This is a genomic window from Desulfonema magnum (assembly GCF_017377395.1).
Lineage (GTDB): Bacteria > Desulfobacterota > Desulfobacteria > Desulfobacterales > 4be13 > Desulfonema_C > Desulfonema_C magnum.
The window spans coordinates 2,652,891-2,710,561 of record NZ_CP061800.1; the positions used below are offsets into that span (position 1 = coordinate 2,652,891).

43 protein-coding genes and 2 pseudogenes (2 of these 45 cut by a window edge) are annotated in these 57,671 nt (G+C 46.8%); 31 read left to right on the top strand and 14 right to left on the bottom strand.

Going from position 1 to position 57,671, the window contains the following annotated elements; genetic code table 11:
* From dnm_RS10690 to dnm_RS10825, 28 genes and pseudogenes are all read left to right on the top strand, one after another.
* Nucleotides 1-3,401, top strand: the 3' portion of a protein-coding gene (locus dnm_RS10690; RefSeq protein ID WP_207682637.1) for an Ig-like domain-containing protein. It extends 781 nt beyond the left edge of the window; the window shows 3,401 of its 4,182 coding nt (coding positions 782-4,182); its start codon lies off the left edge, out of view; the stop codon is at nucleotides 3,399-3,401.
* A 1,240-nt stretch (nucleotides 3,402-4,641) separates the two neighbouring features.
* A complete protein-coding gene (locus tag dnm_RS10695) occupies nucleotides 4,642-6,729 on the top strand; it encodes a molybdopterin-dependent oxidoreductase (protein WP_207682638.1) in 2,088 nt (695 codons plus the stop codon).
* Between the two features lie 21 nt (nucleotides 6,730-6,750).
* Entirely contained in the window at nucleotides 6,751-7,263 is a 513-nt protein-coding gene (locus dnm_RS10700) for a 4Fe-4S dicluster domain-containing protein (RefSeq protein ID WP_207682639.1), read from the top strand.
* 13 nt (nucleotides 7,264-7,276) lie between these two features.
* Complete coding sequence (gene rsxC / locus dnm_RS10705; protein WP_207682640.1) at nucleotides 7,277-8,704, top strand: electron transport complex subunit RsxC; 1,428 nt, start codon at nucleotides 7,277-7,279, stop codon at nucleotides 8,702-8,704.
* 451 nt (nucleotides 8,705-9,155) lie between these two features.
* On the top strand, nucleotides 9,156-9,692 hold the full coding sequence (locus dnm_RS10710) for a hypothetical protein (RefSeq protein WP_207682641.1): 537 nt from the start codon (nucleotides 9,156-9,158) through the stop codon (nucleotides 9,690-9,692).
* Between the two features lie 140 nt (nucleotides 9,693-9,832).
* On the top strand, nucleotides 9,833-11,656 hold the full coding sequence (locus tag dnm_RS10715) for an ATP-binding protein (protein ID WP_207682642.1): 1,824 nt from the start codon (nucleotides 9,833-9,835) through the stop codon (nucleotides 11,654-11,656).
* A 427-nt stretch (nucleotides 11,657-12,083) separates the two neighbouring features.
* Nucleotides 12,084-15,416 carry a DEAD/DEAH box helicase family protein gene (locus dnm_RS10720; RefSeq protein WP_207682643.1) on the top strand — a complete coding sequence of 1,111 codons (3,333 nt, stop codon included), beginning with the start codon at nucleotides 12,084-12,086 and terminating at the stop codon, nucleotides 15,414-15,416.
* Between the two features lie 123 nt (nucleotides 15,417-15,539).
* Nucleotides 15,540-15,791, top strand: a complete 252-nt coding sequence (locus dnm_RS10725) for a type II toxin-antitoxin system RelE family toxin (RefSeq protein ID WP_207682644.1) — start codon at nucleotides 15,540-15,542, stop codon at nucleotides 15,789-15,791.
* 10 nt (nucleotides 15,792-15,801) lie between these two features.
* Nucleotides 15,802-16,029: a hypothetical protein gene (locus tag dnm_RS10730; RefSeq protein ID WP_207682645.1), complete on the top strand. Its 228-nt coding sequence runs from the start codon at nucleotides 15,802-15,804 to the stop codon at nucleotides 16,027-16,029.
* A 47-nt stretch (nucleotides 16,030-16,076) separates the two neighbouring features.
* Nucleotides 16,077-19,778, top strand: coding sequence for an Eco57I restriction-modification methylase domain-containing protein (locus tag dnm_RS10735; protein ID WP_207682646.1), 3,702 nt, complete (start codon nucleotides 16,077-16,079; stop codon nucleotides 19,776-19,778).
* A gap of 119 nt (nucleotides 19,779-19,897) precedes the next feature.
* On the top strand, nucleotides 19,898-21,058 hold the full coding sequence (locus tag dnm_RS10740) for a TaqI-like C-terminal specificity domain-containing protein (RefSeq protein ID WP_207682647.1): 1,161 nt from the start codon (nucleotides 19,898-19,900) through the stop codon (nucleotides 21,056-21,058).
* Nucleotides 21,058-22,893 (top strand): AAA family ATPase, encoded by a 1,836-nt coding sequence (locus tag dnm_RS10745; protein ID WP_207682648.1) that lies wholly within the window; start codon nucleotides 21,058-21,060, stop codon nucleotides 22,891-22,893. The genes dnm_RS10740 and dnm_RS10745 overlap by 1 nt, the downstream gene beginning before the upstream one ends.
* A 405-nt stretch (nucleotides 22,894-23,298) precedes the next feature.
* Nucleotides 23,299-23,457, top strand: a complete 159-nt coding sequence (locus dnm_RS10750) for a hypothetical protein (protein ID WP_207682649.1) — start codon at nucleotides 23,299-23,301, stop codon at nucleotides 23,455-23,457.
* Between the two features lie 42 nt (nucleotides 23,458-23,499).
* Nucleotides 23,500-24,588: an AAA family ATPase gene (locus tag dnm_RS10755; protein WP_207682650.1), complete on the top strand. Its 1,089-nt coding sequence runs from the start codon at nucleotides 23,500-23,502 to the stop codon at nucleotides 24,586-24,588.
* Between the two features lies 1 nt (nucleotide 24,589).
* Nucleotides 24,590-24,772 (top strand): DUF3226 domain-containing protein, encoded by a 183-nt coding sequence (locus dnm_RS10760; protein ID WP_207682651.1) that lies wholly within the window; start codon nucleotides 24,590-24,592, stop codon nucleotides 24,770-24,772.
* Nucleotides 24,773-24,964: 192 nt separating this feature from the next.
* Nucleotides 24,965-26,878, top strand: coding sequence for an oxidoreductase (locus dnm_RS10765; RefSeq protein WP_207682652.1), 1,914 nt, complete (start codon nucleotides 24,965-24,967; stop codon nucleotides 26,876-26,878).
* 69 nt (nucleotides 26,879-26,947) lie between these two features.
* Nucleotides 26,948-27,424 carry a 4Fe-4S binding protein gene (locus dnm_RS10770; protein WP_207682653.1) on the top strand — a complete coding sequence of 159 codons (477 nt, stop codon included), beginning with the start codon at nucleotides 26,948-26,950 and terminating at the stop codon, nucleotides 27,422-27,424.
* A 457-nt stretch (nucleotides 27,425-27,881) separates the two neighbouring features.
* Complete coding sequence (locus dnm_RS10775; RefSeq protein ID WP_207682654.1) at nucleotides 27,882-28,535, top strand: DUF1638 domain-containing protein; 654 nt, start codon at nucleotides 27,882-27,884, stop codon at nucleotides 28,533-28,535.
* A 377-nt stretch (nucleotides 28,536-28,912) separates the two neighbouring features.
* Nucleotides 28,913-29,551 carry a class I SAM-dependent methyltransferase gene (locus dnm_RS10780; protein WP_207682655.1) on the top strand — a complete coding sequence of 213 codons (639 nt, stop codon included), beginning with the start codon at nucleotides 28,913-28,915 and terminating at the stop codon, nucleotides 29,549-29,551.
* A gap of 242 nt (nucleotides 29,552-29,793) precedes the next feature.
* The gene (locus tag dnm_RS10785; protein WP_207682656.1) at nucleotides 29,794-30,807 is read left to right on the top strand and encodes an RnfABCDGE type electron transport complex subunit D; all 1,014 of its coding nucleotides are present in this window, start codon (nucleotides 29,794-29,796) and stop codon (nucleotides 30,805-30,807) included.
* Nucleotides 30,804-31,709, top strand: coding sequence for an FMN-binding protein (locus dnm_RS10790; RefSeq protein WP_207682657.1), 906 nt, complete (start codon nucleotides 30,804-30,806; stop codon nucleotides 31,707-31,709). Before dnm_RS10785 ends, dnm_RS10790 begins: the two co-directional genes overlap by 4 nt.
* A 134-nt stretch (nucleotides 31,710-31,843) precedes the next feature.
* Nucleotides 31,844-32,473 carry an electron transport complex subunit RsxE gene (gene rsxE, locus dnm_RS10795; RefSeq protein ID WP_207682658.1) on the top strand — a complete coding sequence of 210 codons (630 nt, stop codon included), beginning with the start codon at nucleotides 31,844-31,846 and terminating at the stop codon, nucleotides 32,471-32,473.
* Nucleotides 32,470-33,459, top strand: a complete 990-nt coding sequence (locus dnm_RS10800; protein WP_207682659.1) for an electron transport complex protein RnfA — start codon at nucleotides 32,470-32,472, stop codon at nucleotides 33,457-33,459. The genes rsxE and dnm_RS10800 overlap by 4 nt, the downstream gene beginning before the upstream one ends.
* Before the next feature lie 275 nt (nucleotides 33,460-33,734).
* The gene (locus tag dnm_RS31840; RefSeq protein WP_207682660.1) at nucleotides 33,735-33,896 is read left to right on the top strand and encodes a hypothetical protein; all 162 of its coding nucleotides are present in this window, start codon (nucleotides 33,735-33,737) and stop codon (nucleotides 33,894-33,896) included.
* A 9-nt stretch (nucleotides 33,897-33,905) separates the two neighbouring features.
* A pseudogene (gene rnfB / locus dnm_RS10810) lies at nucleotides 33,906-34,622 on the top strand (RnfABCDGE type electron transport complex subunit B); the annotation flags it as partial.
* 85 nt (nucleotides 34,623-34,707) lie between these two features.
* The gene (locus dnm_RS10815) at nucleotides 34,708-35,103 is read left to right on the top strand and encodes an iron-sulfur cluster assembly scaffold protein (RefSeq protein WP_207682662.1); all 396 of its coding nucleotides are present in this window, start codon (nucleotides 34,708-34,710) and stop codon (nucleotides 35,101-35,103) included.
* A gap of 948 nt (nucleotides 35,104-36,051) precedes the next feature.
* Entirely contained in the window at nucleotides 36,052-37,227 is a 1,176-nt protein-coding gene (locus tag dnm_RS10820) for a sulfite exporter TauE/SafE family protein (protein ID WP_207682663.1), read from the top strand.
* Nucleotides 37,228-37,545: 318 nt separating this feature from the next.
* Nucleotides 37,546-38,121, top strand: coding sequence for a hypothetical protein (locus dnm_RS10825; RefSeq protein ID WP_207682664.1), 576 nt, complete (start codon nucleotides 37,546-37,548; stop codon nucleotides 38,119-38,121).
* 340 nt (nucleotides 38,122-38,461) lie between these two features.
* Here dnm_RS10825 and dnm_RS10830 read toward each other — a convergent pair whose 3' ends face one another.
* The 4 genes from dnm_RS10830 to dnm_RS10845 all read right to left on the bottom strand — a co-directional run bounded on the left by dnm_RS10830 (nucleotide 38,462) and on the right by dnm_RS10845 (nucleotide 44,954).
* On the bottom strand, nucleotides 38,462-39,079 hold the full coding sequence (locus dnm_RS10830; RefSeq protein ID WP_207682665.1) for an NADH:ubiquinone reductase (Na(+)-transporting) subunit D: 618 nt from the start codon (nucleotides 39,077-39,079) through the stop codon (nucleotides 38,462-38,464).
* Nucleotides 39,080-39,383: 304 nt separating this feature from the next.
* Nucleotides 39,384-40,799: a dihydrolipoyl dehydrogenase gene (gene lpdA, locus dnm_RS10835; protein WP_207682666.1), complete on the bottom strand. Its 1,416-nt coding sequence runs from the start codon at nucleotides 40,797-40,799 to the stop codon at nucleotides 39,384-39,386.
* A gap of 49 nt (nucleotides 40,800-40,848) precedes the next feature.
* A complete protein-coding gene (odhB, locus tag dnm_RS10840; RefSeq protein ID WP_207682667.1) occupies nucleotides 40,849-42,087 on the bottom strand; it encodes a 2-oxoglutarate dehydrogenase complex dihydrolipoyllysine-residue succinyltransferase in 1,239 nt (412 codons plus the stop codon).
* Nucleotides 42,088-42,224: 137 nt separating this feature from the next.
* On the bottom strand, nucleotides 42,225-44,954 hold the full coding sequence (locus dnm_RS10845; protein ID WP_207682668.1) for a 2-oxoglutarate dehydrogenase E1 component: 2,730 nt from the start codon (nucleotides 44,952-44,954) through the stop codon (nucleotides 42,225-42,227).
* 89 nt (nucleotides 44,955-45,043) lie between these two features.
* Here dnm_RS10845 and dnm_RS10850 point away from each other — a divergent pair, with 89 nt between their 5' ends.
* Entirely contained in the window at nucleotides 45,044-45,781 is a 738-nt protein-coding gene (locus tag dnm_RS10850; protein ID WP_207682669.1) for a hypothetical protein, read from the top strand.
* On the opposite strand, the gene dnm_RS10855 is transcribed toward dnm_RS10850, so the two are convergent.
* The 4 genes and pseudogenes from dnm_RS10855 to dnm_RS10870 all read right to left on the bottom strand — a co-directional run.
* Nucleotides 45,774-46,202 (bottom strand): YkgJ family cysteine cluster protein, encoded by a 429-nt coding sequence (locus dnm_RS10855; protein WP_207682670.1) that lies wholly within the window; start codon nucleotides 46,200-46,202, stop codon nucleotides 45,774-45,776. The two genes, dnm_RS10850 and dnm_RS10855, sit on opposite strands and share 8 nt — an antisense overlap.
* Nucleotides 46,203-46,286: 84 nt before the next feature.
* Nucleotides 46,287-47,495 (bottom strand): hypothetical protein, encoded by a 1,209-nt coding sequence (locus tag dnm_RS10860; protein ID WP_207682671.1) that lies wholly within the window; start codon nucleotides 47,493-47,495, stop codon nucleotides 46,287-46,289.
* 75 nt (nucleotides 47,496-47,570) lie between these two features.
* Nucleotides 47,571-48,770 (bottom strand): hypothetical protein, encoded by a 1,200-nt coding sequence (locus dnm_RS10865; RefSeq protein WP_207682672.1) that lies wholly within the window; start codon nucleotides 48,768-48,770, stop codon nucleotides 47,571-47,573.
* Between the two features lie 946 nt (nucleotides 48,771-49,716).
* A pseudogene (locus tag dnm_RS10870) lies at nucleotides 49,717-50,283 on the bottom strand (DsbA family oxidoreductase); the annotation flags it as partial.
* 139 nt (nucleotides 50,284-50,422) lie between these two features.
* Between dnm_RS10870 and dnm_RS10875 the strand changes: the two are divergent.
* Entirely contained in the window at nucleotides 50,423-50,851 is a 429-nt protein-coding gene (locus tag dnm_RS10875; protein ID WP_207682673.1) for a hypothetical protein, read from the top strand.
* On the opposite strand, the gene dnm_RS10880 is transcribed toward dnm_RS10875, so the two are convergent.
* The 3 genes from dnm_RS10880 to dnm_RS10890 all read right to left on the bottom strand — a co-directional run bounded on the left by dnm_RS10880 (nucleotide 50,817) and on the right by dnm_RS10890 (nucleotide 55,819).
* Entirely contained in the window at nucleotides 50,817-52,268 is a 1,452-nt protein-coding gene (locus tag dnm_RS10880) for a TrkH family potassium uptake protein (protein WP_207682674.1), read from the bottom strand. The two genes, dnm_RS10875 and dnm_RS10880, sit on opposite strands and share 35 nt — an antisense overlap.
* 228 nt (nucleotides 52,269-52,496) lie before the next feature.
* Nucleotides 52,497-53,864, bottom strand: a complete 1,368-nt coding sequence (trkA, locus tag dnm_RS10885) for a Trk system potassium transporter TrkA (RefSeq protein WP_207682675.1) — start codon at nucleotides 53,862-53,864, stop codon at nucleotides 52,497-52,499.
* A gap of 65 nt (nucleotides 53,865-53,929) precedes the next feature.
* Nucleotides 53,930-55,819, bottom strand: a complete 1,890-nt coding sequence (locus dnm_RS10890; protein WP_207682676.1) for a histidine kinase dimerization/phosphoacceptor domain -containing protein — start codon at nucleotides 55,817-55,819, stop codon at nucleotides 53,930-53,932.
* A 16-nt stretch (nucleotides 55,820-55,835) separates the two neighbouring features.
* Here dnm_RS10890 and dnm_RS10895 point away from each other — a divergent pair, with 16 nt between their 5' ends.
* Nucleotides 55,836-56,117 (top strand): hypothetical protein, encoded by a 282-nt coding sequence (locus tag dnm_RS10895; RefSeq protein WP_207682677.1) that lies wholly within the window; start codon nucleotides 55,836-55,838, stop codon nucleotides 56,115-56,117.
* On the opposite strand, the gene dnm_RS10900 is transcribed toward dnm_RS10895, so the two are convergent.
* From dnm_RS10900 to dnm_RS10910, 3 genes are all read right to left on the bottom strand, one after another.
* Complete coding sequence (locus dnm_RS10900; protein ID WP_207682678.1) at nucleotides 56,089-56,838, bottom strand: energy-coupling factor transporter transmembrane component T family protein; 750 nt, start codon at nucleotides 56,836-56,838, stop codon at nucleotides 56,089-56,091. The genes dnm_RS10895 and dnm_RS10900 overlap by 29 nt on opposite strands.
* On the bottom strand, nucleotides 56,826-57,575 hold the full coding sequence (locus dnm_RS10905) for an energy-coupling factor ABC transporter ATP-binding protein (protein ID WP_207682679.1): 750 nt from the start codon (nucleotides 57,573-57,575) through the stop codon (nucleotides 56,826-56,828). The genes dnm_RS10900 and dnm_RS10905 overlap by 13 nt, the downstream gene beginning before the upstream one ends.
* Nucleotides 57,576-57,648: 73 nt before the next feature.
* A protein-coding gene (locus tag dnm_RS10910) for a DNA methyltransferase (RefSeq protein ID WP_207682680.1) crosses the window boundary here: on the bottom strand, nucleotides 57,649-57,671 show its final stretch. It continues 361 nt past the right edge of the window; 23 of the gene's 384 nt are visible here — the last part of the coding sequence; the start codon falls outside the window, past its right edge; the stop codon is at nucleotides 57,649-57,651.

Genomic DNA, 57,671 nt, shown 5'->3' on the forward strand with positions numbered 1-57,671 from the left:
TGAGCCTGAACGCCAGTGACCCTGACGATGACATATTGACTTGGAGCATTGGCACGGACGCTGAAAACGGCGCGGCAACTGCCAGCGGCACTGGCGATTCCCAGGAGATCAGCTACGTTCCTGATTCCGGCTACAATGGCACAGACAGCTTTGTGGTTCAGGTCTCTGACGGGGAGCTGACTGACTCGGTTACTGTGAATGTCATCATCGGTAACGGGCAAGTCATTATCACCAATGCCCCGCCTGAAATTGCAGAAGGAAATGCCGTCACAGTCACGATGGATGAAGACGGATATCCCACGCGTTTCTCTCTGACACTGAACGCGGCAGATCCTGATCAGGACTTCCTGACCTGGAACATCAGCAGTGTTCCCCTTAACGGTGTGGCAGAAGCCAGCGGCACTGGCAATTCCCAGGCTGTCAGCTACACGCCGAAAGCAGGTTACAACGGCACAGACAATTTCGTGGTTCAGGTCTCTGACGGGGAACTCACGGACTCGATTACTGTGAATGTCAGCATCCAAGCACAGAATGATCTGCCGGTCATTGCCGAGGGCGATGCCGTAACCGTGACCATGGACGAGGACGGTTTTCCCACGGCCTTTGCCCTGACACTGAACGCGGCCGACCCGGACGGGGACACCCTGACGTGGAGCGTTATCGCGCCTGCTGAAAACGGCATGGCCGATGTCGGCGGCACAGGATATGCAAACGCGGTGAGCTATGTTCCCGATCCCGGTTTCAGCGGCACGGACCGTTTCACGGTTCAGGTCTCGGACGGCGAACTCTCAGACTCCGTTATCGTAAATGTCAGCATCGGTGCGCAGAATGATCCGCCTGAGATTGCCGAGGGCGATGCCGTAACCGTGACCATGGACGAGGACGGTTTTCCCGATGCCTTTGCCCTGACACTGAACGCGGCCGACCCGGACGGGGACACCCTGACGTGGAGCGTTATCGCGCCTGCTGAAAACGGCATGGCCGATGTCGGCGGCACAGGATATGCAAACGCGGTGAGCTATGTTCCCGATCCCGGTTTCAGCGGCTCTGACCGTTTCACGGTTCAGGTCTCGGACGGGGAACTCTCAGACTCCGTTATCGTAAATGTCAGCATCAGCGCACAGAATGACCCGCCTGAGATTGCCGAGGGCGATGCCGTAACCGTGACCATGGACGAGGACGGTTTTCCCACGGCCTTTGCCCTGACACTGAACGCGGCCGACCCGGACGGAGACACGCTGGCATGGAGCGTTATCGCGCCTGCTGAAAACGGCATGGCCGATGTCGGCGGCACAGGATATGCAAACGCGGTGAGCTATGTTCCCGATCCCGGTTTCAGCGGCACGGACCGTTTCACGGTTCAGGTCTCGGACGGGGAACTCTCAGACTCCGTTATCGTAAATGTCAGCATCAGCGCACAGAATGACCCGCCTGAGATTGCCGAGGGCGATGCCGTAACCGTGACCATGGACGAGGACGGTTTTCCCGATGCCTTTGCCCTGACACTGAACGCGGCCGACCCGGACGGGGACACCCTGACGTGGAGCGTTATCGCGCCTGCTGAAAACGGCATGGCCGATGTCGGCGGCACAGGATATGCAAACGCGGTGAGCTATGTTCCCGATCCCGGTTTCAGCGGCTCTGACCGTTTCACGGTTCAGGTCTCGGACGGCGAACTCTCAGACTCCGTTATCGTAAATGTCAGCATCGGTGCGCAGAATGATCCGCCTGAGATTGCCGAGGGCGATGCCGTAACCGTGACCATGGACGAGGACGGTTTTCCCGATGCCTTTGCCCTGACACTGAACGCGGCCGACCCGGACGGAGACACGCTGGCATGGAGCGTTATCGCGCCTGCTGAAAACGGCATGGCCGATGTCGGCGGCACAGGATATGCAAACGCGGTGAGCTATGTTCCCGATCCCGGTTTCAGCGGCTCTGACCGTTTCACGGTTCAGGTCTCGGACGGCGAACTCACTGACACCATTGTCGTAAATGTCAATGTCAGGATAAAATTTGAAGGGGAATGTGCGACACTGTGCGAGGAATCCGGAGAAGCTTGCGTGACTGTGTTCATGGATGAAGATGCATCCCCGACACCCTTTGATCTGACCCTGAACGCCAGTGATTCGGATAATGATATCCTCACCTGGAGTATCAGCACTCCTGCTGGTAATGGCACTGCCCACGCCGACGGCACAGGTTACACCAAAGATATCAGCTATGCACCTGATAGCAACTTCAACGGCACGGACCGCTTTGAAATTCAGGTCTCTGACGGCTGGTTAACGGACAGCGTTGTTGTCTATGTCTGTATTGCTCCCCGGGATGATCCGCCTGTTATTGTTCAGGGAAACGCCGTCACCATCAGCATGGATGAAAACGGTTTTCCCACCGACTTCGATCTGACGTTAAACGCCAGCGATCCTGACGGAGACGTGCTGACTTGGCGCGTTGTCTCTCCTGCGGATCATGGTACGGCCCATGCCGAAGGTGAGGGGAATTCCCAGTCTGTCAGCTACATTCCTGCCCCTGGCTACATCGGCACGGACAGTTTTGTGGTTCAGGTCTCTGACGGCGAGTCAAACGACAGCATTACCGTGAATGTGGAGATCAATGCAACTGTCGAAGGGGATTGTGACATATTGTGTGAGCAGGAAGAAAATGCATGTGCTGCTGTATATATGGATGAAGACAGTTTCCCCACGGCCTTTGATCTGAGCCTGAAAGCCAGCGATCCTGACGGGGACATTCTGACTTGGACCATCAGCAGTCCTGCCAGCAACGGAACAGCCCACGTCAGTGGCACAGGTTACGCTAAAGATATCAGCTATATCCCCGATGCCGACTATAACGGCACGGACCGGTTTGAGATTCAGGTTTCTGACGGTTGGCTGACGGACAGCGTTATCATATATGTCTGCATCCGCCCTCATGATGAAAATTCAGACAATGGCTCAAACAAAGCTTCGGATGATGATTCAAATGAAAATTCCGATGATGATTCAGACAGAGCTTCGGATGATGATTCAAATGAAAATTCCGATGATGATTCAGACAAAGCTTCGGATGATGATTCAAATGAAAATTCCGATGATGATTCAGACAGAGCTTCGGATGATGATTCAGACAAAGCGCCTGATAATGACTCGGAGATTCCACTATCAGCAGACAGCACAGCGTTTATTACTGAAGAGGACAAAAATACCACAGATGTTATTTTCGGCGATATTGATAATAATGAGACTGTGGATGTAAGGGATGCTGTACTTGGGTTACAGATTCTGGCCGGAATCACACCGACTCACCCGGTATTTATCACCGCTGATGTAAATGGCGACGGAAGAATTGGAACAGAAGAAGTCATCCATATCCTTCAATTCATTTCCGACCTGCAATAATTCATTCCCCTGTTCCAAAACTTTGCTTCCCTCTCCCTTTGCCGGGAGAGGGGGGTATTTTCACAACCTCGGAGACCGTCACCCGTCATCAACTCCTTATCCCACAAAAAACCTGCAACAGATAAGTACCTGAGCAAAAAATTTTTTTTCTGAGAAGGGCGGAGAAACCCGGCTTTTTCCTGTGACTCGATGATCAAGTTTTTTTAATCCGATTCGAAAAAAAGCTTGTCATTTCTGCGAAAGCAGGAATGACAGACTTTTTGTTCAATCCGGCTCAAAAAGCTTGATTATCGAGTATCAGAAAACTTATGATCTGGTACTTAACTCACGTTTTTCATATCCGCATCAGCGTCAATCTTCTCGCGGCCAGGGCACTGACAGTGAAGATAACGTCAGGAGGAATTCGGAAAATGCCTTGCCCACCCTGCATTTCAGGTATTTTATTTTTGGAAAAATCCCTTATGACAAAACAGAATTAATTTTCCGGGGATGACAATATCTTTTATCCAACACCTTAATATTCTTATTTTATTATATTAAATGATCTTTGCAACAGACTGTTTTTTTAAGATACAGGAATATTCTTAAAAATTTTATTGCATTAAATAATTTTTTTATGTAACAGACAAACATGAAAAGATTTCACCCGGGCCATGAAAAGCCAACTGCCTGATTCTGCGAAAACCACCTCTGTATCAACCGATTATTTTTATTGACGATTGAGCTTTGTAACCCGGCCATTCTTTCTGAAATCGTGTGCTAAATTTTAAAAAAACTCGATGATCAAGTTTTCTGATCCGCTTCGAAAAAAACCCTGTCATTCCTGCGAAAGCAGGAATCCGTTTTTAGCCGATACAGCGCTTCCGGGAGCTAGCGGATTCCGGTTAGAAAAAAACCTGTCATTCCTGCGAAAGCAGGAATCCATTTTTAGCTGATGCAGCGATTCCGGAAACTGCGAATTCCTGCTTTTGCAGGCTTCGGCGTGAACTCGGTCGAACGGAATGACAGAAAAAAATTTGGAATGACAGAAAAAAAACTTGATCATAGAGTTTTATATCAAGAAAAACCTGATGCATAACCGCAATGATTATGACGGGTCGGATCACCGGAGACCTCCGAGGTTTTCAAAACCTCGGAGGTCTTTCACCCGTCAGATTCATCGCGGTCACGCACTAAATTGAATTATAATAACTTGTTTTTTTTGGGGAGTGTATTTTCACAGTAAAAACGGAGAAATTTCATGAGAAAAAAAATATACACTTTATGTTTCATGTGTTCAGTGCGATGCCCCATAGCAGTGGTTGTCGAAGATGACAAAATTGTCAGCATCGAAGGGAATCCGCACGTGCCTGCCATGAAAGGGGTATGCCCCAAGGGCGCGGCCGCGGTGGGTTGGCTCAATGACCCGCAAAGAGTCCGCTCGCCCATGATCCGAACCGGCCCCCGGGGATCAGGCCAATGGAAAAAAGTGAGCTGGGATGAGGCGCTGGATTATACCGCTGACAGATGCAAGGAGATATTTGCAAAATACGGCAGTAAAAGTGCGGTCTATTGTGAACGGGTAAATCTGGTGACAGATATTTCCAAGACCTTTCTCAAGGCCATCGGATCACCCAACTATTTTTCCCATGACACCATCTGCAAGGGGTCCGTCAACACCGCGTGCAGAACCGTTATCGGCTATACCGACGGTCAGATCAGCGCGGACTGGTCCAATGCCCGGCATGTTATCCTCTATGGCCGGAATGTTTTTGAGAGCATGGAAGTCAAAGCGACAAATGCGCTTCTTGATGCCATGGCCAAAGGGGCAAAAGTGACCTCTGTTGATCCCAGGGTCAGCATCACCGCTGCAAAATCTGACCAATATATGATGATCCGTCCCGGCACGGATCTGGCCCTGAATTACGCGCTCATGCACGTGATCATCAAAGAACACCTTTACGATGTAAAATATGTGAATCGCTGGGTGGAAGGGTTTGACAAACTCAGCGCGTTTGTTGATCCTTATACTCCGGAATGGGCAGAGACAGAAACCGGAATCCCTGCCAAAGATATTATCCGGCTTGCCAGGGAAGCGAGCCAGGCAAAACCGGCTGTGATCTTTCACTATGGTTACAGAGCATCCCATCATCCCACGGAAATATATTTCAGACGCTCCCTCATCATGCTGAACGCGCTTATGGGCAGCATTGAGTCCCCCGGGGGGATTTTTATCAAAAAAGGGCCCAAAGATGCGGGCTTAAAAGCCGGGATCAGGAAATTTTCCGAACAGCAGTTCCCTGCAATGGAAGAGACCCGGAGATTTGACGGATGCGGGGAGGAGAAATTTCCCATTGCAGATACCGCACACGGTGTGGGAGCCATGTTTCCCAGCGCGGTGCTGAATGAGGACCCTTATCCCATCAAGGTGCTTTTTGCGTTCCGATTTGATCCCCTGTATTCAAATTTTGATTTTCAGCAAAGTCTCAGGGCGTTGAAAAAACTCGATCTGATCGTGTCCTGCGATATCAACTTCGGAGGGACCACCTCCCTTGCGGATGTGATTTTGCCGGAATCCCTTTTCCTGGAACGCTCAGATCCCCTGCAAATGGGCGCTGGCCTGAAACCTGCTGTGAACCGGAGAATCGCCTGTGTCAGACCCGGGTTTGACACAAAACCGATGTGGTGGATATTAAAGCAACTGGCACAACGTATGGGCGTGGGAGAGTATTTTCCTTATGAGACCATTGAAGATATCTGGAATTACCAGTTGGCTGATATGGGAATCCCCATAGCGGATTTTGAGCAAAAAGGATTTGTTTCACTTTCAGACAAAGCCATCTGGTGGGACAGAGAGGATGGCATAAAGTTCAAGACCCCTTCGGGCAAAATCGAGTTTGTTTCCAGCCTGCTGGAAGATAATGGTTTTCCATCGTTTCCGCCTTATGAAGCACTCGAAACCCCCGAGGATCGTTTCAGGCTCATCGTGGGCCGGTGTGTTGCCCATACCAATGTGATGACCCAGAACAATCTGTATCTGAATGAGCTGGTGCCTGAAAATACGCTCTGGATAAATGAAAAACGGGCAGAGGCCCTGGGAATAAAGGATGGGGAACGGGTGGAAATCGAGTCAGACACGGGCAAGGGACAAATCCGGGCCTTTGTGACAGATATGATTCATCCGGAAGCCGTTTTCATGCTTCACGGGTTCGGACATCAGGAACCTGAATCCCGGAGGAGTTATCAGCGGGGAGTGGCCGACGCGATGATTCAGGACCCGATTATGGATAAGGTCGGCGGAAGCCCGGCCCTTGATCACACCCTCGTAAGGGTGAAAAAAGCAGTCTGATTTCGGAGGGAAAAAGAAAAAATGGGAGATTATCTGATTTATACAGATGCGGCAAAATGCATTGCCTGCCATTCATGCGAAGTCGCATGTAAGGCAAAGAATAATGTTCCGGAGGGCGCGACACTGGGGAAAATTGTGGTTCTGGGACCCAGACTGATTAACGGACAACCCCGGATGTCATCCCTTTTTGTTCCCTGCTTTCATTGCGAGGATGCCTGGTGCATGAACGCATGTCCTGTGGATGCCATCCGAAAAAGAAATGAGGATGGCCTGGTCTATATTTTGCAGGAATTATGCGTGGGATGCAAAGCCTGTATCCTGGCATGTCCCTGGCATATTCCCCAGTGGGATGCTGATGCGGGAAAGGCCATGAAGTGTGATCTCTGCATGGACAGGATTGACGAGGGGCAGGAGCCTGCCTGTGTTGCTGCGTGTCCTACAAATGCCCTGCAATTCGGAGAACCGGCTCAGTTGTCTCACAAAGCAAGAGAAGAATACGGTCTCAGCCTGCTGAAAAGAAATCCCGCGAAATAAGGGGATGAAAATTATGGAACTTAACACATTGGCAACGTTTCCAAAAGGCGGTGTTCACCCCGGAGAACTCAAGGAATTCACGGCCGGTCTGCCCGTGGAAACCATGACGATGCCTTCCCGGGTCTCTCTTTTTTTAAAGCAGCATGTGGGGGCTTCGTGTGAGGTTTCAGTGGAAAAAAGACATGATAAACCGCCAGACGAGGCCCTTTTGTTTCACCGCCACCCGGGCCGCATTTATCAGCTCTTGGTGGATAAAAAAGACAGGGTAAAGACAGGGGACATGATCGGGTCCGTGGGAGAAAAACTGGGAGCCAATCTTCATGCCAGCCTGAGCGGCACGGTTCAGGGCATCGCGGATGTGCTGCACCCGGCAGCAGGAAAATCACCTGCCATTGTCATTTCCGGAGATCCGGAGGCGAGTGCTGCCACGTATTCTCCTACAGACTGGCACCGGTTCTCCAGGCAGGAACTCTTTGACAGGATACGGAATGCCGGGATTGTGGGTCTGGGGGGCGCGGGGTTTCCTGCGGATATCAAACTGAATGTGAATCCGGATGTTCAGTTGGATACCCTGATTCTAAACGGTGCGGAGTGCGAACCCTATCTTACCTGCGATCATCGGGTCATGGTGGAGCATGCCCGTGAGGTGGTTGAAGGCGCAAAAATCCTTCTCACAATTCTGGGCATCTCCGATTGTGCCATTGGCATTGAGAACAACAAGCCGGACGCGATTGAGTGCTTACAGGAAATCATCAGACAGGAGGGGTCGGAGAACGGATTCAGAATCCGTGTCAGCCCCCTCCAAGTCAAATATCCCCAGGGGTCGGCCGATCAGATCATGCAGAGCATCACAGGACGGGTGAGGCCCTCGGGCAAACGCTCCTCATCCATTGGCATTATTGTTCAGAATGTCTATACTGCAAAGACCGTTTATGATGCCGTGGTTCTGGGCAAGCCTTTTTATGAGAGAGTCATCACCGTCTCCGGCAAAGGCATTGCCCGGCCGGCAAATCTGCTGGTTCCCATCGGAACCCATCTTTCTGATATTGTGTCCTATCTGGGCGGAACAACCCCTGATCTTGCCAAAGTGATAATGGGAGGGCCTATGATGGGACCGGCCGTGTCAAGTTTGGATATTCCCATCACAAAAACCACCTCTGGCGTGCTTTTCCTGACAAAAGATGAGATTGATACGCAGCCCTACGGCCCCTGTATCCGATGCGGATTTTGTCTGGATGCCTGTCCCATGGGCCTTGAACCGAATAATATCGGGATATGGGTTGAGGCGGGCCGCGGGGCCGAAACCGAGGAATTCGGCCTGATGGATGATTGTTTTGAGTGCGGGAGCTGCGCATATGTGTGCCCCGCGAAACGCCCTCTGGTGCAGTTTATCAGGCTGGCAAGAATACAGGTGAGTGAGGCGAGGAAAAAGAAGAATTGAGAATTGAGAATTGAGAATTGAGAATTAGTAATGCCTCATCTGTATGATGCGACTGAGGGATGAAATTTATGAAATTATACCAGAGTTGTTCCTAAATAAATAATGCCACAAAGACACGAAGGCTCGAGGGCTTCACGAAGGGTCTTCATGTCTCTTTGTGACTTCGTGTCTTCGTGGTGTCATGAGCCGCGCGTCGCGTCATATGACAGCTTACTTATTTGGGAACAACCCTGCTGGTTATAACGGATTTAGGAGAGGCTCTGATTTCGGCAGGCTGTCCGCAACTATCTGTTTTTACAGGGAGCCGGACGCACATTCCCGGAAAATGGGAGTTTCCCGGGAGACAGATGCCCCGGATTTCCGGTTCTCAGAACCCCGGCACGGACAGATTTTTCATCCTGTTATCTTGTGATTTCAGAATGTTGTACATCCCCTGAAAGGGAGTATAATTATGAAAAAAGCATATCTGATCACCGAGGGCAAATGCGAGGCAGATATTCTCAGGGCGGTGCTGCCTGAGGAAATACTCCGCCGCACTGAGTTCATTGTCGGAGACGGTCGTTATTCTGCCCAGTCTCTGGCCCATTCTGTTCTGGCTGTGAAGCAGGTTCCGACGGCGCTTGTTCTGGATGCGGATACCAGCGACTCGGCAGCAGTTCGGGAACAGCTTGAACTTTTAAAATATTCTCTCATTCAGGCATCTCCTGACACCGAGTCCGAAGTCTTTCTGGCTGTGCCGGAAATGGAGATTCTGCTTGTTCAGGATATGGATTTCATAATGCAATTTACTGAAAAGAAAGCGTTTTCACCATTAGAAAGAGAGTTTGCCAGATTAAATCCGAAAAAATTTCTCATTAAAACTTTTTCTTATGATAACAAAATATTGAAGAAAATTATCAGTCGCATGGATGAACAGACAATCAGGAGGATACAGAATACTCCTCTGATTGAGCAGCTTAATGATTTCATTACTTCAATAGTGAACTGACTATTTATTCACGGATTGAACAGGATCAGGGCGATAATCAATAAAATTGAGATACGCAATTTTAATCTCGTTCACACGCTTTGATCTCGTTGATCTCGTGAGGAGTATGAGTATAAGTTTATATGGGAGAAAAAAAGTGCATGACGGATATTGAACCAATTCTGCCGGTCGAAGAGATGGTGGCTTATGAGGAATTTACCGACCGGGTCGAAATTTTGCGAGACTTGGACGCGTGGGTAAAAAACATCCAGCGTATGGCCTCATCCAGCACTGCTCTTATCGCACCGCGGCGGATGGGGAAAACCGTGCTGCTGGATCGGCTGGTGAACACGGTGTTCTTCAAGCCGGAATACCGGGTGGTGCCGTTTTATTTCCGAATGAAACGGGAAGATACCACGCTGCACAAATTTCTTATGGAATATGCGACCACGTTTTTCAGGCAGTACATCGCTTATTGTCATCAGGATCCCCGGCTCTATCGAAACAGACGTGTGGAATTGGATGATTTGCTGACGTATCCTTCGGACCACAACGCTGTGACACTGGCAAAGGAATTCATACAGGGCTTTCTGAGACGCTATCGGCGGCACGGATTTGAAGATGCCCGGAATCACTGGGACAACTTCATTTATACGCCCGAAGACTTGGCCTCATATTCCGGCACAAGGGTCGCGGTCATTATTGATGAATTTCAGGATATGAAATTTTATGTCCATGATGTTTCCGAGGCGACACTGCAAGAGATGCGGAGACACCGTGAACAATATCCGGACTGGCAGGGCACGAACCTGACCGCGACATATGACCGTCAGGCCCAGAGCCGCAAGGCCCCCATGCTGGTGTCCGGATCAGCGGTGACGCTGGTGTTCAGAACTGTGATGGGAGGTCCCCTGGGCGGGCGTTTCGGCTTCAGCTATCTGAAGCCGCTCTCCATTCCTGACGGTGCTGCCTTGTTGCGCCAGTTGCTTGAGATTTATGTGCCAAAAGCCACAGTCAGCCCGGAAGATGCGCTGTATGCCAGCACACAGGTGGGCGGACATCCTTATTACCTGTACTGTCTGGCAATGTCAAAGGCTGAGAATAAAAAATTTGATAAGAAAGATGAAATTGACCGGATCATTCGTTATGAAATCGAGCAGGGAAAGATTTACGGGTTCTGGCATACACATTTCCAGGATAACCGGAAATATATCAACTCGGATACAGATGAGGAAATCGGCAAAAAGATCATTTATTATTTCACCAAATACAACAATCAGCCTGTGGATATCAAAGCGATTGCCAGAACTTTGGACATCTCCAAAAACGCGGTGGAGGAGAAGATTGAAAAGCTGTATCTCTCGGATATGGTCTATCGGAGCGCTGAAAAATATTACACATTCAATGACATATGCCTGATGCGGTTCATCAAATTCGTGTATGAGAAGGACCTCGAAGGAATCGAAGCGGTTGATCTGAGTCAGCAGAATCTGTTTAACACGCTCAAGGGCCGGTTCCTGGAAATTGTGGTGCAGGTGACAATGATGAAGTTCAACCACGAGAATCTCCCCGGAAAATTCTTTGGAACGTCCGGAGATATCCAGGTTCCGCTGTTTCAGGTGGTTGACACGAAATATGTCAAGGGGCTCAGAACCCGCCAGTATCAAATTGATGTATGGGGGCAGGAACAAGGGACAGATCGCTGCTGGATCTGCGAGTGCAAATATACCAAAACAAAGATGGGCATGAAACAGGTGGAAAAACTAAGACACGCGGCCCGGGCATTGAAACAGGAGGCAGAGGACGCGGGGCGGCGCGTTCCGCATATCCAAATGTGGCTGATCTCCACGGGCGGATTCACACAGGAAGTTCTGAAATACGTCAGGGATCAGGAGGAGACTTACCTTTCTGATTATGACGGGATCAACGGCATCTTCCGGGCTTATGGCGGCAATTATACGATTCCTGTGTTCAACGAGACATGAGAGACAATCCTGATTTTGCGAATAATATAACGCCATATGCAGCTTTTTTTAATTGAAGAGAACATGGACACATATAAATGCCACAAAGACACGAAGGCGCGAAGGGACACAAAGGAGCCTTCGTGAACCTTCGCGGCTTTGAGTCTTCGTGGCATTTGATATCCGAAGGCGCAAATGGATACGAAGAACCTTCGTGAGTCTTCGTGAACCTTCGTGGCTTTGTGTCTTCGTGGCATTTGATATCCGAAGGCGCAAATGGATACGAAGAACCTTCGTGAGTCTTCGTGGCTTTGAGTCTTCGTGGCATTTGAGATCCGAAGGCGCAAATAGCCTTCGTGAACCTTCGTGGCTTTGTGTCTTCGTGGCATTTAACTTTTTGTTTTCGTGGCATTTAAGTTGCACATTGTGTTAATATAAGGAAAAAAACATGACTCAGATACCTTCTTCAATAAAGGATAATCATAACAGAGGAAGTGTCGGCAGTTTTTTAAAACAAGAGATTGACGAGGGGAGCAGACTTTCTGTTGTATCCGCCTATTTTACGATTTACGCGTATCATCACCTAAAAGACAAACTTGATACTGTTGAATCCCTTGATTTTCTGTTTGGCGAACCCGCTTTTATCAATACCCTTGATCCTTCAAAAACCGATAAAAAAGAATTTGAAATCCAAGATGACCAACTGGTGATTCCCCTGCATAACAGGCTCGGACAGAAATCCGTTGCAAAAGAATGCAGTGACTGGATAGAGGCCAGGGTCAATATCAGATCCGTGGTAAAGTCGAATTTTCTCCACGGCAAGATGTATCATATCCGCAACAACGGCGTTCAGAAGGCCATACTCGGGAGTTCGAATTTCACTGTAAGAGGACTCGGACTGGGCGGAAATTCCAATATCGAACTGAACATGGAAGCCACGGATGACAGGGACAGGGCAGACCTGCTGAAGTGGTTCAGGGAAATATGGGAAGATACATCGCTGGTGGAGGATGTCAAGGAAGATGTGCTTCGATACCTTGAGCAGCTTTATGCGGAAAATGATCCTGAGTTTATCTATTTTAAGACACTGTATCATCTGTTTGAGAAGTTTCTCTCAGAACAGGCCGGCCAGGGGCTTCTGGATGAAACTATCGGTTTTTTTGACACAAACATCTGGAATATGCTCTATGCGTTTCAAAAAGACGCTGTAAAAGGCGCTGTAAACAAAATGCTCAGGCATGGCGGATGTGTGCTTGCGGACAGTGTGGGACTTGGAAAGACCTTTGAGGCGCTGGCGGTGATAAAATATTTTGAACTGCTCAACAACAAAGTGCTGGTACTTTGCCCCAAAAAACTGAGTGACAACTGGACCATGTATCAGGCGCAGAACAACAGCCTGCTCAATCCGCTGGTTGATGACAGACTTGGTTACACGGTTCTCTGCCACACGGATCTCTCCCGCGAATCAGGACGCTCCGTCAGCAGCATTGAACTGAGTCTCATCAACTGGGGCAACTATGATCTTGTGGTCATAGATGAATCGCACAATTTCAGGAACAATGCCAAAGGACAGAGAGATGAGGAAGGGAACATCATCAGGAAAAGCAGATATGAGAAACTGATGAGCGACATTATCAATTCCGGTGTTCGCACAAAAGTGCTTCTCCTGTCCGCGACACCCGTGAACAATGATCTGAAAGACCTGAGAAACCAGCTCTATTTTATTTCCGGCGGAAAAGATGATTCGTTTTATGAGAAGACCGGGGTGAAACATCTCGCGCATACCATGAAAGAGGCGCAGAAGGTCTTTACCCGCTGGGCTGATCCCGGAAAGCATCAGGTGCGGGATGTGAAAACGCTTCTTGACAAACTTGACTCCTCTTTTTTCAAACTCCTTGACGAACTCACCATTGCCCGTTCCAGAAAGCATATTCAGACCTATTACAAGGATGAGGTGAAACGCATCGGCGCGTTTCCCATAAGATTGCCAGTGATTTCAAAGGCACCGGATATTGACACAAAAGATGAGTTTCCCGCTTATGACAGGATAAACACGGAAATTATGACTTACAAACTCTCCCTGTTCAATCCCTGGGCCTATGTCAGAGATGAATGGAAAGGTGTTTATGAGAAAAAGGCAGGCAGGGCAATCACCGCATTTTCTCAGGAACGGCGGGAGCATTATCTCATCGGCATGATGAAGGTGAATTTCCTGAAAAGGCTTGAAAGCTCCATTGCATCTTTTGAGATATCCATGGAAAGAACCATTGAGAAAATCACAGGCTTGGAGGAACGTATCCGCGCTTACAAAGATGCCGGATCTGATTCACCGGAGATTGAATCTCCTGAGATGTATGATGCGGATGATGCGGAGCTGAATGATGCGAACAGTATCGGCAAAAAACTGAGATATCATCTTGAACATCTGGATTTGGACCTTTGGCTGAAGGATTTGAAAAGTGACAAGGACGCGCTGGTTCTGCTTAAACATACCGCAAAAGCAGTTACGCCGGACAGGGACAAGAAACTGGCAGTGTTAAAGTCCCTGATTAGAGAAAAAATAAAACATCCCATCAATGATGAAAATAAAAAGATTATTATTTTCACGGCATTTACAGATACTGCAAAGTATTTGCATGAGAATCTCTTCCAATTTGTGAGAGATGAGTTGAATCTGCATATCGCGCTGGTTTCCGGCAGCGGCACAAACAAAACCAGTCTGGGAAAAAGCCGGTTTGAACATATTCTTACGAATTTCTCACCGATCTCCAAAAACAGAGACAAGATAAGGGACATGCCGCAGGATGAGGAAATCTCCGTTCTCATTGCCACGGACTGCATTTCCGAGGGGCAGAATCTTCAGGACTGCGATTATCTGATCAATTATGACATTCATTGGAATCCGGTGAGAATTATCCAGCGGTTCGGACGGATTGACCGGCTGGGCAGCAAAAATGAGAAAATTCAGTTGGTGAATTTCTGGCCCACGGACGATCTCAACAATTACATCAATCTCAAAGACCGGGTGGAAGCAAGAATGGCGCTGGTGGATATTACCGCTACCGGCGAGGATAATCTTCTGGACGCGGAACAGATAAAGGACCTGATCGAAGATGACCTCAGTTTCAGAAGCCGGCAGTTGAAGCGTCTGAAAAAAGAGGTGCTTGATCTGGAGGAATTGGATGAGAATGTCTCTCTGAGCGAGTTCACGCTGGACGATTTCAGGGTGGAGCTGGCAAACTATATTGAAAAGAATCGGGAGAAACTTCAGAAAGCCCCGCTGGGACTTTATGCGGTGGTGCCTTCGCCGGAGAGCGAGCATTTCAAGCCTTCCAGGGTCGGAAAGATAAGCGAGAGTGCCAGGGAGATTATCCGGCCCGGAGTCATTTTCTGCCTGAGACAAAAGGGCGACACCCAGGGAAATGAATCTGTGAATCCGCTGTCGCCATATTTTCTGGTCTATGTGAGGAGAGACGGCACGGTTCGTTTCAATTATACCCATGCCAAACAGATTCTTGAGATTTTCAGGCTCCTGGGCAACGGGGTTGAGAAGCCTTATGACATTTTATGCGATTTGTTTAACAAGGAAACAAAGAACGGTTCTGAGATGCGGAACTACAATATGCTGTTGAGCAGGGCAATCAGTGAGATAAGATCGGTGTTCAAGAAAAAGGCAAATATAAGGCTGACTCGGAGCAGAGGCGCGCCGCTTATCCCTAAGAAGAAGCAGGCTGAAGAAAGCGGGCAGTTTGAACTGATTAGCTGGCTGGTGATTAAGTAAGGAAAGCCCGAAAGATTAATCCCCCAACTCCTGAGAGCAACAATGGAACGAAGCGGAACGGAATTTTTGCAGGAGGTATGACAAATGTTCAAACTCAGAACATTGACTGTAAAGTAATCGCTTATGAAATATTCAATTGAACTGAAAAAGCGCGCTATAAAAGATTTGAAAAATATTCCTAAATCAGATATTCTGAGAATTGTTGAAAAACTAAAGCATCTGGAAAACAATTTATCCGGCAATGTCAAGCAATTAACGAATTTTACGCCGGAGTACAGATTAAGAGTCGGAAAGTGGAGGGTTTTATTTGAAATAGAAAAGACAACTGTTGTGGTATATCGCATAAAACATCGCCGGGATGCGTATTCAAAATAAGGAGTGAGCAATGCAGTTAAATCCCCAGTTCATTAAAAAAGATGGCAAAAATGAGTTTGTGATTTTATCTTATCAGGAATTCTCCAAAATCAGAGAAATGATTGAAGATTATGAAGATTTACTTGATTTGAGGAAAGCAAAGGCGGAGTGCGGCCATGATCCTGGAATTCCTCTTGATGAGGTTTTGGAAGAGGTGGGACTATCATTACCCAGGACAGACAGTGGCACAGTCGGATAAAACAGCGACCAAGCTCCGCATGAACGATATGTTTACAGGTTTAAACAATGAAACAGCAAATCCAAAACGCAATACGCAATTTCGGCACTGACGATCTTTTTGACGCGGGCATCCGCTTGTTCGACACACTGGGATACAATACGGAAAGACAAAGCAGGCTTGATTTCCCGACATATCAGGGATTTTATGAGAACTTTCTGGAGGAAAACGACAATATTCCCGATCTTAGGAAATTTGAGCGGAGAGCTTTGACGGACCATTGGGAACGCGTGGAACTGCTTTTTCAGTTGTCAGAATCCGAGATGACAAATCAGGAGATGCTTTTTGACACAAAGAAGGTGGATGACACGATCATCGAAGCCTACCTGTTTTTCGCCATCAGACTGAGAGATGAGGAACACTCCCGCACGGTTCTTTCCGACATCACCCGGCAGATGAACCGGGTGTTTTCCATGCCGGTGATGCTGCTTTTTGTGTATGGCGGACATCTCACGCTTTCGGTGATCAAGAGAAGGCTGCACAAAAGGGATGAGACCAGAGATGTGCTTGAAAAAGTAACCCTTGTCAAAGATATCCGGATGGATGATCCGCACCGTGCCCATATCGAGATATTGCATGATCTGACTCTGGAGGAATTAAGAAAACATCATGCGGTCAGCAATTTTGTGGAACTTCACAATGCCTGGCACAAGGTGCTGGACTGCTCGGAGCTGAACAAACGATTCTACAAAGAACTTGCGAACTGGTATTTCTGGGCTGTTGGGAATGTCACCTTTCCCAAAGATGCTGAGAAAAATGAGGAGGTCAGGAATGCCACCGCGATCATCCGGCTCCTGACACGGCTGATATTTGTCTGGTTTGTCAAGGAAAAGGGGCTGATTCCCCAACATCTTTTTGACAGGGAAAAGCTGAATCAGATTCTGAATTTCGAGGATAAAAATGATAGCAATTTTTACAAGGCCATCCTGCAAAATCTCTTTTTTGCGACGCTGAATCAGGAACAGGACAAACGAGGTGTCCGAAAATCCAGGCAACACTATAATGTGACAAATCTTTACCGGTACGAGCATTTGTTTTGTATTCCGCCGGATGAGATATTGAAATTGTTTGAAGAGATTCCGTTCCTGAACGGGGGACTTTTCGACTGTCTGGACAAGCCACATCCCACGGAAAAGGGACCCAAAGGCGGAGATAAGGTCATCCGTATTGACGGTTTTTCAGACAGAGACGACAATCCGCTGAAAGTCCCGGATTTTCTCTTTTTCGGCCATGACACGGCGGTTGATCTGAATCAGGTTTTTGGCACGAGAGGCAAGACTTACAAGGCAAAAGGGCTGATTCATCTCTTAAACAAATACAAATTCACCATCATGGAAAACACGCCCATCACCGAGGAGATCGCACTGGATCCGGAGCTGCTCGGGAAGGTGTTTGAAAACCTTCTGGCATCGTACAATCCTGAGACCCGGACCACTGCGAGAAAACAGACTGGCTCTTTTTATACGCCCAGGGAGATTGTTGATTATATGGCGGATGAGAGTCTCAAGGCTTCGATTTCCACGCTTGCTGCAAAGAAAATGGGGCGCAAGGCAACGGACGAGGATATCAAAACCGGTCTGGATATTCTTTTTGCCTACACCGAGGAGGCGCATCTCTTTAATGAGGACGAGGCTTCAACGATTGTCAGGGCAATTTCTGAACTGAAAATACTTGATCCGGCCTGCGGTTCCGGGGCGTTTCCCATGGGAATACTGCACAAGCTGGTTTTCATTCTGGGCAAGCTTGATGCGGATAACAGCATGTGGCGGGAACTGCAAAAGGAGAAGGCGGTTCAGGAAACGGAGAACGCTTATAATTCCGAGAACAGGGAAGAAAGGCAACTGAAGCTTTATGAGATAGAACATGCGTTTAATTTTAATATGTCGGATTATGGCAGAAAGCTTTATCTCATAGAAAACTGCATCTATGGCGTGGATATTCAGCCCGTAGCGGTTCAGATCAGCATGCTCCGGTTTTTCATTTCCCTGGTGGCGGAGCAGAGGGTTGACAGGACAAAAGAGAATTGCGGCATCCGACCCCTGCCAAATCTTGAGACCAAGTTTGTGGCGGCAAATACGCTGATGGGAATTGAGAAGCCCAAAGAGCAGCGCGGCATTTCTGACAATCTTGAGATTGAAGACTTGGAAAATGAGCTGAAAGAGATCCGGCATAAGCATTTCAGCGCAAAGACTCCGAAAACCAAGAGAAAACACCGAAACGCAGACAAAGAAATCCGGGAGAGGATTGCGGAACTTCTGGCGGAAAGCTTTGGTGACGAAACCACGGCAAAGCTGCTGGCAAACTGGGCCCCGTACAACCAGAATGCGTCTGCGGATTTCTTTGATCCGGAGTGGATGTTCGGGATAAGGGACGGGTTTGATATTGTGATTGGGAATCCGCCGTATGTGAGGCATGAAAAAATTAAACATTTAAAGCCGATTTTAAAAAAGCAATACAAATGCTATACTGGAACTTCTGATTTGTATGTCTTTTTTTATGAACAAGGTTTTAATTCTCTCAAACCGGGCGGTATTCTTTCATTTATTTCTTCCAACAAATATTTTCGGGCAGTTTATGGGAAAAAACTTCGTGAATTTTTAAGGAACAATGTTTGTATCCATCAGCTTATAGATTTTGGTGATGCGCCTGTTTTTACGGCTATTGCTTATCCCAGTATTATTGTCTTTGAAAAGTCTGCCAATGTCAAAGAATCAAATATCCGCGCCTTGAATTGGGAAATTGGTAATCCGATAGAAGTGTTTCCCGAAATTTTTGAAAGAAAAAGTTTTTCTCTTTCTCAAGTAAGACTGAACGCCGAGGCTTGGAGGCTTGAGAGTGAGAAAGTTTTCAGACTGCTTGAAAAATTGCATAATAGCGGTAAACCTTTGGGAGAGTATGTAGCGGGACGTTTTTATAATGGTATTAAAACAGGATTGAATGACGCATTTATCGTTGACCAATCGACGAGAGATAGTCTTATTAATGACAATCCGTCTTCAACTAAAGTTTTGAAACTTTTTCTGCGAGGAAAAGATGTGAAACGCTGGCAAGTAAATTTTGCAAATCAATACCTTATAAAGATTGAATCTTCCGCTAATGTTCAACACCCTTGGTCTGACAAACCGCAAAAGCAAGCTGAAGAGATTTTTTCAAAAACTTATCCTGCAATTCATGCTTATTTTCAAAAATTTAGAAAACGCTTAATAAATAGGGATGATCAGGGGAAGTATTTTTGGGAGCTCAGGACTTGCAAATATTGGGGCGAATTTGAGATACCCAAAATTGTTTATCCTAACATATGTAAACGTAATGAATTTGCTTGGGATGAAACCAAGTTCTATGCAAACCAAAAAGCTTTTATTATTCCAGATGCGTCAAAATATTTGCTTGCTGTGTTAAATTCCAGCGTTGTCATGTGGCTGTTTGAAAAACTATTGGCAAAACTTCAAAACGGTTACTATGAACCAAGTGCTGTGTTTATGAAAAAATTTCCCATTCCCGTCACCAAAAAAACGAAGCTTATTGAGAATATTGTTGATAATATCCTCAGCATAAAAAATAAAAACTCTGATGCTGACACTACCTCTCTTGAAAAACAAATAGACCTCATGGTCTATAAACTCTACGACCTCACCCACGAAGAGGTGAAAATCGTTGACCCGGAATTTGCCATGAGCAGGGCCGAGTATGAGAATTTTCAGACACCATAGCCCGGCTTGTGATGATAAGTATCCGGACATAAATTTTTTGTACATCCGCCTATGACAGAAAATATGCAAAAACTTATGTCCGAGTATTTACCTTGATGAAACAACGGAAAGAGAATTGAATGATGAAACAGAAAATTCAGAAACCAACCCGCCATTTCGGACAGGGACCTCTCCCTGACGCGGATGTCCGTCTTTTTGAGGCTCCGGAACACAGCATGGAGAAACAAAGCAGATATGACAGGCTGAGATCCGAGATCATCACCCGAATTGAGAAACAGGGGATTCCCTTAAAAAACTGGGATGTTGTAATCAATAATGGCATTACAACAGGTTTCAACAATGCATTTATCATTGACGGGAAGAGCAAAAACAGACTTGCCCAAGCCCCCAAAGATGCGGAGCTCCTCAAACCTGTTCTGACTGGAAAAGATATTAAAAAATGGACAACAGATTTCAAGGATCAATGGCTGATTGGCACATTTCCGAGTCTGCATCTTGATATTGATCAATATCATGGAACAAAAGAATATCTGAGCAATTACAGAGAACGATTGGAACCCATGCCAAAAGGCTTTAAAGGTGATTGGAAAGGGAGAAAAGCCGGTTCTTACAAATGGTTTGAAACTCAGAACACCACAGCCTATCATAAGAATTTTGAAAAGCCGAAAATTATCTGGCCTCATCTGACGCCGAACCCGGAATTTGCGCTCGACACCGAGCATTTTTACCTTACGGCCCCGTCCAATCTGCTGACAATGAAGAATACGACACATCCGCAGGAAATCAAATATCTCCTTGCCCTGCTGAACTCGGAAATTTCGGATTATTATATGCGGCAGACCGGGCGACGACGTGAAGGGGACTGCATCGAGTATAAAAAAATCTCTGTGGAAAAAATTCCCATCATAAGAATTTCGCCATCTGAGCAGGAACTTTTCATCACCCTTGCGGACTATATTCTGTTCCTCAAAAAGATCGAATCCACGCTGCCCACGGCAAAAGACCGGGTGATGTCATCATTTTTTGAACAGATGACAGATGGGGGCGTGTATGAGTTGTATTTCGAAGAGAGTCTGAAAGATGCAGGAAAGGATATTCTGAAATATTTGGACGACTTGCCTGCGCTCACACCGGCAGCATCTCAGGAAGAGACATTGGCACTTATCAGAACCGTATTTACCCGGCTGTATGACCGTGAGCATCCGGTCAGACAACGGCTATATTATCTGGAAAGCGTCAGAGAAGTACGAATTGTCAAAGGATTGGAGGTTCATGCATAATGAAGATCAGAACCATAGAATTAAAGAATTACCGTGCTTTTTATGGCACACATACCATTTCAGTCCAAGGAAAGAGCATGTTGATTTACGGCGAAAACGGGAGCGGCAAAAGCTCTTTGTATAAAGCCTTGGAAGATTTCTTCGCGGCAGGGAACCAGCCAAAATCCATCGCTGCAAACATATTTGACGGCAATTCTCCTTATGTCAGAGTCATCATGGATACTGATCAGACTTTTATCTATCAGAATGACAGTATATCACCCATGCCAAGTCAGAACTTTCTGACAGACACGCATCGCCATAATCCGTTCTTCACCTACAAACGCCTGCTACGCGTCTATTTGGCCGAAAATGAAGCAAAACGTCCGGATCTGTTTTCCATCCTCATTGAAACCATTTTACCCTACCATAAAAATTCCAAAACCAATCAGACATTCGGAGAAGATTGGATTGAAATTAACAATGCGTTACAGTTGAAAGCCTCTACAAAGAAGTATAAACAGGTGACCAATACCACCTTGCCGAACTTCAATAATGGCTTGGAGGAATTTTTGCGAGATTTGGCTGATAAAACAAACGATTGGCTGAATCGCTATTTCAATCACCATGTGACCCTCACCTTTGAAAAGCCGAGTCTCAGCATTCAAAAAACAGGCAGTAAAAAAGTTCTTGCTGGTAAAGAGATCACGATCACACCAACATACTTTGGCGAGAGTGTCACAAGCAGGTATGAAGATTTTTTAAATGAGGCACGCCTGTCCGCGTTAGCGTTGTGCATGTACTTATCTTCGTTAAAAATCATTCCAGAACCAGAGAATTATAAGATGCTGTTTCTTGATGATATTTTCATCGGACTGGACATGTCGAACCGGATTCCGCTGTTACGGATTTTGAAAGATAACTTTGCTGATTTTCAGATTTTTCTGACCACATACGACAGAGCATGGTTTGAGCTGATGCGTGACTATTTTGAAGGGGACAAGTGGAAGTCCATTGAAATGTATGCCGATACAAAAGAGATTAACGGAAACAGGTTTGAAGTTCCTTTAATCATTGACCCTTCAAAAACCTATTTTGAGAAAGCAGAGGATTATTTCAAAATCAAGGATTATCCCGCGTGTGCCAATTATCTGAGGAAAGCACTGGAAAGGCAGATTAAGAAACTTTTGCCGGAAACATATAAAACTTCTCAGAACAAAGATTTTGGCACAACTGACATTACCCATCTTGAAACCCTGATCAACAACCTTGAAAAGTTTTTTGAAGATTGCAAAGTTCCCCTGCCACAAGAGGCGCAGGAGGGAATCAGACGCTACAAGACCCTTGTGCTGAATCCCATGTCCCATGATGACCTGAAAAGCCCGGTTTATAAGATTGAAATCGAAAACACTTTCAGAGTGATCCGGACATTTCAAAATCTTCCGCAAATATCGAGAATTCTCTTATTGCCCATTCATGCGACAATAACATACACCAATAGAGATAAGGATTATGCGGCAGAGGTGCAACTTGCTGACAATCTATATATTGTGATCAAAAACACGGACAAATATTTTTCTCAGTGCAAGTATCGGATGAAAAAATGGACATTTCAAAGTCTGGAATACTCCAACATGAATACCACGGATAACAAGCCATTTCCGCAGGATCAGATAAAAAATATGTGTGAGCAGAAGCGATCATTGGAGGAGATTTATCAAGGCATTTGTAAGGGATTGAAGATTCCGGAAAAGCCTGCTGTTTACGAAGAATTTCAGGTCGGTACCCGGGGCAGTTTGCAGGATTTGCTTACTGAAAGTGCGACCGGTCAGCATTCACAAACAGAAGACGAATAAACCACGAAGCGGTGAAAATCGTTGATCCGGCTTTTGACATGAGCAGAACTGAGTATAAGAATTTTCAGATGCCATAATCCAAAGCCCCGGAATCAGTTCCGGCGATGAAAGCCAAAGCTGGCTAAAGCCAGCCACGAAAGCTCATGAGGAAATTTTATGATTCATTACACTGCCAAATATCAGTAGATCGAAAACTTTTCGGGATAAAAGGAGTGCAAAAATGAAGCGAACGCGGAATTTTTGCAAAAATTCCGCGTTCGCTTCATTTTTGCACTCCTCGTAACTGATTTGGAAACAGTAGGTTATAAATTCTTTTCGATCTACTGAATATACGAAAACCGCTTCAGGCTATACTGGAAAACTGGCCGAATGGCCTGAAGTGATCACAGAGGGGAATGCCGTGCAATGTTGAAAGATGCCCTGAATGAGATGATGCTCGCTTATCATGAACTTGGCAGGCCGATTCCCGGTGACAATTTTGTTATTGAACAGTTTTCGGTTGAGGAGCGGCATGTCTGTCAAGCCCGGCCCCGGTATCAATTTCCGTCCCGGTATCTGATTTAATTCTTTATAAATCAGAAGCGTTATATTACAAAGATGAATAATATGATAACAGAATTAAAAATAACAGGATTCAGAGGATTTAAGGATTTCAGCCTGAATGATCTGGGGCGCATTAACCTTCTGGTAGGCTCTAATAACGGGGGCAAGACTTCGGTTCTTGAAGCCTTGGAATTTCTTGCTTCCCGGGGAAATCTGAGACCGATTTTCGGTGCCATGAGACGCAGAGGTGAACATAAGTGGCCCGACGCTCAGATAAAATCGGATTTGGAGATGGATATATGCCGTTTGTTTTACGGATATGAAATGCAACAGGACAGCCAATTTTCAATAAGCGGAAAGCGTATGACTTCTGCTGATACCGTACAGGCAGAGATTCAGGAGAGCGAATCCGAAAGCTTGCCTGATGACAGCTATGAATTTTTAAGCCCTTATATCTTAAAACTGACCTGGAATCACGAAACAGAACCCCTGAACCTGAAACTCCGTTTAAGCCACCAGGGCGGACTTTCATACAAGATACTCAGAACATATCCGCCAAGACAGGCAGGAAAATCTCTTTTTGTCTCAACCTTATCTTTGTCTGCTGACGAGATCGTCCCGCTGTTTGAAGACATTGTTCTCACTCCTGATGAACAACTTGTTATTGAGTCAATAAGGCATATTGAGCCGACCATTGAAAGAATAGCATCTTTGGGGAGCGAAAAAAGAGGAGGATTGTCATATTCAGGAACAATAGGAGGACTTGTCGTCAAATGCAAGGGAATTGACCAGCGGATTCCCATAGGAAGCATGGGAGACGGAATTTGGCGTATGCTGGGCATCACTCTGGCGTTGATAAAGGCAAAAGAAGGCATATTGCTGGTAGATGAGATTGACACAGGGCTGCATTTTACCGTAATGGAGGATATGTGGAAACTGATCGCCAAAACTGCCGAGCGTCTGAATGTTCAGGTTTTTGCAACAACTCATAACAGCGATTGCTGGTCCAGCCTTGCAACTATTTTATGTGACAAAGACGCTGACAATAAAAATGTCAGCATACAAAGAATAGAGAAAAATAAAAAACAGGCCGTGGCTTTCACACGAGATGAAATCATTATTGCCGCAAAAAGAGGAATAGAGGTCAGATAAGATGTCCGCAGGAATAAAAAGGAAAAAGCTGCTTGTGGAAGGAGCCGATGATAAAAGCGTCATTCCTGAACTGATAGAGGCAAACGGCATCAGATGGGGAGAAACCGCCCGTGAGGCCATTGTCCATATTCAGGATTTTGGCGGAACAGAAAATCTTCTGGCTCCTCATGAAATATCCACGTAACTTTTGATTTTAAGGCGATTGACAAGAATGAATATACCTGTTCGTCGTTTCGCGTTTACGCGGTCTCACACCGTCTAAACGCGGAACGACGAACTCAGAAAATATTCCGGTATGCTTTTTTCCGGAAATCGTTTAAGGAATTGGTCAGAGAAAGGAAGGAATAAATAACTTTTCAACAAAAGGAGATACACCATGGAAAGAATGTTCACGCCATTTAAACTGGGTGATTTGGAACTCGCAAACAGGTTTGTATTCCCCCCGATCAAGCTGGGATATGGCAATCCTGACGGCACGGTGACAGACCGCCAACTGACGTTTTACAGACAGATTGCGAAAAACGGTCCGGGACTGATAATTATTGAGCCTGTATCTGTCACTGCCGATGGCAAGGAACATCCCAAACAGCCCTGCGTCCATCTTCCTGAGAGTGCCGCCCAACTCCGGAAGATTGCGGATGTCATTCACGCGGAAAATCGCCTTGCCTGCCTTCACCTGAATCATGGCGGCGCGGCAGCCAATCCCAAGCTTATCGGCGGCGCGCCCAAAGCTCCCTCTGTGATGACATGTGTTGCCAGAGAGGGAAATGTCTCTCAGGAAATCACCGAACAGGATATCCAGGCCATTCTTGACGGTTACGGAACTGCCGCGGAAAAAGCGCGGCAGGCAGGATTTGATGTCATAGAAATCCAGGGCGGACACGGTTATCTCATCTCGCAATTTTTGAACGGAAAACTGAACACGCGGAAAGATCGCTATGGTCAGGATCGCACTCTGTTTGCAAGGGAGGCCATTTCAAAAGTCAGAGAAAACGCCGGTAACATTCCTCTGATTCTGAGGATTTCCGGTAATGAGATGTCACCGGAATTCGGCATCAGCCCGGATGACCTGCTGCCGCTCCTGAAATTGGCCGAGGAAAAGAAAATCAGCCTCATCCACGTCGGCATGGGGAATGCCTGCTTCAGTCCGCCGTGGTATTTTCACCATGCGGCCCTTCCGGATAAACCCCAGACCGATGCCCTGTCCTGGGTGCGTGAAAATACATCGCTCCCGCTGCTCGCGGCCGGCAGAATGGGCAGGAAGGAGAAGGTCATCCGCTTTCTGGACCAGGGACTTGCCCAGCTTGTGGCACTGGGAAGGCCCCTTATTGCGGATCCTGATCTTCCGGAAAAATGGCAAAAAGGGGCAGATCAGGACATCAGGTATTGCGGCTATTGTCTCCAGGGTTGCCTCCATCGTATGAAGAGCGGTGTATCTCTGGGCTGCAACCTGAATCCCGCGGTGGGTCTGCCGCCGTTGGCGCGTACAGACACGCCCATGAAAGTCCTGATTGCCGGAGGCGGTCCTGCCGGACTGAGTGCGGCATTGTACATGGACACACGGGGGCATGAGGTGACTTTAGCCGAGAAAACAGATGCCATAGGAGGGCAATTCTCTCTTGCATGGCAGGCTCCTGGAAAGGAAAAAATGAAACAGGGACTGGAATCTCTTGAACGCGCTGTGAAATCCGGAGGTGCTTCTCTCCTCATGAACAGGACCGCGGACGCGGACCTTGTCAGAGAGATTCAGCCTGATCTTTTGGTGTGGGCCGTGGGAGCGGTTCAGAATATCCCGGAAATCAAAGGGCTTGAACATCAGCATGTCATGACATCCCTAGAATATTTCCAGGGAGCAAAAGCGGTAAAAGGCCCCAGAGTTTTGGTCGTCGGTGCTGGCAGAGCCGGGCTTGAGATTGCTGAAAAGCTGGGCAAGGAGGGGTTTGATGTGGTGGCGACAAAACGGACAGACCCCATAGGCAGCATGATGGAGATGATCACCAAGAAACTGGCACTGATGCGGATTGACCAGATGCAGAATGTGACACTGATGCCTCACACCACGGTTAAAGAATTTTTCGCGGACAAGGTTGATGTGGAACAGGACGGAGAGAAAAAATCATTGGACGCTTTTCAGACTGTGATCCTGGCTTCCGGTATGCTGTCAGCCCCGGGACCTGATAATGAGGTGAGCAGTGCCGCTCCCAAAATGGAAATCATCGGAGACGCGAACGAAGTGAAAGATGTTTTCAGCGCGGTTCATGCGGGGTATGAGCTGGCTTTGAGGTATTGAGGGGGGCGAGAGGCGAAGGGCGAGAGGCGAGAGGATGAGGAACATCAGAAATAGGGAGGCAGAAAGTAAATGGTAAGAGGTATTCCGGCGGGTCAGAGAGGCAGAGGGGGCTGTGGGTCCCAGCGTCAGTCGGGACGGGGCAGGGGATACGGCAGGAGGATGGCAGGAAAAAGAATGGTTCCTGATTCATGGACTCGCTCGCCAGTCGGACCTGCTGAGGACTCACAGACAAAAACCGAAATCACCCGGGAACAAGAGCTTGATGCGCTCAAAGCTCAGGAGCGGGACATTCAGGCTCAGATTTTGTATTTGGAGAAACGCATCAGAGCGATTGAGACAGGCACATCCTCGGATTTCAAAGCCTTTGTGGATTCGGACAAGTGTGCAGGCTGTGGGACATGTGAGGATGTCTGCCCGGTGGGGGCCATTGTTGTTGATGAGATCGCCAGCATTGATGCGGAATGTTGCATTGGCTGCGGTTCTTGTGTGGCGCAATGCCCAAGAGGCGCACTGAACTTGTATTCTTTGACAGAGCAAAGTGCCTGAAGTGAGCTGAAGTGACTGAAGTTAAAATTTAAAAGTCAGTAGGTCGAAAATTTTTATAAATCCGGAGTGCAAAAATTAAGCGAAGCGGTTTTTTGCTCTGGATATTTAAAGAATTCCGGTAAGACGCAAAAAATCGCTTCGCTTAATTTTTGCACTCCGGAGAAGCTTTTCGATCTACTGAAAATTCTTTCATGTTTTGTTGTGAGCTGACCACTTATGACTGTTTATATGAATGTGTTAAGTGTCAGGTGTTAGGTGTTAGGTGTTAAGTGTTAGGAAAAACTGCAAAACTTTCATCGTTCGTTGTGACCGGCAGATCATGGCCGTTTATAGGAAAGAAGCTGGGGCCGGCTTTCATTGTCCGTTATGACCGGCAGGTCATGGCCGTTTATATGTGTTTAACTTTTTTGCTTTTAAGTTATGCTTATCTTATTTTTTAAGAAAAGGAGGCATCTGTATGGAAACTGTATCATTTTCTGATATTGCCATTGTTGCTTGCGGCACACTGAGTCCGGAATTGAATTTTTTGAAAAAAGAAGGTTTTCTTGATACTAAACATATGTTTTTTACCACACCCGGGCTGCATGAAAATATTCATGAATTGGAACGCCAGCTCCTTCAAAGGATTGCCAAAGCCCGGGAAAAGGCGAAAAAAATTCTTGTGGTATATGGTGGAAAATTCTGTTATGTGAATGCAGATGAACCCACCCGCACCATGCAGAAAATTATTCAGGAGCAGGGCCCGGGCGTGGCAAGAACGGATGCGACCCATTGCATGGATATGATCGCTGACGAAGCTGAACGGGAAAGGATCGCCCAGGAGGTCGCGGGCGGAGAAAAGGTCTGGTGGATGGTACCGGGTTGGATCAAATTCCGGCATAAAGTCTTTGAGGGATGGGATAAAGGGCTTGCCAATGAGAATTTTCCCAGGCACACCGGAGGGGCTGTCGTGCTTGACGCTATCGGGTATGTTGATCAGTATATGGCAGAACATCCCGAAGAATTTCTGGAGTACTCGGACTGGATGGGGATTCCGATGCAGGGCTATTCTGTGACCCTTGACCGCTTTAAATCGGTGTTGTCGGAACAGGCGAGGATACTCGGGGGGTAAAGGGGCGAGAGGCGAGAGGCTAAAGGGCGAGGGGCAAACTGCCCTGGGTCGCCCTTAAACGGCCATGATCGGCCTGCTCACAGCGAAAAAGGGTAAGTTGGGGGAGGGCGATAAAGCCCCGTGGGGGCGGCATATTCGCAGCTAAGTACCAGACCATAAGTTTTCGATATTCGAACGGGAAAGAAACCCGGCTTTTTCCCCGGAAGGATCCGCCGCCCCTGAAGAAAAAAGCCGGGTTTCTCTGCTGTTCGCAGAAAAAAAGATGTATAAAAAACTTTTGATCGGGTACTTGCTACAAATATGCCGCCCTTACAGGGCTTGGTTGGCCCTCTCCTAACTCCGTTATGATCAGAAAAATAACTTGAGAAAAAATGGTTATGCCGAAAATATCCCCTTTTGAAAAATATGCGGATCAATACGAAGAGTGGTTTGAGAAATATCCCCGGGTTTATGAGGCTGAATTACGGGCTGTGAAAGCCATGATGCCAAGCCCGGGACATGGCGTGGAGATCGGAGTTGGTAGCGGACGATTTGCCGGACCCTTGGGAATTAAAATTGGTGTGGAACCCTCAGAACACATGGCGAAGATTGCTGAAAAACGAGGTATTCAGGTTCTGAACGGGGTGGCTGAGGACCTGCCCCTTGAGGATGCGAGTGTTGACTTTGTTCTGATGGTTACCACAATTTGCTTTGTTGATGACATAAACAAGGCATTGGCTGAGGCTTATCGGGTTCTCTCTTATGGCGGATGTCTGATTATCGGTTTTGTGGACCGCGAGAGCAGGATAGGACAAATTTATTTAAGCCGTCAGAAAGAGAATGTGTTTTACAAGGATGCGAGATTTTTCTTTGTTGACGAGCTTGCCGGGCTTATGACGCAGGCCGGATTTGTGAATCTGACCTTCGGACAGACGCTTTTTAAGCCATTGTCCGAGATCACAAGTAATGAACCTGTCATCCCCGGTCATGGCAAAGGCTCTTTTGTGGTGGTGAGCGGCAGGAAGGAAGAGGCCTGACATCTCAGTTTCTGTCCGGTTTCACTAAAAACAGGTTTCACTAAGGTGATTTTCAATAAAAAACATCCTGCTACGGAATTTGGTTCTCTGAATATGTGGCGGGCGAGATTTCCCTGCCGTTCCCTTCGACAAGCTCAGGGAACGGCAGGGAAATCTTATCCAATGGGATATTCTTTTCTGGAAACAGCCTGAAACAATTTGGAACATTATTTTACATTTAACAGCTTAATCAGTGGATGAAGATGATTAGAACAGATTTATTTGTATCCGTTTCACCGCACATAAAGCAGGATGTCACGGTGGCAAAAATCATGTGGACGGTTGTGGCATGTCTGATACCGCCCCTGGTGCTGTCCATGTTTGTGTTCGGATTTCAGATCCTGTACATTACCCTGATGAGTGTGGGGAGCTGTGTCGCGACCGAGGCCATATCTGAGAAGCTTCTGTCGCGGCCGATTACGGTAAAGGATGGCAGCGCGGTGATCACGGGCCTGCTTCTGGCGTATGTGATTCCCCCGGGCGTTCCCTTTTGGATGCCCATTCCGGCTGCAATTATGGCGATTTTTGTCACAAAGGTGCTGATGGGAGGGCTGGGATTCAATATTTTCAACCCCGCGCTGATTGGCAGGGCATTTCTGGTTGCCACCTATCCGGTGGCAATGACCACGGCCTGGCTGGAACCCATAAGAGACGCCTCGGTTTTCAAGTATGCGGGGGCCGGTGTTGATGCCATTTCCGCGGCCACGCCCCTGTATGTTTTAAAACATTACGGCATGTCAGCTTTTATGGAAAAATTCGGATCCATGTCAGCCATTTATACAGACTTTTTTATCGGATTAAGGCCAGGGTGCATCGGAGAGACATCTGCTCTGCTTCTTCTCATTGGCGGGATTTTTCTGATCTGGAAAAAATATATTACCTGGCATATTCCAATATCTCTGATCCTGTCTGTGGGGGTTTTAACCTGGATTTTCGGAGGAGAAACATTGTTCACGGGAAATCCGCTGGTGGCGGTGCTTTCCGGCGGCGTGATGCTCGGTGCCTTTTTCATGGCAACGGATTATGTCACCTCACCTACCCAGAAAACCGGCAAGCTTATATTCGGCGCGGGGATCGGCGCACTCACCGTTCTCATCCGCCTGAAAGGGGGATATCCCGAAGGGATCTGTTACGCCATCCTGCTGATGAATTCATTAACCCCGGCGCTGGATCAATGGTTCCGGCCCAAACGTTTCTCCGAAGGCGCGAAAATATGAAAGAGATTATAAAAATTACCGTGGCTCTGACCATTTCCTGCCTGGTCGCGGGGAGTGTCATGGGCGGGGTCTTTATTCTCACTGCCAAAGCTAAAAAACAGAATGAACACCTGAATATGCAGCAAACCATGTTCGGCCTGCTGGAACCGGAACCTCCTCAGAAATCCGAGTTTTCCACAGCAGATCTGAACCTGTATAATGTTTACCGCTATATTATTGAGGATAACGATAAGACTTATCTGGGATACATGGTTCCGGTGAAACAGGATACCCGCACAGCATATGATTTGCTGATCATTGACCTTAAAGGAAAACTCACAGATCAGCACAAACTTGACCTCCTGCCTGAAGCAGCCAGGGAAGAACAGGATCGCGGCACAGCCATAGCAAATGCGCTCGGTTCTCAGAAGCGGGCAAAGTATGCGGATACGATGATTATCGCGAAGCTGAATGACAAGCGGGTCGCGTATCTGCTACCTGGAGAATTTCCCGGTTTTAAGACATTTATCCATGCGATGGCCGCGCTGGACGCGGATTTCAATATCCTCGGACTGGAGATTATGGCCCATGAGGAAGATCCCGGACTGGGCGGTGAGATCGAAAAGAAATATTTTAAAAACCAGTTTAAGGGAAAGACCTTTGAAAAACTCAGGCAGTTGAAAGTCATCAAAGAACCGCTCCCCGAGGAATACAGGCAATATCTGGAGAGAAAGATTTCCCAGGAAGATATGGCCGGAATAGGAAAAAAATATCAGGATGCGGATATCCATGCGATTACCGGAGCCACGATTTCCAGCAGTTGCGTGACAAACGGCCTGAAGCGTATGGTAAAGAAATTTGTCTATCGGATAAAAATACTGGATCGGGTGATCTCTGAGAAGGATATTCACTCGGTGATTTGAAGAATGGGGGCGAGGGGCGAGGGGCGAGGGGCGAGAGGCTCGCTCACAATGAGACATGAAACGCCAGGGACAAATCACAAATCTCCCCTTGCCCCTTACCCCTTGCCCCTCGCCTCTTACAATGGAAATTGATTATGCCAGTAACTACAAAAACCAATAAGCAGTTATTTGTTAATGGTCTTCTGAATGAAAACCCCATATTTCGTCTGGCATTAAGCATGTGTCCGGCTGTGGGGATCAGCACCACGGTGATGAACGGTATTCTCCTGGGCATTGCGGTGCTGTTTGTTCAGGTGTTTTCAAGCTGTACCATTTCACTTATTAAAAATCATATCCATCCCCGGATACGGATTCCGACCTATACCCTGACCATTGCCACCTGGGTCACGGTGATTGATCTCGTGCTTGCGGCATACATGCCGGTCGCGTATAAGGCCATGGGGATATTTGTCAGACTTATTGTCGCGTTTGCGATCATCACCATGCGTCTGGAGGTTTTTGCCTGTAAGAATGATTTCGCGCCGTCGTTCTGGGACGGTATGGGAATGGGGTTCGGGTTTATGTTCGGAATGGTCGTGCTGGGTGCGATTCGGGAAATTTTAGGCATGGGAACGCTCCTTGGTTACGATATACTGGGATTCCGTCCGCTTCTCTTTTTTGTCCTGCCTGCCGCGGGATTTTTCACGGTGGGCTTTATGATGGCGATCTTCAATTATGCGGAAACCCTCTACAGCCGCAGAAGAAAGGAGGAGAAGGTCGTATGATAAAAATGTTTGATCATAAAACGCACACTTCGGCTTTGCTAAATCATTACCTGCGGATTGTCACCTTTTTCATATGTCTGCTTCTTTTTTGCGGATGCCGGACAGAGCATCGTTTTGTAAAAAAGGCGGTGTTTAAGGACACCCATGAGATCATGATCACCTTTGCGGGGCCTGTTGATGAGGCATGGGCGGCAAACATGGGCAATTTCTCCGTGTATGAGAAACCTGATCCGGATATCCTGTCAGATATCAGATCCGTGGTTCTCAGTCCTGACAAAATGACCCTGACCCTTCATACGGAAGAACCCATCTCCCAGGATGTCAGCCATAAGGTCGTATTAAAGGAGATCATCGCTGACGGTGTCTCCCAGGGGACTGCGTATCTTACCGTGAACAAACTCTACATCGGATACCTTTTCTCCATTCTGATGGGAGCAATGATCATCCAGAACTTTGTGTTTTCAAAGTATCTGGGGCTTTGTGTGTTTTTCGGCACATCCAGAAAAAAGTCAACTGCCGTGGGAATGGGTGTCACCTTTACCATCGTCATCGTTGCCGCGTCCCTGATGTCATGGTTTTTCTATCAGTTTGTGTTAAAACCCTTCCGGCTGGATTACTTACAGATCGTTGTGTTCATCGGTCTGGTCTCTCTGACGGTGCAGGGGGTTGACACCATTCTGAGAAAAGTGAATCCCGCGCTCTTCAGCGCATTCGGGGTTTATCTGGTGCTGGTGATTGCAAATTGTATTGTCATTGCTGTTCCCCTGATTCTCGCGGATAATGAATATAACGTCTGGGAAAGCCTCATGCTGGCCCTGGGAGCCGGACTCGGGTTTCTCATCGCACTTTTCCTGATGTCATCTGTGCGTGAGCGCCTCGAATTTGCCGATATTCCCGAATCATACAGAGGGCTTCCCATTGCCTTTATCGTGGCGGGGCTGTTTGCCCTTGCATTTATGGGGTTTTCAGGGATGTCGTTGTTTTAGGCGAGAGGCGAGAGGCGAGGGGCAAGAGGCGAGGAAGCGTCTTTTTTACGCTCTCGGGGGATTGGTAAATCCTCCGCCCCACGGGAGGAGGTTTAAGGGTCTCAGAAAAAGGGAGTGGAAAGGAGTGCGGAAATGGAGCCGCTAGGCGGAATTTTCGCTCTTTGCGGGGGCTGCGAAAATTCCGCCTAGCGGCTCCATTTCCGCACTCCCTTGAGAATTCTCGTGAGTCAATGCGTTTTTTCCGAATCCCTAATTTTAATAAGAAGAGGAGAAAAATGGATCCGTTATATATCAAAATGGCCCTGGGAGGATTGGCCGTCCTGGGGAGTATCGGCATTTTTTTCGGTATAGGGCTGGGGCTTGCCGCTCATAAATTTGCGGTTGAGATTGATCCCAGAGTCGAGGCGGTTCAGGAAGTCCTGGCCGGAGGACAGTGAGGTGCATGCGGCTTTGCCGGGTGCGAAGCGTATGCGTCAGCCGTGGTCACAAATCCGGATGTTCCGCCGAATCTTTGTTTTCCGGGAAAGGGAGAAGTTGCGGAGGCAGTGGCAAAAATCACCGGAAAAGAAGTCGGATCAGCCGAAGGGGCTGTGGCAGTGGTTCACTGTGCAAGATGCCTGAGAACCGGGTATGAAAAGTATGACTATATCGGATATGGGAACTGTTCTGCCGCGAATCTGGCCTTTGCCGGGCCAACAGATTGCCAGTACGGCTGTGTCGGTTTTGGCGAGTGTGAGCGAGCATGTCCTTTTCACGCGATCACCATGGTTCACCATTTCCCGGTTGTTGATCCGGAAATCTGCGTAGGCTGCGGCATATGTGCGAACACCTGTCCCAAGGAACTTTTCAGTCTTGTTCCCCGGAATGCCAGAGTCATTGTCCGGTGTAGCAGCAAAGCCGGTGCAAAGGAGACCCACGAGATATGCTCATCCGGATGTCTTCATTGCCAGTCCTGTATCAGAGCATGCCCTGCCAATGCGATATCTCTTGAAAATGACTTGGTAAGAATAGATCATCAGCGGTGTATCGAATACGGGCCTTCATGCGATGAGGCATGTATGAAAGCCTGTTTTATGATCCACGTTATTCAGCCTTATGGGAAACATCCGCTTGTGAAAGCCCATGATGAGGAAATTACAGAGCAGGAAGCGTTGGCACTCTGAAGTTAAAATGTAGGGTGGGTGGAGCGAAGCGGAACCCACCCTATATTTCTAATTATCAATTATCAATTATCAATTATCAATTTTTATGTTATTGACACTGCTTGCCGGAACCGTCCTTATGTTTGTGGTTGTGGGGATATGGTTCGCTGTTTATTACTGGCTGAATCCCCGTCTTGACAATCCGGACGCCAAAGCCTGCATTACAGGCTCGTGCGGGGATACAATGGAGATTCGTCTTCAGTTTGAAAAGAACAAAGTGGTTAAGACCTCCCACTGGACAAGCGGCTGTGCATACAGCTTTAACTGTGTTCTCGCGGCCGCGGACATTGCAAAGGGAAAATCACCCGAAGAGATACTTGACATTGACGCGGATATGATTCAGAAATCCGTGGGCGGGCTTCCGGAAGATCATATCCATTGTGCATCGCTAGCGGCTCAGACGTTGCATGCTGCCATAGATGATTACATGAAAAAAACATAAATTTCAATTTACCAGAGCGTTTAACATAAAAGTTATCAGGCAAAGTAATCGAATTTGTTGAAAAAATCCGATTACTTTGAAACAAACTTTTTAACTTTAGCTCATTTTAGTTCACTTTCAGCAGATCGAAAAGTTTCGACCTGTGCGGTTAAACATAACTATTTGAAATTAAAAAAATCTGTAGGGTGGGTGGAGCGAAGCGGAACCCACCGTTTACTGAATTTCGGTGGGTTCCGCTTCGCTCCACCCACCCTACAAAAATTATAACCGCATAGGTCGAAAAGTTTCATAAATCCGGAGTTTACTGAATTTCGGTGGGTTCCGCTTCGCTCCACCCACCCTACAAAAATTATAACCGCACAGGTCGAAAAGTTTCATAAATCCGGAGTACAGAAATTAAGCGAAGCGTTTTTTTGTTCTCCGGAAAAGATTTTCGATCTGCTGACTTTAGCTGACTTTTAGGAAAGGAGGTGATAAACAACTTGACAGGCGGGCGCATTTCCGCATATTGCTATGCGCTGTTCCGACTCCGGAAATCTCCTGCATACAGCGTTTTTAACATAAAGTTTGTCATGCGGAAAAATCGGATTTTTTGAAAAAATCCAATTTTTTTCGGGCAATGTTGCGGAAAATTCAGAACAGAATCTGCCAAGTAAAAATATGATAAAAATACACTGGGTTCATGCTTCGAAACCGGAGCATGAAGGGAGTTGCTGTTAAGTACCCGATCAAAAGTTTTTTATACTTTTTTTTTTTCTGCGAACAGCGGAGAAACCCGGGTTTTTCCCTCAGGGTCAGCAAAGCATTCCGGAAAAAAGCCGGGTTTCTTCCCCGGGCAAATATCGAAAACTTATGGTTAGCTACTTATTAGCTGTTTTTTCAGAATCTCCCTGACAGATTATCAGTCTTTGTGATGATTTAATTTATTAATTTTATGGAGGAAAATTGATGAACCAACATCTGAGAGTTCTTTTTACTGTTTTTTGTGTATCATTGTTTGTTGTCTCTGTTGTTTCCCCTTTGCTGCTGGCCAACACAGCTTATGCGGACAAGCTTCAGGATGCCATTGCAAAAACGCCTCAGGGTACCGGTGCCGGACAGATTGACCCCAAAGCGGACCCCGGTTTTCTGGGAATCCCCGGGGCACCCAAGCCCATGATGATTATCGGATTTCTCTGGGCAATATGGGTCGGCTGGATATTCTCCACCGTGGGCGCATTTGGCGGCATCATGGCAGGGGTGGGACATATCACCGTATTTGGTCTGGCAAATTACGGCAAGACCTTCAAACAGACCTCGCCCACATTAAATAAATTTATCACAGACAGCATCCGGGTCTCGAACCAGTGGATGGTGGGTCTGAGTGCCGCTGTTTCGAGTTTCAACTATTACAAAATGGGCCGGCTGGTGTTGCCCCTGGGAATTGCTTTGGCTATCGGTTCTGTGGGAGGAAGTATCCTTGTACCCATTATCACCGCCGGAAAGATATCTCTGAAAGCATATATCGGTTATTTCGGACTGATTGTGTTTATCATCGGCGGGTTCCTTTTCTATGAAACTACACCCAAAGGACAGGCCAAAAAGAAAGAAGCCAAAGCTGCTGCCCAGGCATTTGAGGAAGCGCATATTAAACAGAAAAACGGAGAGCTTTCTGTGGAAGACAAAGGCGTAAAGGTCACAAAATGGGGACTCGGTAGCATCACCTTTACGTTTTACGGCGTGGAATTCAGTTTCAAGCCCATCATCCCTGTTATTGGCGGATTTTTTATCGCCGCAGTTGCCTCATTTTTGGGAATCGGCGGCGGTTTTCTGTTTGTGCCATTTCTGACAAGCATTGCCAATCTTCCCATGTTCTTAGTTGCCGGAACATCCGCGCTGACCGTTCTTGTGGGTATGATCATAAGCATCTTTACTTACATGGTCGTAAAAGGGATAGTAATATACTGGCCCCTGATCGGCATTGAGCTGATCGGCATTTTTGTCGGCTCCATGATCGGCCCCAGAACCTCAAAATATATACCGGATATCTGGCTCAAACGGCTCTTTGTGGTGCTGGCGGTTTATGTGGGACTTCGCTATACAACAAAGGGATTCCTCGGCTACAGCATCGTACCGCCGTTTTAGTGAAACTGGAAACTCGAAACTGGAAACTTGAAGGCTGAAGACCTGAAGAAACCGGATTTCTCATACAAATCCGGTTTCTTAACTTAAACTCAGCATGTTAAAATCCCTTAACACTCGATGTTCAAGTTTTTTTTGTCATTCCTGCGAAAGCAGGAATCCACTGCTTCCGAAACGCCGCATCTGCCAAAAAATGGATTCCTGCTTTCGCAGGAATGACAAGCTTTTTGTTCGAATCAGGTCAGAAAACTGATCATCGAGTTAACACTAACACCTAACACCTAACACCTAACACCTAACACTTAACACCTAACACCCATAATGATTCACACCACTTTTATCCAAATTGACAGTTTTCTGATATGGTTTTACCGGATACCTGAAACGCCCATCATCGGGTATTTCCTGGGAACATCGTTTCTGGCCCTTGTCTGTGTGATATTTGGACAGATAACCCTTTATGCGGCTTTCTGGTTTAACAAAAGACAGATTGACCAGGATAACAAAGCAATGGTCAGGATGCATAATCTTTCGATGTATGCGCTTGCGGCAAAAGACAAAGCCGCGTACAATGCGTGTAACAAAGAGGCAAACGATGCCTTTGGCAAGTATTTTTTCGCACAGATTGCCATGGGAATTTCATCTTTATGGCCCATCCCCTTTGCCCTGGGATGGATGCAGACACGCTTTCTTGAGGTGGAATTTTTCCTGCCGTGCCATGTGCCTTTAATCGGTGATTCGGTCGGCTACACATTCACATTTATCCCCCTTTACATCCTCGTTCATATTTTTTTCGGAAAAATAAAACACAGGCTTCCCTGGTTCGGAACCATGGAAAAAATATTGCATGCTGATGATGAAAATTCAGAAAAAATGGTCAGCATTTCTGAATTATAATGCTTTTATTCAAGTGCTTATTGAGTTCCTCTTTTTTATAATCAAGAGATGGAAAAATCAGCATCTTTCACAGAAGCTGAAAAGTAAGTACCCGATCAAAAGTTTTTTATGCATCTTTTTTTCTGCGAACAGCGGAGAAACCCGGCTTTTTCTTTCAGCGGCGGCGGATCATTCCAGAAAAAAAAGCCGGGTTTCTTCCTCGGGCGGATATCAAAAACTTATGGTTAGGTACTTAGTTCACAAATTTTTCGATCTGTAGAACAATGTTGCAAATTATTCTACAGTAAAGTGTGAACTGACAAATGAAGGGTGCCGAAAATGTCCTTGGCAATCTTCGTTGTCAGCCCTTTGCAACTGTCTTCTGAAGCCAGGCCAGCAGTCCTATCACAATAAAAGCCCCGGGGGCCAGAAGCATAAACCCCATATTCTCATATCCTGCCGCATAAAAGGACTGGGGAATCACTTTGAATCCGAAGACTTTGCCCGCTCCCAGAAGTTCCCTTATAAATGCGACAAGTATTAAAACAGAGCCATATCCCAGTCCGTTGCCGATGCCATCTAAAAATGATGGCAGCGGCGGATTGCCCAGGGCATACGTTTCCGCCCTTCCCATGACAATACAATTTGTGATGATAAGCCCCACAAAAACAGAAAGCTGTTTGCTGATGTCGTACAAAAAAGCTCTCAAAATTTCATCCGCAAGAATCACCAAAGTTGAAATAACAGTCAGTTCGACAATGATGCGGATATTTCTCGGAATCAGATTTCTCATCAGAGAAATAATCAGACTCGAAAAAGCAAGAACAAAGGTCAGTGACAGGGCCATGACAGCGGCAGTTTTCAGTTGCACGGTCACTGCCAGGGCCGAGCATATTCCGAGAATCTGAACAGATATGGGGTTGTTTTCCCATAAGGGTTTGATAAAGGTCTTAAAAGATTTTGTTCGGGTCAGTTTCATTTTTGCACCTTTTTTTTAAAGTGTTAAGTGTTAAGTGTTAGGTGGTAAGTATGGCCGGATCATTAAGTTTTTTCTGATTATAACGGATTTAGGGGAGGCTCCGATTTCGGCAGTCCGCATACGGATCCCCTGTTTACACGGATGCCGCTGTAATCCGTCTAAATCCGTGGTTCAATCCCCTCTTTTCTGTATTATTTTACCCGGGGTAGTGTTCTAAAAATGGAGCTAAACCTTATAACTCTCTGAATCAATTCTGTAAATATTGGGACAAGTCCAGTTTTGGAACACTACCTTATCCGGTTGCTTATGACGCATAAATCGAACATTTCCGAACCGCCATGGCTGCTTCCTGAAGCGCCTCGGCAAAGGTGGGATGGCCGTGAATGGTGCGGGCGATATCTTCGGAACTCGCACCGAACTCCGCCGCAAGCACACATTCAGCGATCATGTCCGCGGCACGGGGACCGATAATATGCACCCCGAGGATGCGGTCTGTTTTGGCGTGTGCGATGAGCTTGACAAAGCCGTCTTTTTCTCCCATGCACCGGGCGCGTCCCGCGCCGGAAAAAGGATAGGTTCCAATACAATAGGGAATATCCCGTTCTCTGACCTGTTCCTCGGTCAGTCCCACGCTGGCAACCTCGGGCCAGGTATAAACCACCGCGGGAATCGCGTCGTAATTCACCTCACCCGGAAGCCCTGCCATACATTCGGCAGCCGCGATCCCTTCGGCTGAGGCTTTGTGCGCCAGCATAGGCCCAGGGATAAGATCACCAATCGCATAAACAGTGGAAATATTGGTGCGATACGCCTCATCCACCAGAATCTGCCCGGAACGAGAATCTGTTTCTATGCCAAGTTCCTCCAGGCCCAGCCCTTTTGTTAATGGTCTTCGGCCCACACCTACAAGCAGCCGGTCGCAATCCAGAGATGTTTCATTGCCATCTTTTACCAGCGTCACCCGAACTTTGTCATCTGAAACAGATGCTTTGGAAACCTTTGTACCCATACGGAATTCAAACCCCTGCTGTTTAAGAATCCGCTCCAGAGACCGGGAAACCTGTCCGTCCAGCGTGGCAGCGATTTTCGGAAGCATCTCAATGACCGTCACCTGAGAACCCAGACGCCGCCACACAGACCCCAGTTCCAGCCCGATATAGCCGCCGCCCACAATCCCCAGATGTTTGGGAACTGCATCAAAAGAGAGCGCCTCAGTGGAACTGACGATATATCTTCCGTCAAAACCAAGTCCCGGAACCTCAAATGGCGTGCTTCCTGTTGCCAGTAAGATATTTTTTGCCTCCAGCATCGCAACATCGCCGGCATCCTCATTCGTGACCGCCACACGATCCGAACCTGCAAGCTTTGCCGCACCATGAATGATATCAACCTTGTTCCCCTCCAGAAGTTTTCTCACCTGTCCTGTGAGGTCTTCAACCACCTGTTCTTTTCGCTTCATCATCGCGGACAGATCAAGACGCAGTTCGCCAATTTTAATGCCATGATCTGCAAAATGATCTTTTGCCAGATGAAAATATTCGCTGGAATCAAGCAAGGCTTTACTCGGAATACATCCCACATTCAGACAGACCCCGCCCAGACGGGCAGATTTTTCAACACAGGCCACCCTCAGCCCCAGCTGAGTCGCCCGAACAGCAGCCACATATCCCCCAGGCCCAGCGCCAATAACAACAAGATCGTATTTTTCTCTCAGTGTCATAAACTCCCCCTTCAGAATGAGAAGTAAATAATTATCAATTATCAATTATTCAAACTTCCATCATGATTCGTTCCGGATTTTCAACACATTCCTTAATGCGTTTCAGAAATGTGACTGCTTCTCTGCCGTCAACAATGCGATGATCATAACTCATGGCCACATACATCATGGGGCGGATGACAATCTGATCATCAATCACCACAGGGCGTTTCTCGATTTTGTGCATACCGAGGATGCCGCTCTGAGGGATGTTCAAAATAGGGGTGCTTAACAAAGACCCATACACGCCGCCGTTGCTGATAGTGAATGTTCCGCGTTCGAGGTCGGCCAGTTCCAGGCGATTCTCTCTGATTTTTGCCACATAATCAACAATGGCCTGTTCCAGTTCGGCAAAGCTCAGATTTTCAGCATGGCGGATGACCGGCACGACCAGACCGCGTTCAGCCCCGATGGCAACGCCGATATGACAGTAATTGTGATAGACAATATCGCTGTCCTCAATAAACGCGTTTAGTTCAGGAAATTCTTTGAGCGCCTCCACGCAGGCTTTGATAAAGAAAGACATAAACCCCAGTGACACGCCATGCTTTTTCTGAAAACTTTCCTTGTACTGCGTCCTGATCTCCATGGCACGGCTCATGTCAATTTCGTTGAAAGTGGTCAGCATAGCTGTGTTCTGCTTGGATTCCAGGAGCCGGGCAGCAATGCGTTTGCGAATCGGTGTCATGGGTTTGCGGATGATTTGCTCAGGTTCAGCTTTTGGTGTCCTCTCCTCAGCCGCCAGCGGAAGCTGATCGCAGACCAAAGACTCTTCGTAGAGCAGAATATCACTCTTAGTAATTCTGCCGCCGGGACCGGTACCAATGATTTTTGCAACGTCAAGATTCTTCTCGGCAATGACGCGGCGCACCGACGGTGAGAGAATTTGCTGTGTTGAAGAAACAACGACAGGCTCTGCTGGTTTTGGTTCTTCCGCTGGAGATTCAGGAGATGGCGCAGGCGGCGATTTTGCTTCGGGCTCTGCTGGCGGAGATTCTGCTGTGTCAGATGCGGCAGCCGTGTCTATGATACCGACAATCGCTCCGATTGCAACAGTTTCGCCTTCAGACACCATTATCTTTAATATGCCGTCCGCCTCTGCCACGATCTCCAGTGTCACCTTGTCTGTCTCAATCACCAAAAGCGGTTCGTCTTTATGAACCCTGTCGCCGTCCTGTTTATACCACTCAGCAAGAATGGCTTCCTGAACTGATTCTCCGACGCTGGGAATTTTGATCTCTGTTTCCATGATTACTCCTTGCACGTTGCAGTTCGTAGTTCCGCCTTTAGGCGGTCTTTGCTCCCATACAGACTTCTGCAAGGAGACAGACCGCCTAAAGGCGGAACTACGAACTTGTGTATTATTCCTAAGCGGCTGCTGACTGATCAGCTTTTGTCAGAAGATGCTCCCACAGCCTGTTCAATAATCGAAGCCTGTTCCTCTTTATAAATGTTTGAAAAACCTGTGGCCGGGCTGGAACATGTTTTTCTGCCGATATATGCGATGGGCGTTTCAGTAAGTGTTTCCAGGCGAGGCGCGACAAAATTCCAGGCCCCCATATTGGCAGGCTCCTCCTGCACCCAGACCCATTGTTTTGTCTGACGGTATTTTTCCACCGCCTTCTCCAATTGCGTTCGGGGAAACGGATAAACCTGCTCAAGGCGGACAACGGCAATGGTGTCAGCTTTCAGGGATTCTCGACGTTGCAACAGATCATAATAAATTTTTCCGCTGCAAAAAATAACTCGCCTCGGGGCGTCAGGGTTATCCTCATGATCCAGCACTTCCTGGAAATGTCCGGAACTCATGTCAGACAGTTCTGAAACTGCAAGCGGATGACGCAGAAGACTCTTGGGCGAGAGAAGGACAAGCGGTTTCCGGAAACTGCGCTTTGCCTGAGCGCGGAGCAGATGAAAATACTGCCCGGGCGTGGTGGGATTGCAAATCTGGATGTTATTGTCCGCGCACAGTTGGAAAAATCGCTCGGGGCGGGCGCTGGAATGCTCCGGGCCAAGCCCGTCCAATCCGTGAGGAAGCAGCATGACCAGACCGCTGAGACGCTGCCATTTGGACTCTCCGCTGACAATGTAGAGATCAATAACGCCCTGGGCATTATTGGCAAAATCTCCGAACTGCGCCTCCCAAATAACAAGTCCCCGGGGCTGTGTCACGGAGTATCCGTATTCAAACCCCAGGACAGCGGCTTCGGACAGCATACTGTTATACACACTGAAAACCCCCTGATTTTCAGCAACAGCATTCAGCGGAACAAAATGCGTCTCGGTTTTGGTATCTGTCAGCACGCAATGACGCTGGCTGAAGGTTCCCCGGCCGCTGTCCTGACCGCTCAGACGCACGGGATCCCCTTCAGCGAGAATAGATGCAAAGGTCAGCGCCTCGGCATTTGCCCAGTCAATGCCTTTTCCATTTTCAACAGCTTCCAATCGTTTGTCCAGGAGACGTTGCAGCTTGGGGTGAACCGAGAATTCACGCGGAACTGTATTCAACCGGCGGGCGAATGCGATGAGTTTTTCTTCTGCCACACCGGTTTTCAGCGGCTCATGAGAGTAGTTACCGTGAAATTCCTCCCAGTTCTCATAAAACTGAGTCCGGGGTAAGACGCGGGGATTATCCTGGGCAGCCTGAAACGCTTCCGCCAGACACAGGTTCATCTCGTTTTCAATGTGTTCTGTTTCTGCCTTTGTGGCCACACCTTCTTTAAGCATCTTCTGGGCGTAAATGTGATGAACCGGGGAACGTTCCCGAATTCTGTCATACATCTGAGGCTGTGTGAAATAGGGTTCATCCCCTTCATTATGACCGTACCGGCGATAGCAAATCATGTCAATGACCACATCTTTGCCAAAGGTCATCCGATAATCCGCGGCAAGTCTGATGACATGGACAACCGCTTCGGGATTTTCGCCATGGACATGGAAAATGGGAACCATGAGCATTTTGGCGATGTCTGTGGAATATCGGGTGGAGCGTGCGTTCTCAGGCAACGTGGTGTAACCGATCTGGTTGTTAATTACGATATGAATCGTACCTTCAGTGCTGTAACCGTCCAACTGAGACAGATTAAGGGTTTCAGCGACAACGCCCTGTCCGGCAAAAGCCGCGTCGCCATGAATCAGGATGGGCAACACCTGATTTCGTCTCTCTCTGTCCGGTAAATCCTGCCGGGCACGGGCAATGCCTTCAACCACGGGATCCACAGATTCGAGATGACTCGGATTATTGACAAGAAAAACTCGGAGCATCTGATTATTTGCAAGTTTAATGTCAGCGAGATATCCGTTGTGGTACTTCACATCTCCGGCTCCCACGAGTGTATCCGGATCATAGCTATTGATAAACTCACGAAATATTTCCTCGTAAGATTTGTAAAGAATATTGGTCTGAACATTCAGGCGTCCCCGGTGCGCCATCCCGAGGATAATCTCCTTGCAATTCTCGCCGGAAACATGCAGGAGAAGCGCATCCAGCATGGGAATGAGGGATTCTCCGCCTTCAAGAGAAAAACGGGTCTGCCCCATGTATTTTTTATTGAGGAATTGCTCGAACAGGGCCGCCTGGTAAAGTTTGTTCAGAATTCGGATTTTTGCCTCGGGTTCCAAACTCGGGTGATTGCGAACCGGCTCCATACGGTCCTGTAGCCAGCCGCGTTCCTCCGGGTCTTGGAGGTGCATGTATTCCGCACCCACGGAGCGGCAGTAAGTTTCCCGGAGCATCTGAATAATGTCCCGGAGGGGTGCCCGCCGGGTTTGGGAAAACCGCCGGGTATAAAATTCCTCATTCAGATCATCAGGCGTGAGCCTGAATGCGGAGATATCCAAAAGCGGATGACTTATCGGACACGCGGCCAACGGATCCAGACATGCCAGTAAATGCCCCACATCCCGGTACCGATATTTAAGTGCCTCCACACGGGATTGCCGTAATGCCTGATCTTCGGTGCAGGTGGAAGCCGCGTCATCCGGCTTTGCTGCTCCGGCCAGTTCAAAGCCCTCAAAGAAAAATCGCCAGTCCCGGGAAACTGAGTCAGGATCCGTTTTCCATAACTGATATTGTGCGTCAATATAGTTTGCATTTAAGGTTTCAGGAATATCCATGTTGTGTCACCTCAATATAATTATTTTTCTTGAAAAATTCTCGTTCCCAGGCTCTGCCTGGGAACGCATACCGGAGGCTCTGCCTCATCATGTATCTCGGAGCAGCTTACTCGTTCCCAGGCTCTGCCTGGGAACGCATACCGGAGGCTCTGCCTCATCATGTATCTCGGAGCAGCTTACTCGTTCCCAGGCTCTGCCTGGGAACGCATACCGGAGGCTCTGCCTCATCATGTATCTCGGAGCAGCTTACTCGTTCCCAGGCTCTGCCTGGGAACGCATACCGGAGGCTCTGCCTCATCATGTGTCTCGGAGCAGCTTACTCGTTCCCAGGCTCTGCCTGGGAACGCATACCGGAGGCTCTGCCTCATCATGTATCTCGGAGCAGCTTACTCGTTCCCAGGCTCTGCCTGGGAACGCATACCGGAGGCTCTGCCTCATCATGTATCTCAGAGCAGCTTACTCGTTCCCAGGCTCTGCCTGGGAACGCATACCGGAGGCTCTGCCTCATCATGTATCTCGGAGCAGCTTACTCGTTCCCAGGCTCTGCCTGGGAACGCATACCGGAGGCTCTGCCTCATCATGTATCTCGGAGCAGCTTACTCGTTCCCAGGCTCTGCCTGGGAACGCATACCGGAGGCTCTGCCTCATCATGTATCTCGGAGCAGCTTACTCGTTCCCAGGCTCTGCCTGGGAACGCATACCGGAGGCTCTGCCTCATGTATCTCAGTGTGGCTTATGATTCACATGAAGCTGCCACGCAAGGCAGAGCCTTGTGTATGCGTTCCCAGGCAGAGCCTGGGAACGAGTGTGGTATTGGTGTCATATGACAAATGTGGGTTGAACGATTTCCAATATGCGTTCTTTGGAATAAAGAGGCCCGCATCCTATTCCCGGACATTCCTGAGAAATCCTTTTCCATTTTTCCTCGGATCGCAGATTGTCAAACCAAAACGGAAATGTTCTGCATTGCATGGGTCTTACCGGATAAATCTCACATCCGTTGTCATAAAACAGACACCGCCACTCTGAGTCTTCTCTGATGGTATGGCTGTTTTTGTAAGGATAGAGATATTTCTTTGTGAAATCCGGGACAGAAATACCCAAAAATTCTGCTATACATGCAATTTCCGATTTGTCAACATACACGGTTCCGGGGCTTCCTGTGCAGCAGACGCCGCAGCCCTGGCACTCAAACTGAATGCCTTCATCAAAAAAATAAGTTCTGTCATATGACCATTTCTTTGGCAAAATTGAAATTCTCCTCCGTAGGCTATAATTGCGGGACTCTAATTACCGGACGGGGTTGCAAACCCTGTCCCGCACAACGAATTTTTATTCAGCAGTTATATTTGCACCTTGAATTCTTTCCATGAATTCATCAACCGCTGATTTGAATTCATGAAGATCCACCTCATCAATATGGCGTGAAAGTTTGATGCGCTTCTCAGGCATGTTCAGAATTTTTCTCATTTTTTCGTCATAATTTCTGATGATCTCAGAAGCGAGTTTTGTCTTTAAAATCATATCTCCGGCGATATCTTTGGGCCAGACACCAAGTCTCGCTTTTTTATCAACATAAAAAACAGAGACTTTTCGTCCATTTTGCGGAATCGTGAATTTTACATGCAAATTTGGTTTGGCAACGATCTTAATCCCATCTTTTTTCCGGTACTCATCAACAATACTTTTGGCTTTTTCATAACTCTCCGGAACATTCTCCTTTAACATCTCCCAAAATTCTTCTTCAGTTGTGATTTTAGTTTTAGTTTTAGCTATACAAGGTCTGATTGCGATGCGAGGCACAATAAGCAAAGGCCAGTCAGCACCTGTTTCTGTCCAATATCCGCTGAGTTCTATGAGTGCGAATCTGATACCGAGATTCGGATAGTTATTCAGATAGTCCGCCATTTTAAAGACAGGCGCTCTGATCTTGTCACTGACAATCACGGTGAGAAAACGCCCGGCTTGGAGATTTTTTGTGACCTTTGCAATAAAGGCAGGCTTGCCGCCATCGAGAGTGCCAAGCTGATTCTCCACCCAGTCTGCCAATTCAGACTCAACGCCTTCATATTTTTTGAGGTATTTTTTCGCAGCAAGATTCAGTTCATTGTAGGTCCATGCGGATAAGGAACTGGCATAGTCAATGGCCTGGGCCACGACCTTTCTTTTTGCCTCGGGGTTCTGCCAAAGCTTGGTTTCCACCAGAATCACATGACCGCTATGGCTGATAAACAGATTGTCAATCCGGCCCGTATCTGTTGACACCTCATATCCGATGGGAATCATGGGCCAGTAAACCGGGTCAATATCCGCGATGGGCAGGATATCAGGTCTGGTTCGCAAAAGATTCTGCAACCATGCCTCATTATAAATCTTTTGCTGTTCCTGTATCGGATGAAGCTTCCGGCCCGAACCGTCTTCCTTCATTATGTAGGCGAAGGCTTCCGCATCTTTTCCGTGGGACAGGCAGTAAGATGCGGAAGGAAAAACAAGAATCGCCAAAAAAAGACAACACATTGTAAAAACATAACGAATACGCATAAATACTCCTTTCTTTAAGGTTAGGTGATACGGACAAAATCCGGAGAGTCAAACTTACAGTTTGACAATTCCCCGCTAATCAGCGTTTTGAATTCTTTTCATGAATTCATCAACCGCTGATTTGAATTCATGAATATCCACCTCGTCAATATGGCGTGAAAGCTTGATGCGTTTCTCAGGCATGTTCAGAATTTTCTTCATTTTTTCGTCATAGTTTCTGATGATCTCAGAAGCGAGTTTTGTCTGCAAAATCATATCTCCCGCGATATCTTTGGGCCAGACACCAAGTCTCGCTTTTTTATCAACATAAAAAACAGAGACTTTTCGTCCGTTTTGCGGAATCGTGAACCTTACATGCAAAGTTTGCTTGACAACAATTTCAATGCCATCTTTTTTCCGATACTCATCAACAAGATTTCTGACTTTATCATAACTATCCGGAGCGTTTCTTTTTAACGCTGTCCAAAAACCAATCGGAGGCGGAGGCGGAGGCGGAGGTGTAGATGGGCAAGGTCTGTTGATTGCAATGCGAGGCACAATAAGCAGGGGCCAGTTCGCATCTGTTTCTGTCCAATATCCTTTGAGTTCTATGAGTGCGAATTTGATACCGAGATTCGGATAGTTATTCAGATAGTCCGCCATTTTAAAGACAGGCGCTCTGATCTTGTCACTGACGATGACGGTGAGAAAACGTCCGGCTTGGAGATTTTCTGTGACCTTTGCAATAAAAGCAGGTTTGCCTCCGGCCGGTGGGCCAAGTTGCTTCTCCACCCAGTCCGCCAGATCGGATTCAGTGGTTTCGTATTTTTTGAGGTATTTTTTAGCGGCAATGTTCAGTTCATTGTAAGTCCATCCGGATAAGGAACTGGCATAGTCAATGGCCTGTGCCACGACCTTTCTTTTTGCCTCGGGGTTCTGCCAAAGCTTGGTTTCCACCAGAATCACATGGCCGCTATGACTGATAAACAAATTGTCAATCCGGCCCGTATCTGTTGACACCTCATATCCGATGGGTATCATGGGCCAGTAAACCGGGTCAATATCTGCGATGGGCAGGATATCAGGTCTGGTCCGCAAAAGATTCTGCAACCATGCCTCATTATAAATCTTTTGCTTTTCCTGTATCGGATGAAGTTTCCGGCCCGAACCGTCCTCCTCCATTATGTAGGCGAAAGCTTCCGCATCTGTTCCGTGAGACAGGCAGTAAGATGCGGAGGGAAAAACAAGGATTGCCAAAACAAGACAACACATTGTAAAAACATAACGAATACGCATAAATACTCCTTTCTTTGAAATGGGAAGAAATTTATGATCCGGAGTGCAAAAATTTTATTTTTGCACTTGCGAAAATAAAATTTTCGCACTCCGGAAAAAACTCAGCACTTGCGAAAATAAAATTTTCGCACTCCGGAAAAAAACTCAGCACTTGCGAAAATAAAATTTTCGCACTCCGGAAAAAACTCAGCACTTGCGAAAATAAAATTTTCGCACTCCGGAAAAAAACTCAGCACTTGCGAAAATAAAATTTTCGCACTCCGGAAAAAAACTCAGCACTTGCGAAAATAAAATTTTCGCACTCCGGAAAAAACTCAGCACTTGCGAAAATAAAATTTTCGCACTCCGGAAAAAACTCAGCACTTGCGAAAATAAAATTTTCGCACTCCGGAAAAAACTCAGCACTTGCGAAAATAAAATTTTCGCACTCCGGAAAAAACTCAGCACTTGCGAAAATAAAATTTTCGCACTCCGGAAAAACTCAGCACTTGCGAAAATAAAATTTTCGCACTCCGGAAAAACTCAGCACTTGCGAAAATAAAATTTTCGCACTCCGGAAAAAAACTCAGCACTTGCGAAAATAAAATTTTCGCACTCCGGAAAAAAACTCAGCACTTGCGAAAATAAAATTTTCGCACTCCGGAAAAAAACTCAGCACTTGCGAAAATAAAATTTTCGCACTCCGGAAAAAAACTCAGCACTTGCGAAAATAAAATTTTCGCACTCCGGAAAAAAACTCAGCACTTGCGAAAATAAAATTTTCGCACTCCGGAAAAAAACTCAGCACTTGCGAAAATAAAATTTTCGCACTCCGGAAAAACTCAGCACTTGCGAAAATAAAATTTTCGCACTCCGGAAAAAACTCAGCACTTGCGAAAATAAAATTTTCGCACTCCGGAAAAACTCAGCACCTGCGAAAATAAAATTTTCGCACTCCGGAAAAAACTCAGGTACTTCGCTTTCCGACACCGTTTTTCTGCAAAAGTTTTTCCAGCTTTTCGTAAGGCTGCGCGCCGACCAGCCTGCTCTGATTTATCACAAAACTCGGAACCGCCTTAATTTCTTTTTTCTGAGAACGAGACCAGTCCTCATCCACCGCTGTTTTAAACGACCTCATTTCAAGCACCTCTCCGGCTTCCTTTCGAGAGAGATTCACCGATTCCGCCAGTTCCAGAAGCACCGGAATTTTGGCAATGTTCTTTCCATCCGCAAAATATGCTTTGAAAACAGCATGATGGAATTCGTCTCCTCTGTTCTGCGTTTCAGCCCAAAGCCCTAGCTCCTGAGCCAGCCGGCTATTATATGTTTTTTTTGTTTCTTCGAAAGGCAGACCAAATCCGGCCGCAGTCTTTTTCAACCCCTTCATTATTTTGTCAATATTCACAGGCTGCCCCTTAAAAAGCTCTTCAAGCGTAAGCCCCTGCTCCGGTGTGTTCGGATGAAGCGGAAAAGCCCGCCATCGAATAAGAATCTCATATTCTTTTTTAAGTTTTTCAATACGCCCGGTAATGAAATAGCACCAGGGTCAGATATAATCGGAAAATATTTCAAGAGTTAAAGGAACACTCATTTTTTCTCCTCACTTTCAAGTTTCACTTGATCATCAAGTTCTTTACCTGTCATTCCTGCGAAAGCAGGAATGACAAACTGTTGTGGAAATCATCTCAGAAAATTTGATCATCGAGTTTCAAGTTTCCAGTTTCCAGTTTCCAGTTTCAAGTTTCAAGTTTCCAGTTTCAAGTTTCAAGTTTCCAGTTTCAAGTTTCAAGTTTCAAGTTCCGAGTTTCAAGTTTCAAGTTTCAAGTTCCGAGTTTCAAGTTTCAAGTTTCCAGTTTCCAGTTTCAAGTTCCGAGTTTCAAGTTTCAAGTTCCGAGTTTCAAGTTTCAAGTTTCAAGTTTCAAGTTTCAAGTTTCGAGTTCCGAGTTTCAAGTTTCAAGTTCCGAGTTTCAAGTTTCAAGTTCCGAGTTTCAAGTTTCAAGTTTCAAGTTTCAAGTTTCAAGTTTCCAGTTTCAAGTTTCAAGTTTCAAGTTTCAAGTTTCAAGCCCCTCATTTCCGCCAAAACTCCGGCACAAGAAGAATGATAACCGTATAAATTTCAAGTCGTCCCAGGAGCATGCACCATATCAGGAGCCATTTGCCAGATTCGGGTATCAGGGCGAAATTTTCAGCCGGGCCTACAAGTCCGAACCCCGGTCCGATATTTCCTATTGTGGCCGCGATTGCCCCGAATGATGTGACAAAATCCACGCCCATGCCTGCGAGCAGGACAGAACAGAACGCATAGAGAATCATGTAAAGTGCAAGAAAACCGAGAATACTTCGCATAACCCCCTCTGGCACGGTTTTTCCGCCAATTTTTATATGAGTGACCGCATGGGGATGAATCAGGGAAAACAGCTCTTTGTAGCAGTATTTAAAAGCGAGCATGGCGCGAAGGCATTTCATGCCGCCGCCGGTGGAACCGGCAGAAGCCCCTAAAAACATGCACAGCAGGATGATAATCTGAGACATGGCAGGCCAAGTTTCATAATCTGCCGTGGCAAAGCCGGTGGTCGTAATAATGGAAACAATCTGGAAAACGGCAAAACGAAACGCCTCGCCAATGGTCTGGTATGTTGCACCGTAAATATCAAAACTCACAACAGCGGTCAGCAAAATAACCACCCCTAAAAAAAAGCGGCATTCCGAATCCCGCCAGAAAGCAAGGGATTCCCCTTTCAGAAACTGATAATGAAGGGAAAAATTAATCCCGGCCAGCACCATAAAAACCGTGATGATGCTATCAAAATAAATACTGTCATAATGAGCAATGGAACTATTTTTTGTTGAAAAACCGCCTGTGGGCATGGTTGTGAACGCATGATTCAACGCGTCATAAATATCCATTCCCCCGATCATGAGCAGGATGATTTCAGCCAATGTAATTCCCGCGTACACTTTCCAGAGAATCATTGCCGTATCTCTGATACGCGGTTTGAGTTTATCCGGGACAGGACTGGGAACCTCGGCCTTATACAACTGCATCCCCCCGACTCCCAGAAAAGGAAGGATAGCCAGGGATAAAACAATAATTCCCATGCCGCCCAGCCATTGGATAAAACTCCGCCAAAAAAGCAGTCCCTTTGGAACCGCCTCAATGTTGGTCAGAACAGATGAGCCGGTTGTGGTGAAACCTGAAACCGATTCAAAGAACGCATTTACAAAAGTCCCGAACTCCCCGCCTGAGAAATAAAACGGGAACGCACCGAACACCCCCACGGCTGTCCATCCCAGGGCAACAATTGCCATGCCTTCACGGGGACTGATATATTCAGTCTTAGGGCTTCTGAAAAACAAGCACAGTAAAAGACCGCATATAATTGTCAGATTCATGGAATCTAAAAGCGGAAGGACACTCTCATCTCCGTAAATAAGACCCACGAAAAGCGGGCACACCATGAACACTCCCAAAAAAAAGATCAACATTCCGATAATATGAAATATATAGCGCCAACGCATCTGTAATCTTCTCCATTTTTCACCTTAACACCTAACACCTAACACCTAACACCTAACACCTTAACACCTTAACACCTTAACACCTTAACACCTTAACACCTTAACACCTTAACACCTAACACCTAACACCTAACACCTAACACCCTAACACCTAACACCTAACACCTAACACCTAACACCTAACACCTAACACCTTAACACCTTAACACCTTAACACCTAACACCCCTCTAAAAAAACTCCAGTTTCACCTCAAGAATTTTTTCCATCTTGGGAATAGCATCTCTTTTTGCGAATATGATAATTCTGTCATTCGGATGAATCACGCTTTCACCTGAAGGGATTGTTATCTCATTTTCACGGATGATGCTGATCACCAGCACCCCTTTTGGAAGAGAAATATCTTTTAACGGCTTGCCCACAATATCCGAGGTCTCCAAAGCCACAGCTTCCACGACTTCGGCCCCTTCCCCTTTAATGGATTTGGCAGAAAGCACCTTACCCCGGCGGATGTATTGCAAAATCGTATTCACGGCCGAAAGTCTCGGATCTACGACCTGTTCGATACCAATGGCCGACATCAGGGGAAAATAACCAAACTTGCTGATTTTTGTTATGGTCTTTTTTGCGCCCATGCGCTTGATAAGAAGCGATGCCAGAATATTGGTCTCCTCATCGCTGGTCAGCGTAATTGCGACATCTGTATCCTGAATATTCTCTTCGGTGAGGATCCCCTGATCAGAGCCGTCTCCGCACAGCACAACCGTTTTATTCAACTGTTCTGCAAGCTGTGTGCATTGATCCGGATCTTTTTCAATGATTTTCGTATGGATGGATTTTTTCTCAAGCAGGGAGGCCAGCCTGAAGCCGATGCGTCCGCCTCCCACAATGAGGGCACGGCGTACTGGTTCCGCATATTTGTTAAAAGTTTTCAGGGTATCCATGAGGTTCTCTTCTTTACTGATAAAATAAAAGGTATCCCCCGGCAACAGACTGTCATTTCCGGTGGGAATAATCAGTTCCTCATCCCGAATGACTGCGGCAATAAGAGGAATTTGTTTTCCCGAAGCCTGGGAAAGTTTGGCAAAAGGAATACCCGCCATTTTTGTATCCTCTTTGTCCAACTGTATTCCGATCAGTTTCAAATGACCTCCTGCAAATTCACTCACATCAACGGCTCCTGGCACACTCATCAGCCGGTCAATGGTTCTCACCACCTCAACTTCCGGATTGATGATGGTGTCAATATGAGGTGCGCTGGAACGAAAATTGCTATGATATTTATCATAATCCGCATCCCGTATCCGAGCCAGCTTTTTTGTTGCGGGAGAAATAATATCTGTAAGAAGACAGGCCACCAAATTTGTTTCGTCCTTATTTGTAACAGCGAGAAGTATCTCGGCATTTTTGATACCTGCTTCCTCCAGTACAAGCGGACTGCTTCCTGATCCGTTAATCACCTGAACATCTATGTTGTCAGACACTCGGCGAATGGCATCAGGATTGCTGTCAATAATCACCACATCTTTGTTTTCAAGCGCAAGTCGGCTCGCAATGTGGAAACCAACCTCGCCCGCGCCTACGATTACGATTTTCAATGTAACAACTCCTTTTTTGAAACTTGAAACTGGGGACTATGCATGAATTTTTGATATTTCAAATTTCAAATTTCAAATTTCATCTTAAATGTCGTTCCCGATTCTTTACTACTATGGAAATCCAATGTCCCATCTATCTGTCTTGTCAGGCCGGTTATTATTTTCAGACCCAATGTTTTTGGGCTTTCTATACCTTTATTCTCTGGAAAGCCGACCCCGTCATCGCTTACTGTCAATGTAAAACTGTCATCATTATCTGCTTTGACGCTGACCGTAATTTTTCCTTTTTCCCTGTTCGTAAAAGCGTGTTTAAAACAATTTGAAATGAGTTCGTTCATGATCAGACCGCAAGGAATCGCTGTGCTTATGTTTAACAGAATTTTATCAATATCTGTATGTAACCTGATTCTGCCAGGCTTTGTCTGATAAGCGTGAAACAAACGTGTTATAAGGTTCGGGGCATAATCAGAAAAATCAATCTCCGCGAGATTTTCAGATTTGTACAACTGTTCATGGATCAGCGCCATGGATTTTATACGTCCCTCTATAATCCGAAATTCCTGAATGGTCTGCGGGTCCTGAATTGAAGTCATTTGCATATTGAGCAAGCTTTCAATAACATGCAAATTATTTTTGACACGGTGATGAATTTCCTGCAGAAGCACTATTTTTTCTTTGAGCGATGCTTTAATTTTTTCTTCAGCCTGCTTGCGCTCTTCAATATCTTCCTGAACCGTTACCCACAGGGCATTATGTATGGAATGCTGAAAAGCGGACACTTTTGCATGGGTTAAAAACGGTTTTCCGTTTTTCCTGATATTGGTCACCTCTCCTTCCCATATGCCTGTCTCATTTAAAACAGATATAATTTCTTGGGCTGTTTCCTCAGGAGATTTGTACATGGGTGCGTTAATCAGAGTGATATGCCTGCCGAGCAGCTCGCTCCGTTCATAGCCAAGCATTTTATCAAACGCGGGATTTGTATAAATAAAGACTCCGTTATCAGCCTGGACAATGTTCACTCCTTCGGCCATATTATCCATTGCCAGACCATACAGCTTCAATTCTTCCTCGGTCCGCAGATGTTCGTTGATCTTTTTTTTCAAATTTTCATTGGCCTCGGCAAGCTCCTCGGTTCTTTTACGAACTTCTTCTTCCAGGCCATGATAAGCATCTTTCAACTTGGCTACCATGGCTTTAAAAGCCCGGGCAAACTGACCAAGCTCGTCTTTTGATTCAACAGGAATTTCCTTGTCCAAATTCCCCTGACTGATTTCAATCACTGCGCTCATCAGTGCGGACAGAGGTTGTATGATAGTCCGGGTAAGCAGTATCACAAAAATAACGCTGCCTAAAATAGTTATGATAACAAGCAGATAGGCGGTATTCAGCGTTTTTCCCCTTATATCTGATGTTTCATTCAAAAACGCCTCTGCTTTGCTCTGAGCAAAATCACTCAGCGACAGCATGGCTGTGTTAACTTTGTCCACATGCCGGGCACCTTTGCCTTTTGTTATGGCAGCGGCTTCATCTTTTTTACCCTGACGCGTTAAAGCGATGACTTCATCACGAATGGCTTTCCATTCCCTGAACGCCTTTCTGGCATCTTCATACATTCTTTTTTCGCCTAAAAAGCGTTCCTCTATTATTTTAAAATCCTTATAGACCTCTTTTTCATATTTGTCTGCGATTCGGACAGCCTCATCTGTCTCAGCATCACTTTTAGCCAGGGCCACATCTTTCATTGCACGGTGAATTCGGATAATATTGCCATCAACTCTGAAGACAGCGTTACTGACGGCAAGCGGATGCCTGTACATCATGCCCGTCAGATCTGATAAAAACCCCATCCGATTAATAATGAAAAGGCTCACGATGGCAAAAAGCAAAAGAATCAGGCTGAATCCGATTCCAAGTCTTATGCCAATACTTAACTCTTTAAACTTTTTCAACATAGTAATAATTTGAAATTTGAAATTTAATGATTTTTTTGCAAAGTTTCGAGTTTCAAGTTTCGAATTTCAAGTTTCAAGTTTCAAGTTTCAAGTTTCAAGTTTCAAGTTTCAAGTTTCGAATTTCAAGTTTCGAATTTCAAGTTTCAAGTTTCAAGTTTCAAGTTTCAAGTTTCGAGTTTCAAGTTTCAAGTTTCAAGTTTCAAGTTTCGAATTTCAAGTTTCAAGTTTCAAGTTTCGAATTTCAAGTTTCAAGTTTCAAGTTTCAAGTTTCACAATATCAGAATGCACAGGCAGATGACCAGCAACAGTGCTATCCAATCTTTTTTACCAGATGAAAGCTCCGGGTCTGTCCGATTTTCAGAATAACATCTTGCTTCCATGGCGACAATAAGTTTATCAGCGTCTTCAAAGGTTCGACGCATGAGCGGAATGGTAAACTTTATTAACCGATACACAGGGTTTTTCCGGTTTTCGATTCCTCTTGCACGCTGGGCATCGGCAGTCTCTTTTGCCTGGTTGAGAATGGTCGGTATAAAGCGCATCACCAGACTGATCATGGTGGCGACTCTTTTTGCGGGAATAAACGGAAAAGGAGTCAGAAACCATTCCACAGCCGCTTTGATTTCCGAGGGCCGGGTGGTCGAAACAAATATCAGTCCCAGCAAAACCACAGTCCCCAGGCGTCCGCAGACAAGTATGCCATCATACAATCCCTGAGAGGTCATCGTCAGCCCCATAAATTCGATGACCGGGGTTCCGGGAGTTGATAAAGCCCTGGCAATGAGAACAAAAGTCAGCAGGATAAGAAAATACTGAATTTCCTTTAAAACGGATATGAATGAGACACGGATATGAATGATGGCAAAAACAAGCAGGAGAATTAAAAGAGAAAGTCCCGGGATATATGCTTTCAGGCTTGCAAGGCTGATAAGAATAAGACATGCAAGTTTAAACCGGGAATCCAGGATATGAAGAAGGGAAGTTCCGGTGCGATAACCAAAAACAGTCAGTTCAGCCATGATCCGATTTCCATGCCCAGGCGGGAAGCGCAGGGCTGTCTTACGCCGTAAGTCTCGACATCTGTGACAATCTGATCCGGAGTCCCGTCTCTTACAATTTTCCCGTCTTTCATAATGACCAGACGGTTTGCATGACCAAGGACTTTTTCCAGATCATGGGTGGTTAGCAGAATGGTGTGCCCTGCCTCATGCAGAGAAAGAATCTGTTTTAATATCTGCCTGACACCGGGATAATCAAGGTTGGAAAAAGGTTCGTCAAACACCAGTATCTTGGGATTCATGGCAAGAACGCCGGCAATGGCGAGCCTCCGTTTTTCTCCGCCGGAAAGCACATGGGGTCTCTGATCTGCGAAAGATGCCAGCCCCACGGCATTTAATGCGTGAGACACCCGTTTTTTTATTTCCGGCCTGCTCAGACAAAGATTTTCCGGGCCGAACGCCACGTCTTCAGACACGGTTTCCCCGACAATCTGGCTGTCCGCGTCCTGGAACACCATGCCGACCATCTGCCTTGCCCTTACAACATTCTCGGACACGGAAATTCCGTCGAGTATGACTGTTCCTGCTGTGGGCAGAAAAAGTCCGTTCAGATGCCGCAACAATGTTGTTTTTCCTGATCCGTTCTGACCGGAGATAACAACAAACTCCCCCTCCCGAACCATCAGGTTAATGTTCTCTATCCCCATTGCTCCGTTTGAAAAACGGTGGGTGAGGTTGATTATTTCAAGAATGTTCATGTCAGTTGTTAGTGAAGGCTCTGCTTACTGGTTTTATGTTTTGTTATGAACATGCTTCTCGGTTACATGCCATTTATGAATCAAAAAGACTGCGTT

What these genes read in the sequence shown, in the direction of transcription:
- dnm_RS10695 (WP_207682638.1), top strand. Translation starts at nt 4,642, where the DNA reads ATGAGAAAAAAAATATACACTTTATGTTTCATGTGTTCAGTGCGATGC.
- dnm_RS10700 (WP_207682639.1), top strand. Translation starts at nt 6,751, where the DNA reads ATGGGAGATTATCTGATTTATACAGATGCGGCAAAATGCATTGCCTGC.
- rsxC (WP_207682640.1), top strand. Translation starts at nt 7,277, where the DNA reads ATGGAACTTAACACATTGGCAACGTTTCCAAAAGGCGGTGTTCACCCC.
- dnm_RS10710 (WP_207682641.1), top strand. Translation starts at nt 9,156, where the DNA reads ATGAAAAAAGCATATCTGATCACCGAGGGCAAATGCGAGGCAGATATT.
- dnm_RS10715 (WP_207682642.1), top strand. Translation starts at nt 9,833, where the DNA reads ATGACGGATATTGAACCAATTCTGCCGGTCGAAGAGATGGTGGCTTAT.
- dnm_RS10720 (WP_207682643.1), top strand. Translation starts at nt 12,084, where the DNA reads ATGACTCAGATACCTTCTTCAATAAAGGATAATCATAACAGAGGAAGT.
- dnm_RS10725 (WP_207682644.1), top strand. Translation starts at nt 15,540, where the DNA reads ATGAAATATTCAATTGAACTGAAAAAGCGCGCTATAAAAGATTTGAAA.
- dnm_RS10730 (WP_207682645.1), top strand. Translation starts at nt 15,802, where the DNA reads ATGCAGTTAAATCCCCAGTTCATTAAAAAAGATGGCAAAAATGAGTTT.
- dnm_RS10735 (WP_207682646.1), top strand. Translation starts at nt 16,077, where the DNA reads ATGAAACAGCAAATCCAAAACGCAATACGCAATTTCGGCACTGACGAT.
- dnm_RS10740 (WP_207682647.1), top strand. Translation starts at nt 19,898, where the DNA reads ATGATGAAACAGAAAATTCAGAAACCAACCCGCCATTTCGGACAGGGA.
- dnm_RS10745 (WP_207682648.1), top strand. Translation starts at nt 21,058, where the DNA reads ATGAAGATCAGAACCATAGAATTAAAGAATTACCGTGCTTTTTATGGC.
- dnm_RS10750 (WP_207682649.1), top strand. Translation starts at nt 23,299, where the DNA reads ATGTTGAAAGATGCCCTGAATGAGATGATGCTCGCTTATCATGAACTT.
- dnm_RS10755 (WP_207682650.1), top strand. Translation starts at nt 23,500, where the DNA reads ATGATAACAGAATTAAAAATAACAGGATTCAGAGGATTTAAGGATTTC.
- dnm_RS10760 (WP_207682651.1), top strand. Translation starts at nt 24,590, where the DNA reads ATGTCCGCAGGAATAAAAAGGAAAAAGCTGCTTGTGGAAGGAGCCGAT.
- dnm_RS10765 (WP_207682652.1), top strand. Translation starts at nt 24,965, where the DNA reads ATGGAAAGAATGTTCACGCCATTTAAACTGGGTGATTTGGAACTCGCA.
- dnm_RS10770 (WP_207682653.1), top strand. Translation starts at nt 26,948, where the DNA reads ATGGTAAGAGGTATTCCGGCGGGTCAGAGAGGCAGAGGGGGCTGTGGG.
- dnm_RS10775 (WP_207682654.1), top strand. Translation starts at nt 27,882, where the DNA reads ATGGAAACTGTATCATTTTCTGATATTGCCATTGTTGCTTGCGGCACA.
- dnm_RS10780 (WP_207682655.1), top strand. Translation starts at nt 28,913, where the DNA reads ATGCCGAAAATATCCCCTTTTGAAAAATATGCGGATCAATACGAAGAG.
- dnm_RS10785 (WP_207682656.1), top strand. Translation starts at nt 29,794, where the DNA reads ATGATTAGAACAGATTTATTTGTATCCGTTTCACCGCACATAAAGCAG.
- dnm_RS10790 (WP_207682657.1), top strand. Translation starts at nt 30,804, where the DNA reads ATGAAAGAGATTATAAAAATTACCGTGGCTCTGACCATTTCCTGCCTG.
- rsxE (WP_207682658.1), top strand. Translation starts at nt 31,844, where the DNA reads ATGCCAGTAACTACAAAAACCAATAAGCAGTTATTTGTTAATGGTCTT.
- dnm_RS10800 (WP_207682659.1), top strand. Translation starts at nt 32,470, where the DNA reads ATGATAAAAATGTTTGATCATAAAACGCACACTTCGGCTTTGCTAAAT.
- dnm_RS31840 (WP_207682660.1), top strand. Translation starts at nt 33,735, where the DNA reads ATGGATCCGTTATATATCAAAATGGCCCTGGGAGGATTGGCCGTCCTG.
- dnm_RS10815 (WP_207682662.1), top strand. Translation starts at nt 34,708, where the DNA reads ATGTTATTGACACTGCTTGCCGGAACCGTCCTTATGTTTGTGGTTGTG.
- dnm_RS10820 (WP_207682663.1), top strand. Translation starts at nt 36,052, where the DNA reads ATGAACCAACATCTGAGAGTTCTTTTTACTGTTTTTTGTGTATCATTG.
- dnm_RS10825 (WP_207682664.1), top strand. Translation starts at nt 37,546, where the DNA reads ATGATTCACACCACTTTTATCCAAATTGACAGTTTTCTGATATGGTTT.
- dnm_RS10830 (WP_207682665.1), bottom strand. Translation starts at nt 39,079, where the DNA reads ATGAAACTGACCCGAACAAAATCTTTTAAGACCTTTATCAAACCCTTA.
- lpdA (WP_207682666.1), bottom strand. Translation starts at nt 40,799, where the DNA reads ATGACACTGAGAGAAAAATACGATCTTGTTGTTATTGGCGCTGGGCCT.
- odhB (WP_207682667.1), bottom strand. Translation starts at nt 42,087, where the DNA reads ATGGAAACAGAGATCAAAATTCCCAGCGTCGGAGAATCAGTTCAGGAA.
- dnm_RS10845 (WP_207682668.1), bottom strand. Translation starts at nt 44,954, where the DNA reads ATGGATATTCCTGAAACCTTAAATGCAAACTATATTGACGCACAATAT.
- dnm_RS10850 (WP_207682669.1), top strand. Translation starts at nt 45,044, where the DNA reads ATGTATCTCGGAGCAGCTTACTCGTTCCCAGGCTCTGCCTGGGAACGC.
- dnm_RS10860 (WP_207682671.1), bottom strand. Translation starts at nt 47,495, where the DNA reads ATGCGTATTCGTTATGTTTTTACAATGTGTTGTCTTTTTTTGGCGATT.
- dnm_RS10865 (WP_207682672.1), bottom strand. Translation starts at nt 48,770, where the DNA reads ATGCGTATTCGTTATGTTTTTACAATGTGTTGTCTTGTTTTGGCAATC.
- dnm_RS10880 (WP_207682674.1), bottom strand. Translation starts at nt 52,268, where the DNA reads ATGCGTTGGCGCTATATATTTCATATTATCGGAATGTTGATCTTTTTT.
- dnm_RS10890 (WP_207682676.1), bottom strand. Translation starts at nt 55,819, where the DNA reads ATGTTGAAAAAGTTTAAAGAGTTAAGTATTGGCATAAGACTTGGAATC.
- dnm_RS10900 (WP_207682678.1), bottom strand. Translation starts at nt 56,838, where the DNA reads ATGGCTGAACTGACTGTTTTTGGTTATCGCACCGGAACTTCCCTTCTT.
- dnm_RS10905 (WP_207682679.1), bottom strand. Translation starts at nt 57,575, where the DNA reads ATGAACATTCTTGAAATAATCAACCTCACCCACCGTTTTTCAAACGGA.